The sequence below is a fragment of the Micromonospora sp. NPDC049051 genome (genome assembly GCF_043197575.1).
Classification (GTDB): Bacteria; Actinomycetota; Actinomycetes; order Mycobacteriales; family Micromonosporaceae; genus Micromonospora.
In genome coordinates, this window is record NZ_JBICTL010000014.1 from 1 (window position 1) to 57,671 (window position 57,671).

Consider the following 57,671-nt stretch of genomic DNA (forward strand, 5'->3'; position numbering starts at 1 on the left):
ACCGTCACGGAGAGGAACCTGGCCGAGGAGATCGACCAGGTGGTCACCCGGACCCTCGCCCGGTCATGGGACAACGCAGACGCTCGCAACCGAGGGGTCCGCCGCGCCACCGCCGCGGTCTTCCGCCGGTACATGTTGAAGCCGGTGGGGGAGCCGTACGACTCCACCGTCGCCTACATCGAAGCCCACTACCTCGTCGACTGACGAATGCGCGGAATCCCGGCAACCTGTGGCGCTCGCCGGGACTCGTGCACTGTTCGGGCCCTCTGCCGCAGGCCGGACCGGGCCGTGAACAGAGCCCAAAGCGGGAGGCACACCGATTCCGGTTTCGTACGCCTTCCGGGCCCGTCAGGGATCCCGAGCCGTTAGCTCAACTTTGGCGGCTGGTCGCACGTTCGTTAACAGCGCTCCAGGGCCCGCTGGTCGCTGACCAGCCACTGCGAGAGGATTTACACCATGCCCATCCCCGCCGAATGGCTTGAGGCCCAGTCAGCGCCCGGCTACGTCGTCTGCGCGCACCGCGTCTGCAGTAAGAAGGCGAGGCCCTACGTCACCGATCACGTCTGCTGCGGCAACCCCAAGCACGATGCCGCCCACGAGGCCGCCCGCGCCGTCGAGCAGCCTCCTGCCGAGGTCTACGGGCTCGGCGACCTGCGCGCTGACGTGGCCGCCGGAATCCGGCGCCGGCTCGGGCGTCGCTGAGACATCCTCAGCCGCGCTTCCGAGCCGGCCAAGAGGCGCCTGACGCCGCCGGCTAGCGGCCGTGACCGCGGTCTGCGCTGTGGCTCTGCTGAGATGGCGGGCGCTGGGACGGCGGCTTGCTGGGCCGAGCCCCGGCCACCGGGATGCCGGACCTGTCCGTGGACCTGGACGATCCCGCCGCGCTGGCGGTCTGCCCGACCGCAGCGGCGGGTCTGTCGGCTCCGCCTGAGAGGTTGAGCCGGCGTTGACAGCAAGCCGTTGTACGGCCTCGCGTAGCTCGGGCCCTATCGCGTTGGCTCCGCGCCTTTGCCGTCTTCCCGCCTCGCAGCCTTGGCTGGTCCGGGTTGTTCGGCGTGACGCTCAGGCTGTCTTGGCAGGGACTGACGGGTGCTTCTTGGGAAGGCCTTAGCCGCTGCAGCAATGGATGCGGATGCTCCCGCTTGCTGGGATGAGGAGACTTGAGGATCCACCCGCGGTTGAGGGATGACGTCCGACCGAGGCACGTGGCCTCGTGAAACGGTTAGATCAGGGATCCTGGACGTAGGGGTGCGCCAAGCCATCGGAGCGTTCGAGCTGTGGATGATCCAGTCGGTGTCGCGGAAGTGGGAAGAGAGGGAGCGGCCGAGCGTGGTCGCGTCGAACGGCCCGCTGGACTCGAAGATCCCCAGGGACAGCGGTCTTCCCAGAGTCTTTTCCCACCTGCGCGTCCAGTCGGTCAGCGTGGGGAGGGTGCCCATCGCTGTTCGCTTGTCCAGATACCCATGGCCATTCATGAAGTCGCCCAGGTAGCGATCGGAGTGGTGGTCCCGCCAGTATGTGCGGGCGGCCCGGACGATTGCGGTGCTGTTGATGTCGAGGTCGAAGTCGCTGGGCATTGGTTCCAGGCCGAGGCGCCACATGGCGTCGTATGGGCGGCGTAGGGGGCGCTCCCGGCTCTCACCGAACCAGTCGCGAAGTCGTCGTGTCGCCGTCGGATTGCTGGCCAGGTCGTCTTCGCGTGGCATCGTCTTGTGGATTCCCGAGAAGAATCCGGCACCGGTGCCTTTGAGGCGGATGTCGAGCTGCGACGGATCAATGCCGTCGTGCTCGAGCGCCTCCAGCATCTGCGTGCCGAACTGCTGGTAGAGCTCCGGGGTCATGCCCATGGGCGCCTCGCCAGTGAGCATCCACTTGACTTGGACCGGGTTGATGCCGAGAAAGTCCAGGTCGCGCTTGGTGATGACGTATCCGGAGTCGTCCCGCGGCCACCAACGTGGGACCTCCTCTTCGCCGTCGAGGATGCGCATGATCTGGCCATCGATCGGGTCGGTGGGGTCGAGTTGTGCCGTGATGGTGAGGGGACGCCAATGAGAGGGGATGGCTTCTGAATCCGGCCTTCCCGCCGTGTCGTTCGTTGGAGTCTCCGCCGCATCCTCCAGGGACGGGGCGCCGAGGGTGATGCTGCTCGCTGCGGTTTGTTCTGCATCAACGGCCGGCGCCTTGCCGGTAAAAACGCCGTCCAGTGTGACCAGGCTGTCGCCCGGTAGCGTGACCAGCTCCTTCTGCGCGAAGTAGCCCATCCCGGTCATGGGGATGGACAGGATGTCCTGGGCAGGCTTGCGGTCGATCAGGATCACGGCGTGGCCGCCGCGCTTCTCCAGCCAATCGGCGACGATCTGGCGGTCTGCGGCCCAGCTTGCCAGTGGCCGTTGGCGTGCCTCGAAGGTGTCGCCGACGTTCAGGCCGGCCCAGTCTGGCTGCGGGGCTCCCTCCTGCCAGGTCAGGGCCCGATAGGCGATAACTTCGGTGATGCCCCGGTTGGCGAAGATTTCTTGGGTCATCTCGTACTGGGTGCGCAGGAAGTCTCGCAGCGCGTCACGGTTGTAGTCGAGTTCGAGGGCTACGGCGTCGCGTGTCTTCGGGTCCGTTCGCCACTCCAGCACAGCCGTGAGGCCGAACTCCTCCTTGGTGGCTTCCTGCAGGGCCAACACGCGCACGTTGTTGTTGGAGCCGTACGACCAGGCACTCATCAGTTCGCTGACCGCGATCCAGCGGACGAGGGTTTCGGCGCGTGGATCGTCCATGCGCACAACCTTGTCGAGGGCTTGCCGAGGGTTTGCCGGGTCGAGCTCGTCGACGCGAAGGACATCGGCTCCCATCGAGGGGTACTGCTCGTTGTGCGGTACGAGGACGTAGCGGCTGTCGCCTAACCGATGTCCCATGTCAGTGCCGACCACCAGGCCGAACGCTGCTAGAACGAGTTCGGGCGTCGAAGACCGCATCCGCTCGGCAATGGCCTGGATGGCGATGGTCTTGGCCTGACCAGTTTCGGTGATGCGACCGTCGTCGGTCAGCAGCGCCTCGCTGATCTGCTGATGGTCGATCCGTTCCTGTGAACCTGGCGGCGGGGCCAGAGGGTAGTGCCGCTCGGGCGTCGAGTCGGGAAGTGTGATCCGCTCGCCTGGTGGTCGGGGGAGCAGTGGTGCTGTTCCGACCGCGTGCTGCGCGACCTGGTCGAACCGCTCCATGACCGCGTCGTGTAGATCGGGCCGATCGAGCTGCTCGAAGAGGGGGCGCAGGCCGTCGAGCTGCCGCCGCATGATCTCTAGGTCGACCGCAGGGATCGGGTTGTCCACCCAGGAGAACACGTGTGGCTCGACCTGGCGGTAAAAGATGTGGACGAAGGGGTTAGCAGCGTCCGGGAGGGCGCCGTGCGAGGCGGCTGCGTCGGGGACCGTGATCAGACTGCGCTGTCCTCCAAGGTGAACGTGACCGACGGTGACGTCGTGCGTAGCGGTCAGCGCATAGTGCAGGCCGAGGAACACACCATCGCGGGTTGCGATCATCCCTTCGTTCGCCAGGTCCGTCAGGCTCTGGTAGAGGTCGGAAGCTGGCTCGCCGGGCATGTGATCGGTGTAGAGCTCCCGAAGGCCCAGCGGGTATGAAAGCGGGACGCGGGCGCCCACCGCCCGACCGACGTACGCGTCGAGCACTTTGAGCTTTGCGTCCTCGTTCCGTACGTACTTCTCGTAGACGGCGAGCGTGCCGTCGTTGAACGTGACCAGCTCTCGGCACGCGATGCCATCACCATGGTCGAGCGCCTCCCGGGAAACCACGTGGGCGCGAGTGGCCGGGTGCGCCGGCAACGGAAGCCCGCTGGCGGAGCGCGCGGCAGGGGCAGCCGTGGGCGGCTCGGCATCCAGCATCGCGTCGAGCGCCGCCTGGACTTTCGGCCAGCTCCTGGCAAAGCCAGGATGCAGGTCCAGGTTTGGTACATCGGAGAGCGGCACCCAGGCCAGCGCCACGGATTCGCCCTCGACCGGCTGTACCGGCACCCGCCGGTCAAGCGAGACGATCACCGTGTCGTACGACCAACCGCCGTGGTCATCCCGGATCACCAGCTCAGTGCGGGCGTGGGCGGGATCGAGATCACTCTCTTCCACAGCTTCACGGATTGCGGCCTCCGCCGCGGACTCGTGGCTGTCGCGTGCGCCTCCAAGTAACGCCCAAGTTCCTCCTTGGTCGGTGTCGGCACCCCGATGATGCATGAGCACGTAGGTCTCGCCGTCTGCGCCACCATGGATGGGCAGCAGCCCGGCCGCGCCGAATCTGCCCCAATGCGCGTGGCCTTGGGCGCAGTTCACCCAACCGTCCCCCGTCATGGCGGGTAGCGCTGGCTCCGGCATGCGCGGCCAACCCGCCTCGTCAGTCGGCTGCTCGCTCACCCAGTCCCCCGTCCGGTGGTGTTATCAGGTCACGTCTAGATCAATTCCGCTCAAGACGGGTTCAGGCATCGCGAAGGAAGGACTCGGCCTGGCGTTGGAGGGCCGGGGGAGCGGCAGACCATACCGAGCTGCGCATCACCTCGCGCAGCTTGACCGCCTTCACGTCTCTGGGGGCGTCCTTACGCAGGCCAACGTGCGGCCACAGCTGGTCCAGATTGTCGTACGGGAGGTCCCATGAGGGTCCGATACCCGGTTCCGCAGTGCCGATCGGTTCCTGAGGCGGTACGTGAACTTGATCAGCAGTGGCGGCGGGGGCAACCTCGATAAGGGTGAGACCGCACTGCTCGATGGTGTCGACGAGCAGTGCGCGGTGCGCTTGGATGGCGTCGGCGGAAGGTGGCTCCCCTTCGAAGAGCAGGGTGAGCACCCAGCCGGACTCGCCGGCGCGCGCGAGGTCCAGGATCAGGCGGGTGTCGACGCTATCGGCGAAGGCGCGGTGGGCGATGCTCTTCGCCGCTCCGGGGCCCTGGATACGAGGGGCCTGTTCAAGCTGGAGGATGCTGAGCAGGTGCTGTAGCTGGTCGGATGTCAGCTCTCCCTGAGAGAGCACCCGGAGCGCGGGCCAGAGCATGCGGAATTCCCTTCTCGGGTTTACAGCCAGTCACCGGGGACGGCGCGACAGTTCAAGATCAGGATTGCTCCTTGGAAGGATCGCGACCTGATCTCAGGTAGATCGGGTTGCTCCAAGCGCGCCGTCCGTTGACGTCCTCGACTGTGACTCGACACCACCCGCGCCTGAACATCACCACCGGTAGGGAACACTTCGTCAGTGCCTCTCCCTGGATCACCTGCGCACCCGGATCACCTCCGGTGATCAGTACTTTGCGTGCGGGTGAGCAGTGCACCGTGATGAAGTCGCCGTCGAGCTGGATGTTGTGCAGCTCAGGTCCGGTGCTTGAGTAGTAATGACCGGCCTTGAGTGCGGCGAGGAGTGCCTCCGGGGCGAGGGATTCGGCGCGCACCTGAACCCAGGCCGCGCAGCCCGGCGGGTCCTGGGGCTGGAAATGTGCGTCATCGGCAGCGTAGGTGGTCAGCCTGTGTCCCCGGTTGAGCAGGACGTCAGTCAGGTGCCAGCTGTCGCCACGGTCCTCGCGTGCCGAGAGCGCGTTGTAGACCTCGACAGCGTGGGCCGCATCCAGGCTCTCGGCATCGGCAGTGGTGAGGAGAGAAGCCGCAGGGTGAGCCATGCCGATGAACGCGCCAGCCGCCCGTGCCCGGCGTGCCAGTTGGGGAGCGCCTTCGCTGGGCTCGGGAGGTGGGAAGTCGAGTGGCAGCCCCACCGCAAGGATGTGCCATTCCGAAGAGAACTCCGTGCGCGGGGGATGCAGCTCGGCGCCCAACAGCGTGGTGAACCCGCGCGTGCGCAGCGCCTGGGTGTCAGTTAGGGGAAACCCGTACTTGGCTCGGAAGTGATCAGTGATGGCCAGGAAGTCGTAGCCGGCTTCTTGGTAGCGGCGGGTGATCTCCTCGGGGGGAAGCGCCCCGTCGGACCGGTCGGAATGAGTGTGGAGATTGCCCCGCCAGAAGCGACCGGGCCGGTTGAAGGGCAGATCAATCACGCGCATCGTCCGTCGATCACGTGTCCTCGTTTCGTGTGGCAGTGACTTGGACTATCGATGGCTGTGCTTTGCCTCATGTCGACGGACGCTGTCGGGTGCGCCTGCGTAGTCGCAGTGCCGACACCGGGTCCAGGGGCAGTCGACAGCGTCGACGGCGGTGTCGGTCACGGACCTTTGAGGGCCGAAGCCGTGGCGGTGGAGGAGCTGCGGCACCGAGCTGCCGTATTCGAGCGCCATCAGTGCTGCTTCCGCGATCTTGTCGTGGCCGCGGACGAAGTAGGAGCCGATGGCGGTGTCCCTGCCGCATCCACACCAGCAAGTTCCGGTGGGGAGCAGTCGGGGTAGGGGGCGCATCGGGCTCTCAGACACCTCTTCAAGGTAGTCAATCAAGATTGGTTGTCAAGATTATTCGTTGGATGTCGCGAAGCCAGCGCCGAGAGCAAGCTAGTTGCTGTCAGCGTCGGGGAGTTGGGCGAGAACCTCTGACGGTGCTGGTTCGACGGGCAGGGGTCGGGGTTCGGTGTGTTTGTCGGGGCTGCAGCGGCTGAAGGGCCCGTACTCGGCGGCGAGCGCGGCGAGGTGGGGGTCGAGGTGGTCGCGCCACCAGATGCTCATGCCGGTTTGCGGGTCGCTGACCCGCAGGGTTTCCCAGGCTCGCCATAGCGCGTACAGGCGGGAGATCGCCTCCGGGTGGGCCCACCAGCGAGGACACCAGTTCACCCCGGAGGTCGGCCCAGACGCGAGGCGCCGCTCGACGACGTGGGCGAGGTAGTCGGCGACGAACGCCTCCACGCTGTGGAAGACCGGCTCCGGTGCGGCATCGTCGGCTGAGGGTGTGGCGGCCGGCGGCGTCACGTCCGGGTCGCCAGCGAGCTGGCCGAGTAGTGCGGTGAGGTCGGCGACCGGATCGTTGGTCGGCCCGGTGGTCGGTGTAATCATGCGTTGGGCTCCGGCGGGGCGTCGGGGGTGAGGGTCCAGTCGGTGCGGCCGTGTGGGTCCCAGTGGTCGATCGACGCGCGGATCGCCTCGGCGTACGGGCCGTCCTGCCAGGGGGCGGTGCGGGCGAGTGCGGGCGGGGCGCCGGAGGCGTAGACGACCATCCGGCCGCGGGGCAGGGCGTGCAGGTCGGAGACGTCGAGGATGCGCTGGCGGCGGGTGGCGTGCGAGACCGACCGCTGGCCCCACCCGGATCCGCTGCTGCTGGTCGACCTGGTCGTCACGTCGTGCTCGCCGATGAGCTTGGACAGTTCTTCGAGCCAGTCGGGGTCGGCGACGCCGCCGCCGTAGGTGCGTACGTTCGCCGCGGACCAGAGTTTGCGCATGCCCTCGCGGCCCCACACGTCGACGCCTTGGGGGTAGGACTGCAGGATCGTGATGATGGGCAGGCCGTGGGAGCCGTAGTACGAGTAGAGGTTGGGCAACTGCCGGAGGCGGCAGATGTTGGCGGCCTCGTCGAGGATGCTCAGCAGCGGCGGGTCGAGGCGCCGGCCGGGGCAGGTGCGGGCGCGTAGCTCGCCGGCGCGCAGGACGGCGTCGGTGAGGGCGGCGACCAGAGGGGCGGGGGAGCCGGGGCCGCCCTGGGACAGCAGGTACAGCACGTCGGTGGAGGCGACGAAGGCGGCCGGGTCGAACTCGAGGACCCCGCCGCGCGTGGGTGGGGTGACCCAGGCGGTGACCGTCGGCTCGGTGAGGCACATGAGCATCTTCTGCGCGCCCGCGTAGATGCCGCCCCTCGTCTTGTCGGGCATGTTGACCACCCCGGCGACCGCGTCAGCGGGCAGCTCGTAGCCGCGCTCGCGCAGCAGCTCCGCCGGCTCGTCGTCGCGAGGGCGGACAGCCCACCGGTACGCGGCGAGGATGTCCCGGCCGGCCACGGCCGCCGCGAGCAGCAGGTTCGCCACCAACTCCTCGGAGCTCGGGTCGAAGAAGGCGTCGCGGCTGACGCCGGGCTCGCGCTCGGCGGAGGCAAAGTGCTCGGCCAGGCGCCGGGCGTCGGTGATGGTGGCCACGGCCCGCAGCGGGTTCCACCACATGCCCTGCTTGGGCCCGAGGATGTGCTGCGGGTCGAACGCCCACACGGTGCCGCGGGCGGCGCGGATCTCGCGGGTGGCGTCGACGATGTCGCCCTTGACGCTGGTGACCAGGGTCGGCCCGGGGGCGGCGACGATGGCGGGGATCGCCCGGCAGGTGGTCTTGCCGGTGCGCGGGCCCCAGATGTCGACGGCCATGTCCTCCCACGACTGGCGCAGCGGCATCCCGCCGGCGACGGTGTGGGCGATCAGCACGCCGAGCTGGTCGGGGTCGGGCCGGTCGACGTCGGCGAGGCTGGGCCGCAGCCGCCGCCCGCTGTCAGCGACACCCTTCGGCCCGAGGCGCGCGAGGTCTCTGCGGCTGGCCATGCGGCGGGCGGCCGGATCGACGCGGGTGCGGCGCCGACGAACCCACCGCCAGGCGGCGGCCCCACCGACGGACAGGAGAAGCAGGACGGTCACCTCGGCGACGGCGATGAGGGTGCAGGTGATGGTCCAGGTGATGTCACCGCGCAGCACCGCGGCAGCGACCTGGATCGGTCCGCCGCCGGTGTATCCGGGCGGGCGGGCCAGCACGACGGGCAGCCACGCGCCGCTGGCGAGGACCAGGACCCCGGCGGCGATGCTGCCGACGATGAGGCCCGCGTCGTCGTGGCCACCGCGCGGCCCGGCCGGCCGGCTCATGCCATGGTCCAGCGGAAGTCGGTGTTGCCGAGCCGCATCTCCGTCTCGGTGGGTTCCAGGTGCACCGGGATACCCGGCCGCGATCCGACCTTGATCAGGAAGTTGCCACGGCCGACGGTGCCGCTGCCCTCAGCCGAGGTCCAAGACGGCGGCGCCGACCAGGACAGCACCTCGCGCCGCTCGGCGTGCGAGAGCGGCCGGACTCGCGCGACCGCGTCGAGTTCCTGCTCGGAGCATGGGCCGATCATCAGCACCGCGGAGCGCTCGGCGAAGCCGCGGGCCTTGGCCCGGTCGTGGGCGGTGGGCAGCGCCTCCAGGTCCGCCAGGCTGTGGGTAATGAAGGCGGTGCCGGTGCCCTTCTGCCGGTTGAGGCGGGTGAGTCCGTCGGCGCGGTCGACCAGGCCGTGCCCGACGCGCAGCGCCCGCCACAGCTCGTCGAGCACGGTGAAGAAGGTCCGGGCGGGGGCGAGGCCGAGGTCGGCCATCAGGTGCGCGGCCTCCACCTGGGCGAAGCCGTAGGACCAGGTCGACAGCAGGGTCGCGGCGGTGCGTAGCTCGTCGGTGTCGTCGATGCTGGAGATGTCGACGCACACGGCCGGGGTGTCGAGGCGGATCGGCGTGGTGGTCTGACCCTCGAAGGTGTCGCCGAGCGGTCCGTGCAGCAGCGCCAGCAGGGTGCGGTGCAGGTTGGCGACGTCCTCACGGAAGCGGGGGACGTCCCCGTCTTCCTGCCAGAGGGTGACCGCGCGGACCTCGGCCGGGGCGTCGCGGATGACGCGCAGGACGTCGGAGAGCACCGGCGGAGTGTCGGTCTCCCGCTCGGCGAGGTAGCGCAGCGCGGCGGCCAGGACGGTGGTCTCGTCGGAGGTGACGGGCCCGCGCCTGATGAGGGTGGCCAGGGCGACGAGCATGTTCAGCCGCCGGTCGGTCACCGCGGCGCGCACGACGGCGCCGGTGCGCTCGTCGACGCGGTCGAGGACCTGCCGCCACGGGCCGGCATCCAGGGGAGTTGATGCGATCGAGGCCGGGCCCGACGCGCAGCACCTGCCCGCCGAGCGCGCGGACCAGCTCGGCGTAGTCGGGCTTGAGGTCGCCGAGGATCAGCGGCGTGACGCCCTGGGCCGTGAGCCCGAGGACCATCCGCCGCACCGCCGTGCTCTTGCCCATGCCGGGCTCGCCCTCGATCCACACCGACGGGTTGGAGATCAGCCGCGCGCGGGTGTACCAGGAGATCGGGTCGAAGCAGACCGCGCTGCCGCTGTAGAGGTGCCGGCCGACCGGCACGCCGATCATCGGCGTCGACGCGCCGGTGCCGAACGGATACAGGCCGCTCACCCTGCGCGGTGGTGCCCGGTGGGTGGTTCGATCCATGGCCACGGGCCGCCGCCGGGTGCGCCGTAGCCGAGGCGGCCGGGCCGACGACCGGCCGGTCGACGGCGTGGCGGTGGTGGGAGGCAGGGGGCCGAGCGGTCAGGCGAGAAGTGCCGGAACGCGTAAAACCGGCCCCTCCCAAGGTGGGAAGGGCCGGTTCGTGTCGGGCTGCTACGGCGTCAGGACACCTCGAGTGGATGCGGGGATGGGTCAGGCAGCGCGGTTGTCGCGGGGGATGAGGTCGGCGACGGCGTCGGCGCTGCCGCGTTCGAGTTCGAGGATGACGGTGGTGTAGGTGTCGGAGGTCAGGCTGATGGTGGAGTGGCCGAGGGTTTCTTGGACTTCTTTCATGTCGGCGCCGCCGTGGCGGAGGTAGGTGGCGGCGCAGTGGCGGAGGTCGTGCAACCGTACTGGCGGCAGGCCGGCCTTCGCGACGAGGCGGTCGAAGCGGTCGCTGATCGTCTGGGGATGCCACTCCTTGCCGTCCGGGCGGACAAAGAACCGGCCGGTGTGGGGCCACTGGGGGCCGGCGACGTGTTGCCAGCGGCGGCGCATGTCGAGGTAGGCGCGTAGGGCGGTGATGGTTTTCGGGCCGAGGGGGATGATCCGGTCGCCGGCGTCGCTTTTGACGGGCCGGACGATGGGGGTGTAGCCGACGGTGGTGATCTGCTCGACGACGGTGAGGTAGCCGGCGTCGAGGTCGACGTCGTGGTTACGCAGCCCGCATGCTTCACCGCGGCGTAGCCCGCGGTGCAGGATCAGTAGGAACATCGCGTAGAGGGCGATGTCGTGGTGTTCGGCGTGGTCGAGGAACCGTCCGGCCTGCTCTGGCATCCACACCATGACCGGACTCGGGCGGTTGCCCGTGACCTGCCAGTGCTGAATCGCCTTCGCGGTCCACACCCGTGCTCTGGGTCGTTTGCCGGAGGGCAGTTCGACGCCGAGGGCGGGGTTGTGGGGGATCAGCTTCGACCGGATGACGGCGTCGTTGAGTGCCTTGCGGACTGTGGCGTACAGCCGTTGCATGCTGGAGGCGCCCATCGGTCGTACACCTTTGACCTTCGCGCGGGTGTGGGGGTCGGTGCTGGCGCGGGCGGCGCGGATCTCGTCCTGCTTGAGTGCGATGGCGGTGAACATGGCCTCGATGTGGCTGGTGCGCAGGCTCTGGATCGGGATCGTGCCGAGATGGGGGATCAGGTACTGGCGGATGTGGTCGGAGTAGCCGCGTACCGTTTTTTCTGCCAGGCCTCGACGTCCGGTGAGCCATGCGGTGAGATATTCGCCGGTGGTGGTGGGCACGCTGGCGGGCACACCGGCGCGGACGCGGGCGGCGACCGTGTCGGGGTCGGGTAGTGGGGTGCCGGGCCGGCAGGCGTGCAGCAGGTCGCCGATCTGCGCGGCGAGGTCGGTGTCGCCGTTGGCGAGGTCGAGCAGGTTGCGGGCGTGGCGCAGTTCGCTGGTGGCGGTGTCGCGGCTGTCGAAGCCGCTACGGCGTAGCTGCCGGCGGGTCTGTCGGGGCCGGGCGGGTAGTTCGATTTGGTAGCCCCACACGCCGTGGGTGGGGTGCCAGCCGCCGCCGGGGCGGCGTAGTTTCGGGCATCGCCCGCCTAGCCTTTTGCCGGTGTCGGGGTCGGTGCAGGTGCATCGTTTGGTGATGGCCCCTTCGGGGCTGCTCGGGCGGGTCACGGTTCCTTCTTTCCAATGCCGCCGGGGGTGTCCGGCGGGAGGGTGCTTCTGATTGCGTCGTGGTGATCGACGCTTCGCTTCGTGTCCGGGGTCAAGTCGCCGGTGGCGGGTTGCAGCCCGAGGGTGGTGAGGATTCCGGCGACGGGCACCTTGTAGCGGGAGCCGACGCGGATGACCGGCACGGGGAAGCCGCCGGTGCGGGCGAGGTCGTAGGACAGGGCGCGGCCGAGGCCGAAGATCCGCCCGGCGGTGGGCAGGTCGGTGATCGCCCCGAGCGCGCGGATGCGCTCCTCGGTCCACACCTCCCCGCCGGGTTCGCCGGTGCTCGGGTTGGTTGGGTTGGTGTTCACGGTGGGCACTCCGATGTCGAAGGGAACGACGAAGTCAGGTCCAGTGGGCGTGGTTGGCGGCGGACTGCGGCGGGGCCGGACGTCCAGACCTGCGGACGTTCCGGGCCTCGCGGACGCGGTGGCGTGGACGGGCAGAGGGCTGGCTGTGTTGGCGTGAGCCGCCGACCGGTCGTGTTGTTCGCGCCGGGGTCGCCGGCAACCTGGGAGTCGATGCCGTAGCCGTGCACTGCTGAGAGCGGTGCCGAGGCGGTGACCATGTCGATGGCGCGTCGTCGGGCGTGACGCGAGAAGCGGGCCGCGCGCTCGTGGAGTAGAAGGGCCTGTTCCGGCTCGGGTGGTACGCGTATCCGGCTGGCGGTGTGGTGGGCAGGCTGATGCTTACGAGGGCATCTGCCAGCGGCGGGGGCACAGCAGCAGCCGCAACGCGGCGGTTGCCTGCTGGGGGACGACGCCGTTGCCGAGGACCCGCAGCGCGCCGGTGCGCGGCAACGCCAGCGTGGTATCGGTGACGTGGCCGGCGGCCAGGCCCATCAGCCATTCCACGAACGGCGGCGCCAGGACCGGCTTACCGTGGCGTCCCGGTTGGGTCGGCTCCGGCACCGCACGGCCGAGGAGCAGCTCCCATCGCGCTACCGCTGCCGCGTACACGCCCCACCGGTTCGTGTCGGGGTGGCCCAGGCCCGCCACGGTGGTGCGTAGGTCCGCGCCGCCGTCGCCGTGGCGGCCGGGTCCCCGCGTGTCGGAGGCGCGGGGGGTGGGCAGGGTCCGGCCTGGTACCCGTACTGCCGCTGACGGCAGCGTGAGGTCCCCGTGCGATCCGCGTTTCCCGGGGCAGCCCTTGGTGCCGTCGCTGGCCTTCGGGGTGGGCAGCAGTACCTGTGACAGTGGCGGTCGCCATCCGGCACCGGCTCGCCGGCCTGCAGTGCCGGTGTCGCTGGCTCTCGGTGTCGGCAGTAGCCGGGCCGCGTCGTTCAACATGCGGCCCGCGTGTCCGGTGGGTGTGGCGGGTGCGACGGTGGCATTCGCTGAGGAGCGGCTGTCGGCCAGCGTCGGTGTCGGCGGCAGCTGGGTGGCGATGCCGGCGAGGCTTGGCCGGCGGGCCGCCCCGGCCGATGGGGACATGTTCGATCCGTAGGCCACCGCGGTGGGGGTTGGTAGCAGGTCGTGGCGGGTGCCGGTGGGTTCGATGAGGTCGGGCAGCCCGTACTGGTGGCCGGGGCCCTTGCCGTCACGGGCGCATGGTGTCGGCAACGTCCGCACCTCCTGCGAGGGATTCGGCGGGAGTGGCCAGCAGGAACAGCCGGTCTCTGCGGTGGGCGGCGCCGATGTCGGATGCGCGTAGGCATAGCCAGCTCGTGTCGTACCCGATCGCGGCCAGATCACGGTGGACGACGTCGAGTCCTCGCCGCAGGAGAGCGGCGACGTTCTCCACGAAGAGCAGCTGCGGTCGAAGGACGCGAACGGCTTCGGCGACGTGGTTCCAGACGCTGGAGTGCTGACCGGTGATGCCGACGCGTCTGCCCGCGTTGGATATGTCCTGGCAAGGGAATCCAGCGGTGACGATGTCGACGGGCGCGACTGTCGTCCAGTCGACGGTGCGGATGTCGCCGAGGTTGGCGACGTGTGGCCAGTGGTGGGCGCAGACGGTGGCGGCGTGCCGGTCGGTCTCGGCGTACCAGGCGAGCTGGCCGCCGAGCACCAGCTCGACGGCCATGTCGAGTCCGCCGTATCCGCTGCAGAGCGACCCGATGCGGGGGGTGGCGGTGTGCGCAATGCTCACGCCACCTCCCCGCGCCGGGCGCTGGCTGCCACCACTGGCTCGTCGTGTGGGCAGGTCCACGGCCCACAACCAGGCGCGTCCTCCGCCCGGGGGCGGGGGCGCAGGACCACCTCGTCGAGCGGCACCCGCTGTCGGTGCAGGAAGAACTGTCCGCGTAGCGGGTGGCCGTCGGCGTTGGCTCGGGCCGAGCCGTGGCGGATGGCGCGGTCGAAGGCGACCGCGTCGGTCCACTCCTGTGGGCTGTGCTCGCGTAGGGCGAGCCAGAAGCCGTCGTCGTGGAACGGGCAGCCCACGCACGACGACTTCGGCGTGTCTGCGAGACCGTGTGTGGCCAGGAAACGTAGGCAGTCGGTTCGCCGCCAGCCCAGGTCGAGCAGCGGGTGCACGTTGCGCATGTAGCCGACGTCGGAGTCGCGTGCTCGACCGATCTCGTCCACGCTGATCCCGATCGCCATCTGCGCCCAGACCCCGGCCGGTACTCGCGTCGGGTGGGGGTAGCCCAGCCGGCGCCGCACCTCCGCCTTGATGGGTTTGATCTTGTACTCGCCGGTGCATTGCCGCCGTGCCATGCCCCGCTCACCGTTCGGGCCGAGGGTGAACAGGGGCATGGAGGCGAAGCGGTGCTCCGGGTCGAGCGCGTCGGCCCGGATGTCACCGGTACCGACGCGCACGACCTCGATACCAGCCCGCTGCGCGATGCCACTCAGACGGTCCAGATGCCGGTAGACCGCAGCCGGCTCCCAGGAGGTGTCGGCGAAGATCGCCGCGTCGAACCCAGGGATCCTGCCCTGGGCGGCGAGCAGCAGGAGCGTGGAACTCTGCACGCCGGCACCCAGCGACAGGTAGCGGTGGGTGGGTGCGCTCACGCGACCACCCCGGTTCCGTCCTGCGACAGGGCGAAGATGAGGACGTCCTCGTGCGCGATGAGGTGCATCGGCACCCCGCCGGCCCTGGCCTTGCGGACCTGCTGGAGTTGGAAGAACGATGGGCGGGCGACGAGTTGCCCGTCGCGGACGGCGGCGAGCAGGGCGACGCACCGTTCGGTCGGGACGAGGCCTGCGCGCTGGCCGGCGGCGATGACGGCGCTGGGCAGGTCGACCAGTTCGCCGCGCTTGCGCCACGGGCGGGCGGTGACCACGACGACGCCGCCGGGTCGTAGCAGGGTGGCGCAGCCGGCCAGGATCTGGGCGAAGCCGTCGGCGAGGCCGGTCAGGTCGCGGTAGGCGAGGTTGCCCTTGTCCTCGCCGTACCGGTCGTCGTACTTGACGACCCCGTGCGCGCCGGGGCGGACGAGGCCGTGGACGGTCGGCCCGTACGGCGGTGAGGTGACTACGAGGGCCACCTGTCCGGTGAGGGCCTTCGGGACCAGGGACATCATTCGGGTGGCGTCGCCGCGGATCACTGATGCGCGTCCGGTGGCGCCCTGGTCGTGGGCGTGGCGGATGTTGGCGTCGGCGATGTTCGACCATTGCGGCTCGTACTCGATGCCGAAGGCGTCGCGGCCGGCGTGGACGGCCTCGACCAGGGTGGTGCCGATGCCGCACATCGGGTCCAGGACCAGGTCGCCGGGTTGGGTGTAGGCGCCGATGGCGTGGGCGGCGATCGCGGGCAGCATCCGGGCGGGATGCTTGACCGATTCCGGCACGTACCGGCCGCGTCGCTGGACGGGGCCGGTCGACTGGGCGGTGGCCCAGACGGACAGACCGCCGGCCTCGGCACGGTGGAGGCCCTCATGCTCACGCCGCCGGCCCGGATGGTCCTCCCTGGAAGCGAGGCCGTCGGTGTTCGGGTCGGGGCGTGCGGGGGTGGTGTGCTCAGGCACGGCGCTCACCGCCCGCACGGTTGCCGCGTCGCCTCGACGCCGGCGGCGGGGTGGACGTTGCGGGGGAGAACACCAGCAGGTCCGCGTGGACCCGCAGGTGCGCCACCGCCCACCGCGGGTCGCTCTGGTGGGTGAGGGTGAGCAGTTCCTCGTCGGTGACGTGGTAGACGAACGCGTCTCCGTCGGTGTCGGCGGCGACAGCGACGATGTGCTGCAGGTAGCCCAGGCCCACCTCTGCGGCGGCGGTCGCTACCGGGGTGAAGTCCTCCGGCCCACCATCGACGGCGGTGGGGACGGTGACGACCAGGACGAGGCAGCCCCCGGCGCGCAGCAGCCGCGCGCACGCGGTCAGCAACCACGCCAGCCGGATCCGATTGGTGGTGTCGTCCGAGTCCAGCGGCCAGCAGGCCACCACCAGGCTCGTCGCCTCCGCCAGGGACGCGCGGCCGGTGACGGCGCAGGTCGCTTCGGTGGGCAGGTCGGGGTCGGTGAGGTCATCACCGAACCACGTGCTCATGTCCGGCACGTCATCGCCGTTTGCGTGCACGGCGGCGGGGTCGGGGCGGGCCGGCGGGGTGGCCGGGCCGATGATCAGGCTGGACGCGTCGGTGAACCAGCCCGGGTGGTGCCGGCGGCCGCCTGCGGCGCAGACGGCGGCCAGGGCGTGGTCGGCGGTGAGGTCGACGACCACCTCGTCGGGTCGGGTGTAGGCGGCGACGAGCCGGTAGGCCAGCCGGGCGCCGATGCTGCGCCCGGCGTCGGCCGGGCCGCGCGCGGTGCGCCACACGGTGACCGGCACCGGCGGGTCGCCGGCGACCAGGTCGATCAGGGTCGGATCGACCGCGTGGGGGTCGACGGGGTGGACAGGGTCGGTGTGCTGCGGCGTGTGCTCGCTCATGTGGTGTCGGCTCCGCGCCGCGCGTGCAGTGCGCTGACACCCTTAAACCCGCGTTTGTGTGCTCCGGCGAACGCCTGCCCCACTCACAGCCGCTCACACAGCGCGACGGCGGACAACCCCCGCCACAGGGCGCGCATGCGTGGGCGCACCAGGCGGATGGCGGGGCTGACACGCCGTCACCGGATCCTGTCCGCGCGGCACCCCACGGCGCCGCCAGCGGGCGACGCCACGCCATGTCATCGCCGTATGTCGATGACATGGCCGGGTGTCATCATGTCCGCCGCGCAGCGGGGTGACATGTGCCTGGCCGTCCGACAGTTGCCGGGCGACTGGCCGGACCAGCTGACCACCGGACAAACGGACTCTGATGTCGTCGGCGTGCCGGTCGTGCCGGGCCGATGGCGTGGTACGCGACAGTGTCCGGCGCTGCGTGACCGGATATCCGCGCGCTCATGACGGTGTCAAGGGCCTGCTCAGTGGCGCCGCCGGACGCCAATGTCAACGATGCTCGTGAATGTCAACCGTGGTCGTGTCCCAAGATGCGTCGCCATCGCTGGCTGTCGCGCCACGCGCACCGCGACGACGTGACCGGCAGCCACTGTCACCACGTCCCACTGCGCCGACATGCCTCACTGACATCGTCCTTATGACACTGCGGGTTCGGTCACGCCGGCGCTGGCCTGCATGACACGCGCTGCGTGCGGTTGTCATGTCACCGCAGCGACTGCGGCCTCGACGCAGAGATGCCGGCGCCGGCCCCGACGACGATTGGCGGCGGCCGGCCGCCGCCCGACGCCGTCAACTATGCGCTCAACAGCGCAGCGTGATCCGTCGTCGCTTGCCAGCCACCGGCAGAGCCCTGTGTGAGCGCCGTTGAGCCGCTGTGAGCCGCTGTGAGCGACGCGACGGATCGCTGTGACAGCGCTGAGATGCGGCGGCCGGGGTGTGAGGCGGACCGGTCGGCGCGGGACCGGCTGTCACTCACAGCCCTGCCCAGCGGCACAGTCGCTCACGCGCCAACGAAAGAAGCGGACGTGCGGGTGGCAGGCCCGCCCGTTGCGGCGACGGCGAGCCCGGCGGCGGCATCACCGCCGTGACCTGCGGTGACAGCGCGTGTGAGTCGGCCGTGGCGTAATCGGCTGCCCAATCGCCGCCCCAATCGACGGCGACACCGCACCCCTTCCCTAGGAGTGGCAATCATGAGCGCGTCCCACACGCAATGGCCGGACTCTCCGCTGGACGCCGCCGACGTGGCATTCACGGCACTGACCAGCGACCCCGACCCCTTGTCGATCGACCTTGACCTGTTCGGCCCGGACGTCGGACTGCCCGCGGGTGTGATGCCGCTGCCGGCGGTGCGGGACTGGCTGCTGGCACACCCCCGCGACTTTCAGGCGCGCGACGCGGTGTGGGCCGAGGTGATCCGCCGCGCTCGGCTGGACGGGCCGCAGTGGGTCATCGGCGCGGTCGGCATGGCCATGCCAGCGCTGCGCCGCTACACCCGACAGCTGCGCGACGGCTACCGAGGCGATCCCGACGACATCGCAGCGGAGATCCTCACCGGGTTCCTGACGGCGCTACGCGACCACGTCGACCTCACCCGGCCCGCCCCGTACGCGGCACTGTGCCGTGCCGGGTGGCGCGCCGGCTACAAGCTGCGCCAGCAGGCCGGCGACACCACACCGGTAGAGGACGTGGAGCACGTCACCGGGCCCCGTACCCCGCAAGTGCCCTACGGGCATCCGGACGTGCTGGTCCGCCGCGCCGTCCGGCTGGGAATCCTCGACCCCGACGACGAGCAGCCCTACATCGACGTGCGGCTGGGCCGCCGGGCCATCGAACCGATCGCCGCCCGGATGGCCATCACCACCGACGCCCTGCGCATGCGACTGGGCCGCATCGACACCCGCATCGCCGAAGCCCTCGCCACCGGCCTGCTCACCGGGGCCGCGTCCCCGCAGGCCGCCGCCGCCCTCGCCGCGCGTGCCGAACGACGCGCCAACCTGCGCGCTGCCAGCCGCCACCGCGCCCGCCACGACACCCCGTCGGCGGCAGCCGCCGCCTGACAGCCCGCACCAGTTCTCGCGGCGCCCCACCGGATTCCGGTGCGGGCGCCGCGGCCTGTCGAAACGCTCCGCCGATCCGCTCGCCCGCCCGCCGCACCATCTGCCCGCGACGGGGCCCGGCGACCCTGACCGGCGGCGCCGTGACAGCTGATGGAGAGCGCCCGCAACCGGGACGTCGGCGGCTGCCGGCAGCGGCGGCACCGCCATCTGTGAGCGGCGGTGAGTTGCTGTGAGAACCAGAGGCGTTCGCCAGGGCACACAAACGGCGGTTTAAGAGCGCGAGACCGTTTCGCCCGCCACACGGTGGGCGCCATTGGTTTCGCCCGCCGCCAGGGGGCCGGGTCCGCACCGGGCCGCCCCACGTACCGGACGTCTCCGGGTGCCGCGCAGTTTGGTGCGCTGACACCTCATCGAACACACCGCCAACCCGACAAGGGAGGACGTGCTCCTCCCGGAGACGGTCGTGGTTCGTGGCGCTGTCCGCTGCCCGCGCCCCCTGACGCGGCGGTCCACCCGTCCTGACCGCCGACAACCGCCCCGCCGTCGATCGATGTCGGGGCCGGAGGTGACCCCGCTCATGTCCCGCATCCCAGCACATTTTCGTGCCCTCACCCACTCCCGCACCGCCCGCCGTACCGGCCGCACCGCCGTCGTCGCCGGGCAGGTGCTGCTGCTGTTGCTGTCCGTGCCCGACACCGCGAACGCCGACACCGGCATGCCCGCGCTGGCCGCGAACTCCCTGCCAGTCGTGATCAACAACCTGCGGATATGGCTGATCGGCATCCTCGCCGCGGTCGCCACCCTGTTCCTCGTCATCGCCGGCGTGTACTGGGCCACCGCCGGAGGCGACCCGACGCAGGTCGAACGGGCCAAGAGCGCACTGCGCAACGCCCTGGTCGGCTACGGCCTGGCGATCCTCGCCCCCGTCCTGCTGCAGATCGTCAAGGGCATTGTCGGGGCACCGTCATGAGCTTCCTGCTGCCCCAGATCCTGGACTGGCTGGCAGCGGCGCTCCTCGCGACCCTGGACGCGCTGTTCGGGCTCATCAGCAAAGCTCTGCTGATCACCCCGAACGTCACCGGCCTGCCGCAGGTACAGGCCCTGACCGGCCGTTCCCTGCTCGTCGTGGACACCGTCTTCGTCCTCGCGTTCGTCGCCGCCGGCGTGCTCACCATGACCGCCGGCGGCAGCGAAGGATCCCGCTACACCGTCAAGGACCTCATCCCGAGGCTGATCGTCGGATTCGTCGCCGCCCACTTCTCCCACCTGTGGTGCGGCATGCTCACCGATGTCGCCAACGCGCTCACTGGCGCACTCACCACCCCTTCCGGAGACAGCGACGGTGCCCTACGGACCGTCAAGACCCACCTCAAAGCGGGGCAGGCCGCGACGCCGGCGCTGCTGTTCGTCATCTGCCTGGCGATCATCGCCATGCTGCTCGCGTCCACGGCGTTCAGCGTGATCGTCCGCTTCGCGGTCCTGCTCGTCCTGACCGCCGCCGCCCCGATCGCGCTGGCCTGTCACGCGCTGCCACAGACCGACCCGGTGGCCCGCCTGTGGTGGAAGGCCTACACCGGGGTGCTCGCGGTGCCAGTGGTGCAAGGCTTCACCCTCTACGCCGGACAGTGGATGCTCACCGACCCGCAGCACATGCTGCCCATGCTCGGACTACCAGGAGAGCCCGGCGGCGTGCTCAACCTGTTCGTCGTCATGGTCATGCTCTGGACCACACTGCGGGTGCCGACCCTGATGCGCCGATACATGAACACCGGCGGCAGCGGCCGCGGGGCGAACATGATCGGCGCGGCCGTGCGGGTCATCGTCGTGCAGCAGGTCACCCGCTCCGTTCCCGGTCTCGGCCGCGCACTGAAGGCGGTGGGCCGATGAACACCCACCCCGACCGCTCCGACGCGGGTCGCGTCCGGATGCCCGCCGACGTCGACGCCCCGGACAAAGTCGCCTACGGGCTGACGTTCCGACAGTTGGCGATCCTCGCCCTCGCCGCCTGCGTCTTCTACGGCGCCTGGCAGAGCCTGCACACCATCGTGCCAGCACCGGTGCTCGTCGGCGCCGCCGTGGTGCTCGGCGGCCTGGTCTTCGGCATCGCCGTGGGCCGCCGCGACGGGCTGCCCCTGGACGGGTGGCTGCTGGCCGCCGTCCGGCACTCCCGAGCACCACGGGCCCTGTCAACAACGGACACGACAACGACAACCCCGGACTGGGTACAGGCGCCGAAGAGCAGGATGATGCTGCCGGCACCGTTGACGCTGCCCGCCGACGCGATCGACCACGGCGGGGAGATCCACCTCGGCGGCGGACGGGCGGCGATGGTCGCCGCGTCGAACGTCAACCTCGCGCTGCGCACCGTCGACGAGCAGGCCGCCCTGATCGACACGTTCGGTCGGTGGCTCAACAGCCTGTCCACCCCGACCCAGATCGTGGTGTCGGCACAGCCAGTGGACCTGCACGGCGCCGCCCGCACCCTCGCTGACACGGTCGAGAAACTGCCGCACCCGGCCCTGGCGGACGCGGCAGCCGACCACGCCCGCTTCCTCGACACCCTCGCGACCCGACGGGACCCGCTGCGCCGGCAGGTCCTCATCGTCACCCGCACCAGCCCCGGGGAACGCAGCGAACACGCCGCCCGACGACGCGCCGACGACACCGTCCGCGCCCTGTCCGGCCTCGGTGTCACCACCCGCGCCCTGGACGGGGCGGCGGTGACCGCCGCAATCGCCGCCGCCGCCGACCCCTACCGGCCACCCCGACCCGGCGGCCTCGCCGCACCGGACGCCGTCATCACCTCACCAGCACGCCGCCAAAGAAGTGCAAGGAGCCAGACATGATCCTGCGCCCCCGTACCCCGCCCGGCGAGCGCGACCGCAAGCCCCAACAGTTGGCGGCGGCCGTCGCCCCCGCCTCGGTGGAGGTGACCCCGCGGATGCTGCGCGTCGGCGACGGCTACGCCGCGACCCTCGTCGTCACCGGCTACCCGGCCGAGGTCGGCCCGGCCTGGCTCGAACCCCTGCTGTCCTGGCCGGGCCGCCTCGACCTCGCCCTGCACATCGACCCGCTGCCCGCCCCGATCGCCGCAGCCCGACTCCGCAACCAGCGCGCCCGCTTCGAATCCTCCCGCCGCGCCGACGCCGAACGCGGCAAACTACCCGACCCGCTGGTGGACGCGGCGGCAGAAGACGCCGCCGACCTGGCCAACCGGCTCGCCCGCGGCGCGGCGAAACTCTTCCGCGTCGGCCTCTACCTGACCGTGCACGCCCGCACCGAAAACGAACTCCTCGAAGCCTGCGCGCAGGTCAAAGCCGCCGCCGCGTCGACCCTCATCGAAGTGCAGCCCGCCACCTGGCGGCACCTCGCCGGTTGGACCACCACCCTGCCCCTGGCGACCGACAGCCTGCAGATGCGCCGCACCATGGACACCGCGGCCCTCGCCGCCGCGTTCCCCCTCGCCTCGGCGGACCTGCCCGCACCACTGCCCGGCGACCCGCCCACCGAAGGCGGAGTGCTCTACGGGGTGAACCCCGACTCGCAGGGCATCGTGTGGTGGGACCGCTGGGCGCAGGAAAACCACAACTCCGTCGTCCTGGCCCGCTCAGGCGCCGGCAAGTCGTACTTCGTGAAGCTGGAGATCCTGCGCAACCTCTACCAGCAGGTGCAGGTCGCCGTCATCGACCCCGAAGACGAATACCTACGCCTAGCCGACGCCGTCGGCGGCACCGTGGTGCGCCTCGGCGTGACCGGGGTCAAGGTCAACCCCCTCGACCTGCCCACCAGCGACACCCGCCCCGACGTCCTCACCCGCCGAGGCCTGTTCCTGCACACCCTCATCGCGGTGCTGCTCGGCCAGCAGCCGCCCCCGACGGAACGGGCCGCCCTCGACCGGGCGATCCTCACCGCCTACCGCCAGGCCGGCATCACCGCCGACCCGGCCACCCACCACCGCCCCGCCCCCCTGCTGCGCGACCTCACCGACTGCCTACACGCCGACGACGACCCCGCCGCGCGGCAGCTCGCCGCCCGCCTCGCCCCGTGGGCGCACGGCTCGTTCTCGCACCTGTTCGACGGCCCGACCACCACCCGCCCCGACGGACACCTGGTCGTGTGGTCGCTGCGGCACCTACCCGACGAACTGCGCACCGTCGGCACCCTCCTCGCCCTCGACGCCATCTGGCGGCAGGTCGACGCCGTCGGCCGGTCGACCAGGCGGCAGCTCGTGGTGGTGGACGAGGCGTGGCTGCTCATGCGCGACGGCGAAGGCGCCCGGTTCCTGTTCCGCATGTCCAAAGCCGCCCGCAAACGCCACGCCGGCCTGGCCGTGATCACCCAGGACGTCGCCGACGTCCTCGGCAGCGACCTCGGCCACGCCGTCGTCGCGAACGCCGCCACTCAGGTCCTGCTCAAGCAGGCACCGCAGGCCATCGACGCCATCGGCGACGCGTTCGGCCTCACCGCCGGCGAACGCCGCCTGCTACTCACCGCCCGGGTCGGCACCGGCCTACTGATCTCCGGCACCAACCGGACCAGCTTCGACGCCATCGCCTCCGACACCGAGCATCAGCTGTGCACCACGAGGCCGAGCGAGCTGACCGACCTCGACGACGAGGAGGACCTGTGACCGCGCCCGCCGCCCACCTCACCACTCTCCCCACACCCACGCCCGTACCTGCCCCGGGCGGACCCGGCGTGGACGTCGCGCCCCCGACCGGGGCGGCCCGGTGGATTCTCGACGTCGCCGACTGGGCGGCACACAGGCCGTGGCTGCTCGGCGTCGCCGCGACCACGCTGATCGCCTATGTCGCCGGCCGTAACCTCCTCGCTCTCTGGCGGCACCGCCGCCACGCCGACGGAGCCCGCCTCGTCACCATCGCCCCGCCACCCGAGGTCGACCCCCACAGCGCCGCTGCCCTGTGGGCCAACCTCGCCGGCACCCTCACCCCGTCGCGCCGACACCGGCTGCTCTACGGCAGCCCACACGTGGTGTGGCAGTACACCTGGACCGGCCGGCGACTACTCATCAGCGTGTGGGTACCCGGCACCATCCCACCCGGCGCCGTCGAAGCCGCCGGACGCGCCGCCTGGCCCGGCGCCACCTGCACCACCGCCGACTCCGCCCCACCGCCGATACCGCTGGACGCGCCAGCGGTGGGCGGGCATCTGCTACCCACCGCCGCCGAATGGCTGCCGATCCACACCGACCACGACAACGACCCACTGCGCGCCCTCATGTCCGCCGGATCAGGACTACGCGCCGACGAGCACGCGTGCTTGCAGATCCTCGCCCGACCCGCAACCGCCCGCCGCGCCCTGCGAGCCCGCCGCGCCGCAACCCGGCTACGCGACGGCAAGACCGCCCTACCGACCATCAACCCCGCAGCGCCGCTGCTGTGGCTCATCGAGGTGCTTCTACCTGGCCGCCCCACCCACACCACCGCCCGGCCCGCAGCGACAGGCCGCCGCGACCCGGGAACCGAACGCGACGTGCGAGCCATCCTCGACAAGACCTCCCACCCGCTGTGGGAAACCGCCGTGCGCTACGCCGTCGCCAAGGACACCGGACGCGCCACCACCGACCAACACCCCCGACTGCGCGGCATCGCCGCCACCATCGCCTCGGCCTTCGCGGTGTACTCCGGACGTAACCGCCTCACCCACCGCACCCGCATGCCCCACCCCGCCGCCATGCTGGCCCAGCGACGCCTCGGCAGCGGATTCCTCACCTCCACACCCGAGCTGGCCGCGCTCGCCGCCCTACCCCGCGACCTAGCGGTGCCAGGCCTGGACCGCGCCCGCGCCAAGTCCATGCCGGCACCAGTCGCCGTCCCCACCGGCGGACGGGGCGTGAAGGTCCTCGGCGACGCGCAGGTCGGCGGGCACGGCGTCGCACTGTCGGTGCCAGACTCGAGGTATCACCTGCATGTGATCGGATCGACCGGCAGCGGCAAGACAACACTGCTGGTCAACATGGCCGTCGACGACATCAAAGCCGGCCGCGGCACCGTCGTCATCGACCCCCACGGCGACCTCGTCCTCGACATCCTCGACCGGCTCCCCGCCTCCGTCGCCGACCGGATCGTCCTGTTCGACCCCGACCAACCCAACCCGCCGACGATCAACCCCCTCGCCGGCGACGACCCCGACCTCGTCGTCGACAACCTCGTGTCGATCTTCGGCAACATCTTCGCCAAGGCATGGGGACCCCGCATGGACGACGTCATGCGCGTCGCCTGCCTCACGCTGCTACGCCACGCCAACGTCACCCTGCAGCACATCCCGCCCCTGCTCAACTCGGCCCAGTTCCGCTCCGCGATGACCGTCGACCTCGACGACCCGGCCGGACTGCGTGGCTTCTGGCAGTGGTACGACGAACTCAACCCAGCCCTGCGCTCCCAGGTCATCGGACCGGTGCTCGCCCGGCTGCGCGCGTTCCTGCTGCGGGACTTCGTCAAACGCACCATGCGCTACCCACGCTCGAGCTTCGACATGGGCAAGGTCCTTGACGGCGGTGCCCTGCTCGTTCGGATTCCCAAGGGGCAACTCGGGGAGGACACCAGCAAGCTACTGGGCTCGCTGATCCTCGCGCAGGTGTGGCAGGCCGCCACCGCCCGGGCCAGAATTGCCCCCGACCGGCGGCGCGACGCCACCCTGATAATCGACGAGGCGCAGAACTTCCTCACCCTCGCCAACAGCCTCGACACGATGCTCGCCGAAGCCCGCAAGTACCGGCTGTCCCTCGTACTGTCCCACCAGGACCTCGCCCAGTTCCCGAAGGACCTCCTAGCCGCTGCCTCGGCCAACGCCCGCAACAAGATCTACTTCTCCTGCGCGCCAGAGGACGCACGCGTCCTCGCCCGCCACACCCTGCCGGAACTCGACGAGCACGACCTGACCCACCTCGATGCCTACACCGCCGCGACCCGCCTGGTCGCCGACGGCCGCCAGACACCGGCATTCACGATGAAGACTCGCCCACCCAAGCCAGTGGTCGGAGAGGGCGCCGTGATCAGGCAGGCCGCCGCGAAGAAGGTCGAGCCCCAAGACGCCAGCGCCATCGACGCCCTCGTCGAACGGCTATCCCGACCGACAAAGGACGACAGCGAGCGCCGCGCGGCCGGCACTCGCGACACACCTCGCACGTCTCGCTCTGCCTGACAGCCGCAGATGGCTACAGTAGCTGACCGATATCGACCGCTACTGCTGCTAGCGTGCCGCCCTCGACACCGCCTTCCCCCGCGGCCCGGTACCCGACGGCACCACCTTCACCGAGCTGGACGTCAATCAGCGCACCACCAGCATCGGGCTGCAACGCAGCGGAATCCTGGGACGACCGCGCAATGTCAGCATGCTGCTCGGCGCTTACATCCTGCCCGATGACCAGCAGGCGATGAGCCGATGGTGCGACAGCGAGACCGATCGCGAATCCGGCTTTAACCCCGGTTCGTGAGCGTGCACCACTGGCGAAGGCCGAACGCCCGACTACCGCAGATGCGCGCGTTATCTGCGGCAGATTAGGTCGTCTGACCTTGGTGCCTCGGCTGGCAACTGCGGCGACGTCAGGCGGAACCGAGGTCGAAGCCGAGTACGTCGGTGAAGAACACGACCGCGGGGTCGTATTCGTCAACGGTCAGGGCAACCAAGTCGATCTGCACCACGGCAGCGTACGCAGGGGCCCGTCGTGCTCGCCGCCCGCGCGCAGACAGCGGCATGAGCGCGTACTCGATTTCGGTCTTTTCGCAGTCGCAGTTATCGGCCGGAGCCTGCGCCAGCAGCCGTCCTGGACCGCGTCGACGGTCGGTGCGCCTCAACTGCGGACCTTCAGGTCAGCTGCGTCGCGAGTCCCTGCGCTGCAGTTTCGAGACTGCCGGCAAGTTTTATCGCCGCAGCGATCGCGACGGTGTCCTTAGGAGCGCTGGTAACGAAGTCGATAAGGAGTCGTCCCCGGATGATGATTACGTTCATGCGGGGGGGCAGGCGGCGACCCGTTGTCCATGCAAACTTCTGCGGTGGTGCCGTCGCTGAAGCCAGGCACCTGGCGGGGCCGGGTCGAGCACGTCGATTCGTCCGACCGCAGTTGCTGCCCGTAACTCGTTGCCGCAGCGTTGTCCGGAAACACCTGGATCCCGGCGCCCCAAGCGCTGCGGGTTCCAGGCTCTGTGGTGAACGTGGCGTTCACCGTCCAGGTAACGCTGCCCAGCGCACCCGAGTAGTCCTTTGGCCCTTCGATGAACCTCGTATCCTCAAACGTGAACCGGTACCCGGCGCCTGAGCCTCCACGAGGGGTAGCCATCGCGTTAAAGGCGGCGGCCACCCGTTCGGCTGGGGCCGGGTCGGCGGGCGGTGCGCTCGACGGACTTACTGCAGTCGTGGACCGGTGGGCTGCGGCGCCGGGTTGTTGCCCGTCGCTGTTTTTACCTCCGCAGCCGGTCGTGGCCAGACCGACTACCGCCAACACGACGACATGAGACCATCGGCTATTCACTCGGCGGTAGGACATTCTCAATAGCGTCCCCCAGCTTCTGCGAGCTGACATTGCCGCAGGTTGACTCGACGTTCAGCCGGGAGAAGGAGTCCAGCCGCTGGTTCAGTTCGGTGGCGATCCGGCGGACGGCCTCGTCGCGGACCTCTGGTGCCTCCGCCATGAACTGTCCACAGGTTGAGTCCTTCGTAAGGGTCGGCTCCGAACCGCCGCCTGTAGAGAGGCTGGACACGAAGTAGGCGGCAAGCGCTACGAGCGTAACGGCAATGATGCCCGCGCCGATGACGCCACCGATCGGGTAGGTATTGTTGCCGATTCGGATCTTGCCCCGGTCAGTTGCGATGACGTGGCCGGTGCCCGATACGTCCCCGAATCGGGTGGCGGCACGCTCATTGTGCTCGGTGCGAACATGCGCTATGCCTGAGTTGCGGTTGACGAGATTGGAAATCTCCTCGGCGAACACGGCGTCCCGTCCAGCACGCTGGTTGATCGCCGCGATCAGCCGTTGCTGCGCCATCGCGCCGTCAGGATTGCTGGCGAAGTCGGCATATGCCTGTTGGCCTTGGAAGCGTTGCTGCAGGGTATGCCGCAGGCTCATGAGTTCGGCACCCGTGTAGTTCGCGATGGCGCCGGTGAGGACACCCAACACCAGTGAGCCCAAGTCGTCTGCTTCCACGGGAGCGAGTATGGCCGATGTGATGATCACTTACATGGGTTGATCGGGTAGCTGACAATCCCGACGAGCGAGAGTGCATCGTCTGCGGGAATGACCTTGATTCGTCTGACGCGCTGCCATCGGCAGATCCGCGTACTATCGTGCGGCAGCATCAGCAGTCTTAACCCTTATGCGCGTTATGGCTCTCGGCGAGACCGGCCCGTGGCGGGGCCAGTTGTGGCCGTCCCGGTGGAGCCCATTTCGTTCGTCATGGCCAGGCCTACACCACCCGCACGTTGCAATGGCTCACGGGGGCGAACTGGTGGGGTTTCCGTGGCGTCTTCCGTCGTGGCTTCACCGCTCCTTCACCACCGCTACTCACCATCACCTCCACGCGGCGCGCGGATGCGGCTGTCAGCGCAGCACACCGCTGGTGACCAGCTCCGCCGACCGGTGGTGACAGTTCCAGACTCCCTCCTCACGGGAGGGATTCTCTCCGTTCTACTCGCTGAGGAGATCCCTCATGCCACCCGACTCACCGGCTCCCGAACCTCGCCCGCCCGAACCTCGTCCAACTGCTCCTCACCGGCGTTCCAGCAAGGCACATCGCCTGTCCTACCTGCGCCAGCTGACCCTGCGCGACCGGCAACTGCTGGCCTGGCTCGCCGAGCACTACGTGCTGTCCACCGCGCAGATCACCACCGCGCTGTTTCCGTCGGAGCGCTCCGCGCGGCTGCGCCTGGCCACACTGCACCGCATCGACGCCGTGCACCGCTTCGTCGACATCACCACCGGCACTAGTCAGCACCTCTACACCCTCGGGCCGCTCGGCATGCTCGTGCACCCCACCACCTACACCGATCCCGAGCGATCGGACGCCCGCCCGCCGCGCTCCAGCATCGAACGCACCGAACGCATCATCGGCAGTCCCCGCCTGCGGCACCTTCTCGGCACCAACCAACTCTTCGTCGATCTGCACGCCTACACCCGCACCGACCCCAACGCCCGCCTGGTGCGCTGGTGGTCCGAGCAGCACGCCACCGCCGCCTACGCCCTCGCCGACATCCGTCCCGACGGCCACGGCATCTGGCAAGCGGCCGACCGCACCGTCGGGTTCTTCCTCGAACACGACAACGGCACCGAACCCCTGCGCAAGGTGCTGCGCAAGCTGCGCGCCTACGAACGCCTCGCCGAGTTCGGCCCCCGCTACCCCGTCCTGCTCCGCGTCCCCAACCCCCGCCGCGAAGCCCACCTGCTCGACGCGCTCGCCGGCATCCCGACAGCCATGCCCGTGGCCACCGGCCTGCACCACGAACATCCCGCCGGCCCGGCCTGGATCCTCGCCGCGGACCCCGGCCCACGCCGCTGGCTGCACGAACTGCCCAGCGACCACGGCCCCGACAACACCGCCACCAACCCTCACCGCCACACCGACCCCGACGACGCCTGACAGCCCCGCCGGCTCGCTCACAGCCACTCACACCGCAGGTCACCCGCCCGTCCCGCAGCCGCATCGGCGGCTCGGGACGGCCCGGCCGGGCCTGCGGCGAGTGTCTGTGAGCGGGCCCGCCACTCACAGCGACTCACACCACAACCGCCCCGCAGCGGTGGTGGCTCCTCCCGGTGCAGGTCACCCGCCTAATCAGACCCGCCGCCGTCTGCGCCCGCTGTGAGTGCCCAGGGCTACCGTTCACGGCAACACCACACCTCACATAACGCTCCACCCCGGTTCGGTCCCGCCCCAGGGATCCTCGCCGCACCAACCCGGTGCGCCACGCCCACCCGCCTACGCCGGTCGGCACGCGCATCGCGCGGCAATCCCTCAAGGTCGCACCAACCGCACCAGCGCACCACGCCCGGTTGCACCCATCGACCTGACCCACGTACCCGGTAGGTCTTTGTCGCTTCCGCGTGCCCGCGTGACCTCCCTGTCCTGCCGCACAGCCGACTCACGAAATCGGTGAGCCGGCCAGTCCCGCACGCCCACACCCACCCCCGAATCGAAGGAGGACTACGCCCATGTCCGCTGCGAAAGGCACCCCGCTGACCCGTCACGGCAGCCGTGTGCCCACCATCCCGGCGCGACCCACCCGACCGAAGGTCACCTCGACGCCTGCTGCGCCACCAGCCCGCGTCCAGACCACCGCTTCCCGCCCGCCGGTCACGCCGGCCCCCACCATCAAGACCATGGTCATCTGCCTGCCCGACGACCTGCCGGCCCAGGCACTGACCAGCCACCCGCTCGACACGCACTTCGGTGTTGCCGGCACCCTCACCACTCTGTACTGGGCCACCCCGCGGCTGCGGCTGTGGCAGCGCCACCAGCTCATCGGCGCCCGCAAGGGCCACCCGACGCCGTGCGCGGGCGGCCCCGTACGGCTGCTCGACCTGCCCGGGGTGCGGCACGCAGCCGCCGTCGGCGCCGGCATCCGCTACCAATGCTGGCAGCAGGTCGTCCACGGCACCCGACCGGCCATCCCGTGGCCCGTGTACGAGGCCCGCCACCTCACCGACCCCGACCGCTACCCCTTCGAGCGGGCGAGCGAGGACTTCCACGCCCAGCCCCGCGTGCATGCCATGCGCCTGCACGCCGCCGCCACCCCCGGCCCCGGCCAACCCAGCGTCGGTGAACTGGAGATGTACCAGGCCGGGCAGGTCGCCTACCAGCACTACCGCGCCTCAAGTGCCGTCGTCGGCGACGCGATGCTCACTGCCGACGGCCGCCACCTCGCCCCGACCAGTGATGTCCTCGCCCACCGCATCACCTACCTCGAGCAGGCCCTGGCCCATCTCGACACCATCGGCCCGGACCAGCGGCTGCTCGCCGTCTCCCTCTAGCCATCCCGGGCCCGCCCGCCCCACAAGCAAGGCGTTCGGAGTCATCCCCGCGCGGGTTCGACCGCTGGCATCGCGTCTCGCACCCGGTCGTCGCCGCAACGCCGTCCGACACCACCTCTGCGTCATGCCGCACTGCCTACGGGGTTGGTGATCACTGCAACCCCGCAGGCGGGAGACACCTTTGCCGCACACGCCGGGAGCCCCGGGCGTGGGGCACCCGCACCCGCTGGCCTGTGACAGGCCGCTCTGTTCCTCTTCCCGCCCCCGTTCGTCGCAAGGAGGTTCGCATCACCATGTCCAACCGACTGTGGTTCCGTGTCGAGGACGTGCTGCCCCTGGCAGAACACGCCCTCGCCTGCCCCACCCACCGCCTCACCAAAGCCCAGGTCGCCGCAGGCGAGCACAACACACCGGCGCTGACCCTGCGGCGCGCCGGCTCCGAAGGACAACTGCGTTCCAACGGCGTGCCGGTCTGGCACACCACCCACGGCGCCGAACAGGTCGCCTACGGCGGATCGTGGCGACTCGTGGGCGCGAGACCGGAGCCTGACCAGCACTGGTATCTGCCGCTGCGGCACGCCTACCCCGAAGGGCGTGGCCTCATCGACGTCCTGCGCGCCGGCCGCGCCCTCGATCGCAACTGGCTCGCGATCGACACCGACACCGGACCCGGTCGCTCGCTCGACACCAGACACGTGCAGTTGTCCGACCACCGCGCCGACATCGCCCCATCCCACGTGCGTTGGCGTCCGGTCATGGTCACCTCACCGAAGACCGGCGACGGGGATTACCCCGCGCTTGTCGCCGATGGTTACGACGCAGGCGAGGACGGCTACCTGATCTGCCGCTTCCACCCTCACACCGTCCGGCAGATGGCCGCGGACCTCGCCGGGCCGTGGCGCGCGGGCACGATGCCGGGGGAGTACCCGCTGCTGCGGTTCGACGGCACCACCGCGGTGCTGCTCGAAGAGACCGGCGTCGGCGACGACATCCGTGTCGACGTCGACGACCGCTGCTACCCCGACCGGGACGGCTACTACAGCATCGGCGCCTACCGGTGGCTCTGGCACACCTCACCCACCGACGCCATGCCCACCCGGTACCGGATCCGGCTGCACCTGGCCGCCCTGTCCGGCCGCCTTCGCGCTACCACCGCCACCGGTCGCCCGTCACGGCAGTCGCCCGCCACTCACGACGATCCACCGTCCTGACCCCGCGACATCCCCAGCTGCCGCCTGGCCGGATCTCGAATGTTCCCGAGATCCGGCCATCGCACTTGATCACCACCGCGAACGAAGCGTGGATCAGTGCTGACCTCACACCCCAGAAGGGAGATGCCCATGACCGACGCGCCAGAACCCGTACCGGCACACGCCATGTTCAAGGTCCTCGCCGCCCTCGCCGAACTCGGCGAAGCCACCGCCGCCGCCGTCGCCGACAAGGCCGACCTCGGCTACTCCACCGCCACGGCGAAGCTCCGCGCGCTGGAACACACCGGGCAAGCCGAACCCGTCCGCACCGAAGACAAGCGCGCGGTGTGGCGGCTGACCGACGCCGGCCGCACCACCGTCGGCACCGACCACAGGCCCCCGCTGGCCCACGACACCGACACGCCGTTCGAGGCCCCAGCCCAGAACACCGACGACGACCCCGCCGAGAAACGCGCCACCATCGAGGACGCCGACACCGCCGACGAGGAACCAACCACCCCCCAACCCGACACCCCCGCCGACACCCCACCAGCCGCCGCCTCCAGCGCCACGGCCGACGCACTCCCACCGGCCGATGCTGCAGCGGCAGAACCCGCAGTCGCATCCGACGCGAACAGCGAGCACCCCACAGCAGCGTCCCAGGACGCCCCGCCGGCCCCGACCGCCGCAGCGGGCACTTCGGCCGCGGGTAACCGCCGGACGAAGGGCTCGCTGAGAGGGGCGGTGCTGGACGTTCTCGAAGCGCACCCCGACCGGTCCTACAAGACCAGTGAGCTGTGCAAGCTGATCGACGCCGCGAACGCCGGCACCAACGCGAGGAAAGCCAGCGCGGGCGCGGTCAACAACGCGTTGTTCAAGCTCGTCGCCGCCGGCACGGCCGTGCAGACCGTCGACAAGCCCGCCACCTTCCAACTCGCCCCCGCCAGCCCTTAACCGGCGGACTGTTCAAGCAGAGGCAGCCCAGGGGCGGGCGTGAAGTTGGACGCTACCCGCCCGCCCCTGGTGTTGCTCCTTACAGCACAAGGAGCGAACTCAGTGTCTCAAATCGTGCCCGCAACGCTCACCGCCGTCGGCGGGATCCTCGCCGGTCTCGCCCTCGCCGCCGCCATGCTGTGGCGTCAGCAGCACGCCCTGCGGGCGGCCCGCTACGACGCCACCCACGACGACGTCACCGGCCTACCCAACCGCAGACTGTTCCTGGCCCACCTGCGTGCCGCCCTGAAGAACAACACTCCGGTCGGGGTGGTGCTGCTGGACCTCAACCACTTCAAGGCCGTCAACGACACCCTCGGCCACGAAGTCGGCAACGACCTGCTCGACCAAGTCGGCCGCCGCCTGGCCAGCCTTCCCACCCCCGTGCGTCTCGCCGCCCGGCTCTCCGGCGACGAGTTCGCACTGCTCGTCACCGGCGACCGCGACGACACCACCGCAGCAGCCCACGCCGCATGGCAGGCGATCGCCGGCCACTGCATCCGCGTCGTCAACGGCGACCTTCGCGTGACCGCCTCGGTCGGCTACACCCACACCCACCAACCGAACACCACCACCCGGCACCTGCTCACCCAGGCCGACTGCGCGATGTACGAGGCGAAACGCGACGGCAGCGGCGTACGCGAATACCTACACCACCGCACACCAACAGTGCGCAGCCGCGACCGCCATCCCCGCTGACCCTGCCCAACCTCCACGCACAGGACCCCGCAGCCCTCCGGCTGCGGGGTCCTGTCGTATCTGCTTCCTGACAGGGAGACCACCGTGTTGTCCTTCGCCGTTGTCCACGACATCACCTCGTGCCTCATCGCCGCTGACGCTGAGGCCGACACGATGGGCTGGGGTCAGCCCGCAAAGATTCTGCTCATCCACGACCGGCCACTGACCATTCCCGGGTCACCACGGGAGATCCGCGGCGTGGAGTTTCCGCTGCACCCTGACGACCTGCTCACCGACCCGGCCAGGCTGCCCGCGCTGCTGCACCGCCTCGCCGCCGGCCTCGGCAACCCCACGGCACCCACGCCCTACCAGACCGTCCTAAACACCATCGTCAGGCACATCCGCACGGCCACGCCCGACTCGCGGCTGCTGGCATGGGCCACCTGCTTCGACGACGTCCTCACCGCCGACGGCCAGCAACGGCCGGCTCGCCGCATCGACGCTGTCGACATCAACAGCCGCCTCTACCGGCTCTCCCGCCCGCGCGGCGACGACCACCCGCTCGTCCTCGTCGACGACAGCCCGCCACCGGCCGACATCCCCACCACCTATCCCGGCCTGGTCGCGTTGCTGGCCGCCACCGCCCGCTACACCCAGACCAGCGCCGCCGGGAACACGTCGTGACCCCACCGATCCCGCCCCGCAGCGGCCCCGACGAGCCGGTCTTCAGCGTGTGCGGACCCGACGGCGCGTCCATCCGCTGCGAGACCTGCGGCGCGGTCGACGAGATCGACGCCAACCAGATGCCGTCCATTGCCGGCTACGGCGAGGACACGTACGTCCGCTGCACCCGCTGCGGCTCTGCCGAGACCACCCACCCGGTCTTCGGCTGGCGCGCCAAGCCCGCCACCTGGCCGCCCCCATCCGAGCACGACCACCCCTGACGGCTATCCCTCGCTGAAGTCGCCCTCTCGTCGAAGGAGTCTGTTCTGTGAGCACCCACTGCTACATCGGCGCCACCAGCCCCGACAACCCGCACCTCGTGCACGCCCGGTTCGTGCTCTGCGACGGCCACCCCGCCGTGGTGCTGCCCACCCTGGCCGCCATCTGGGCCCGCCACGCCCAGCACAACACGCGGACGCTGATCGCCGCGATCCTCGCCCACGACTGGGAGTACCTCGACCCGGACATCGCCGCCACCACCCGCTCCACGTGTCCCGGGCAGCGCCCGGTGCCGGGCGTCGGCATGACCCTCGCGTCCAAGGTGGATCCGCCGGAGCCGGTCACGGTGATCCCGCTGTGCCACGCCGCGCATCTCGACGCCGAGTGGATCTACCTCATCGACGCGGACACCGGCGCACTCGCCGTGCACACCAGCGATGGCCTCCGCGTCGCCACCTACCACCTGGCCGACGTCCTGAACCCTGGCAGCCGCGAACGGGGCGAGCGGCTGTGCGGGCCGCGATCAACGGCGGGAGCACCGCGGTGAGCGCTCGCGCGCTCGGCGCGATCGCCGCCGGGGTCATCGCGGTGCTGGTGCTGTGCGCGGGTGGGATCGGGGCGTTGTTCACCAGCGGTGGCGCGGCATCTGCCGTCTGCTACGGACCGACCGGTCCGGACGGGCAGCCGCCCCTGCCGACTCTCCACGTGTCTCCACCCACGTTCAGCGCCGGCCGTCGGTGGAGCAGCGACCAGACGGCCAACGCCGCCCTGATCGTCACCGTCGGCGAGCAGCGGAAAGTCCCGCCCCGAGGCTGGGTCATCGCCCTGGCCACCGCCATGCAGGAATCCACCCTGCGTAACCTGCCCGGCGGGGACCGCGACTCCGTCGGGTTGTTCCAGCAACGCCCCTCCCAAGGCTGGGGCACGCCCGCCCAACTGCGCGATCCCCGCTACGCCGCCGAGAAGTTCTACACCGCGCTGCTGGCCGTCGACGGCTGGCAGGCCATGGCGCTGACCGACGCCGCCCAGGCCGTGCAACGCTCCGCCTACCCCGACGCCTACGCCAAGTGGGAAGACGACGCGATCGCCCTGGTCCGCACCATGGGCTCCGCCAACCCCTCAGTGGGCAGTGGCGGTGCTGCTGGTTGCGCTGACGTTGCCGCCGTCTTCGCGCGGGCCCGATCGTGGTTGACCGCCTGGTCAGGTGGTCCAGTGCCGTACCTGTCCAGCGGAAATCCCGGCGACTGGTTCCAGGGCTACCGGCGCGACTGCTCGGGCTACGTGTCCATGGCCTTGGGCCTGGACGGGCCCGGGTTGAACACCGCCGGACTGGCCGCCCGGTCGACGGTCATCGCGAAGAACGATCTGCGGCCGGGGGACCTGCTGATCAACACCGCTCCCGACCTGCGCGGGCACGTGGTGTTGTTCGAGCGATGGTCCGACCCGTCGATGAGCCACTACTACGGCTACGAACAATCCGGTGACGGGGGAACGCACCACCGGCTCATCCCCTACCCGTACTTCGGTGACTACCCGATGATCCCTCACCGGTACGGGCGGACAGGATGACCGCGCCCATCGATCCGAGACTCGCGTGGCAGGGCGCGAAGCGCTGACCCAGACAGCACAGGTGTCGGCGACGGATTCCAGTGCAGAATCAGGTACACCAGACGTACACAAGCCGGGTCGTCTGCCGCTTGGGCTCCGGCCGTAGCGCCCTTCCTTCCGCTGCTCACGCTGCGTCACCGGTGGAGTCGAGTCGGCGTCCGGATCGCGGCTACTTGTTTCATTGACCTGCGACCGTGGCCCGGCCAGGCTTCGGTCGAGGCGCCCGGGTTGTCGCTCTCATTGCGGCTGCCCACGCTTGTCGTGTGGCTCTCATTTGGCCTGCGCGGCCCGGGCGTCGCCCCAGGGCGGGGAGAGGCTCAAGAGGGGTTTGCTCTGCTCGAAGTAGCGTTGCCCTCCCGGCTCGACAACCCAGGTGGATCGAGCATCGGAGGACCTGTTGCACGTCACGTCGGATCGCGTGATCATCGGTATGGACCCGCACAAGCGTTCCGCCACCATCGAGGTCATGGCCGGCGACGAGACGATCGTCGGCGGGGGCCGGTTCGACACCGGCCGGGACGGCTACGCGGCGATGACGAAGTACGCCAAGCAGTGGCCGAACCGGGTCTGGGCGATCGAGGGCTGCCAGGGCATCGGCCGGCACATCGCCAACCGGCTGCTGGCAGACGGCGAACAGGTCGTCGACGTGCCGCCGAAGCTGTCCGCCCGGGCACGGGTGTTCGCCACCGGGCAGGGCCGCAAGACTGATGCCACCGACGCCCACTCCATCGCGCTGGTCGGCACCCGGATGGCTGGGCTGCGCCCGCTGGTCAACGACGAACAAATCGCCTTGCTGCGGATCTTGGTCGACCGCCGCCGTTCCCTCGGCGTCGACCACACCCGGATGGTCTCCCAACTACACCAACTACTGCTGGAACTGATCCCCGGTGGAGCGAAGAAGAACCTGTCCGCCGCCCAGGCCAAGGCACTCCTGGCCACCGTCAGACCCCGCGACGTGGTCGGCAAGGCCCGACGCCGGGTCGCCGCGGAGCTGATTGCTGACCTCGAACGGATCTACCAACGCACCAAGCAAGCCGACAAAGAACTGAAGGAACTGGTCGCCTCCACCGGCACCACCCTGATGGACCTGCACGGCATCGGACCCTCCGGCGCCGCCCGGCTGCTGGTCGAAGTCGCCGACATCACCCGGTTCCCCAGCCGGGCCCACTTCGCCTCCTGGAACGGCACCGCCCCCATCGACGCCTCATCCGGCGACCAGGTGCGCCACCGACTCTCCCGCGCCGGCAACCGGCAGATCAACCGCGTGCTACACATCATGGCCACCGTCCAGCTCCGCAACCCCACCGAGGGACGCGCCTACTTCGACCGCAAGAAGACGTCCGGCAAGACATCGATGGAAGCGATGCGCGCCCTGAAACGACGCCTGTCCGACATCGTCTACCGATGCATGATCAACGACACCGTGACCACGACGGCGGCGGATCCGGGAGGACACCGGGGAACGACTACTGACTCCAGCGTGACCAGCTCGCATCCCCAAGCCAGCTCTTCGGAGAAGTCACTTCCCGGACCCGCCGAGACCCAGGATAGAACTCTCCTCCCGGCGGTGTCTTGACACAGAGGGGAGCCAAATCCGCGCACCTGCTCTTCGTTCTGGCGCTGCCGGTCTCAGCCCTGATCCCGCTTGGGGCGGCAGGCGCTCAGGAGCGTGGAATCCGTACCTGCTCGAAATGGAACTCGCGGATGAAGCAGTCTCGTGGCTGACCAACCGCAAAGACCACGCAATCGACAACCGACTGCGCCGTGAGGTCACTGTCCGCTCGCCGCGGCCCGTCCTGAACGAAGTCCGGTGGAAACAGGGAGATCACTCGGATCCCCTCTGGCCGAAGCCGGTGCGACAGGATCTCAGCGAACCCCGCATGAGCGTGCTTGGCCGCGTAGAACGCGGGGTGTGCGCCCGAACGACGGTGCCCCGCCTCGCCGCAGGCGGAGATCATGTTGACGACGTCGGGCCGCGACGATGCGCGTAGCAGCGGCAACAGATGCCTGGTCAGCAGCACGGTGCCGGTCCCGCCCGCAGCCATCACGCTTTCGATCGTGTCGTCCGAGACGTCTGCCAGGTCGTCACCTTCGATGTACGTGGCGCCATTGTTGATCAGCACATCGAGGTAACTCGTCCGGTCGGCCACGGCTGCGGCGAACCCGCGCACCGAATCCGGTGCGGCCAGGTCGCAGCGAAACGCATCAGCCCGAGTTGACCCCCGCTGGCTGATCGCATCCGCAACCCGCCGGGCCGCCACCGGATCGCGGGCCGCGAGGAAGATCTGTGCACCGCGTTGGGCGAACGCCTCGGCCAGAAGCCGACCCGTGCCCCGGGCCGCGCCGGTGATGGCGACGCGCAAACCGTCAAGATCCATGGCCGGCAGTCAAGCACCTGAACTCTGGTTGAGGTCAACAGGAACCTGCCAGGACCGCGCATCCGATTATCGGCTAGATCCTCACGTCGGGGATCGGCTGGGCTCAGTACATCCCTCACGCAACGTCACCAACTTGCATCGCCGCCACGGCGACCTGCCTCCAGTCGTCGTGCGGCGACTGAACTCGGCTGGTGTGCGCGTGCAGCCGTACCTGCCTCTGCACTCCGACCTGTACGCCGACAACAGGCCATTCGCCGTGCACGACGCCACCGCCGACCTTGGGCACCCGGTCGCCGCCGGAAGCGCGCCGTCGGGGACGCGCTCACCCACCTACGCGAAGAGCGCGACACGACGCACAGCCGGTTCCAGGAGGCGTGCGCCGTCCCGCGGCACGCCCAGCGCCCGCCGAGGCCGGCGTGAAGCAGAAGCCCACGCAGGGCGCGACCCGCTCAATGGCGGGCTGCCCGACACCCATGACCCCGAGGCAACTCAACACGAGGACAGGACATGACCAGCTCACGCAACAACACAAGCCCTCCGCAGCCAGAGAATTCCGCCCCCGGCCACCGCTTGGTCCCGGACACCTTCCATGAGGCAGACCGGGTCGCGCTCGAGCACACCAGCGACCCGCACACCCGGCTGCATCCCGGCGACGAGGGCACCGTGCGTCGCTACGACCCCGAGCAGCGGGTCCTGGATGTCGACTGGGACAGCGGATCGCGGCTGTCGATGCTGCTCGGCGCGGGCGACCGCGTCCGCCGCGTACCGAACGCCGCATGGCAGCGCGTGCTCGACGCCCTTCACCACGCCGGGGCCGCAGCCGGCCGAAACGCCGCCGAGTGGTGGGCGCAGGACACCGTCGGCGCACGGGCCAGCGGAAATGTGGCGGCGACCGCGCGGCAGGTCCTCACCGCCATCGAGGCCGCCGACGGCCGGGACATCCACGGGCTGCCGATCGCTGACCGGGGCGACCGCGCCGCTGACCCCACCCGTTACGCCGAGCACGCCCCGCCCGACGCGCCCCGATGGGAGGACCTGCGAGGGCGGCAGCCAGACCAGGCGCGGTGGGCGTGGTGTGACGGCTTCGACGAGGCGGTCGAGGCCGAGGCGGCCCGGCAGTGCCGGATGGTCCTGCATCCCGACGGCGACGACCGGGACCTGCAGCATGTGTACCCGCAGCGGGTGCGCCTGGGCGGCCCGGGCGTGTTCGCCGGGGACTGGGCGTGGACGCCCAACGAGGCGGGGGACATGCGGATCCCGGTCGGGTTCGTCGGCACCCTGGTCGACACGTGGAACGGATGGGCGGTGTTCACCTGCACCCGCGAGGTCGCCGAGGCGATCGTCGCCGACCAACAGGCCGCCCGCGACCGCTACCGCCGCCATCTGGCCACGCAGGGCGCCGCGGCGGACCTGGACCGCCTGGTGGATCAGTCCATGAGCCGGATGTGGTTCGACGGGGACGTCATCGTCGCTGACGACACCCGGTTGCAGGACGACCCGGAGGCCATCGAGCGCATCAGCCCGAACCCGGACGGCGGCTACGTGGTGATGGGCTGGTCCTGGACCTGGCTTCCGGTGCATCCCTACGACTGCGACCGCATCGCCGGCACCATCCCCGACGCGCCAGCGGCCATCACCCTCACCCCACACCCCCGCTGAGGGCCGGCGGCAAGACCAGCACACGCATGGTGCTGAACCGTCCTGCTGTGAGACGGCTCTAGCTCCACCCGATTCCAGTCTCCGCTGCGCGGATTTCGCTTCTGCCCGCGCACCCGAGACGGGATGCGCGGGCCCTATCCCTTCGACGGGAGGACCCGTATGGATCCCACAACCGGATCCGCCACCCCGCCCACACCGGCCGATGGCGGCAGGCGTCCTGGCTACCTGTACCACAAGGTCGCCTCGCACCTCGCCGCTCACCCGGACCGCATGTTCACGGTCGGGGAGATCACCAAAGCCCTGTCTGTCCCCTCGACCGGGGCAGTCTTCGAGGCGCTGAAGAAGATGGCCGCCGCCGGCTACGCCACCCACCTGACCGGCCCGCACCGCTTCCAGATCACCCAGGCCGGTATCGACGCCGCCGGGACGATGCCGCCGCCCACCCCGCGGACACCCCGCCAAGGACATCGCGGGGCAGGTCGACGACAGCCGGTCACCCGCCCGAACGGTGACCTGTACTTCCCCCGCAAGCTGGCGGGAGCCACCGACGTGGACGTGCTGCGCCGGCTGCGCGAGAAGCGTATCCCGGTGCTGCTCTACGGCCCGCCAGGCACCGGCAAGACCGCCCTCGTCGAAGCCGCCTTTCCCGACCTGCTCACCGTCGCGGGCACCGGCGACACCGTGGTGGAGGACTTCCTCGGCAACTTCATCCCCCTACCCGACGGCGGATTCGAGTTCGTCTACGGCCCCCTGGTCATCGCCATGCGCGAGGGGCGAGCCCTGCTGGTCGACGACGCCACGCTCATCGCACCGAAGGTCCTCGCCGTGCTGTACCCGGCGATGGACGGCCGCCGCGTCATCACCATCCCCGGATACCGCAACGAACGCGTCGAAGCCACCGACGGGTTCTACGTCATCGCCGGGCACAACCCCGGCGTGCACGGCGCGATCCTCACCGAGGCCCTCGCGTCCCGGTTCGACGTACACATCGAGGTCACCACCGACTGGGACCTCGCCCGCCACCTCGGCGTCCCCCGACCCGCCGTCGAAGCCGCGATCGCACTGAACACCGATCTCGCCGCCGGACGCGTCGGCTGGGCGCCGCAACTACGCGAACTGCTCGGCTTCACCCGCGTCAGCAAAGCCCTCGGATCCGCGGCGGCCGTGGCGAACCTCGTCGGCCGCGCCCCGCAAGAGGACCGCGAACAGGTCCTCGCCGCCCTCAAACAGCAGCTCGGCACGGACATCAACCCGCTGACCCTCGGCAAACAACGCTGACCCCCTCCCGAGAAACGGAACCACTCATGCCTGATCCCTCCACCCACCGGCGTGCCGGATCGAGCACCCCGACCGCCAGCGCCCCGGACTGGCACCCATGGAGCGACGCCTGGACCCGACACATCCCGGTCCTGACCGGCCGCAGCGATCTCACCGTCACCGTCGCCCCCGGCGCCGGCGGCGGCGCACCCGCCTGCTTCTACCCCGACGCCCGCCGCATCGAGGTCGACGCCACCCACATCGGCACCCCCGACCTCACCGATCCCCGCAAGGCCGGACACAAACGCCTGGTACCCACCGCCTACGGGCTGCTCGTCCACGAAGCCGCCCACGCCACCCACAGCCTGTGGACAACACCCGCCGACACCCCACCGATCGTCGCCACCGTCGCCGACCTACTCGAGGAATCCCGCGCCGAGAACCGCCAACGCACCCGCCGGCGCGGCGACCGCCGGTGGCTGCGCCACACCGTCACCACCCTGCTCAACCCCGACGACGCACCCGTAGACGACGCCTGGCACGCCGCCCACCTCGCCGGGCTGCTCCTCGCCCGCGTCGACGCACGCATCATCACCGCCAAAGACATCAAAGGCGTCCGCGCCGCCGTCACCGCCGTCCTCGGCCGCACCACCCTGCGCCAACTACGCGACCTGTGGCGCCAAGCCCACACCGTCGACGACACCGACGCCACCAGCATGATCAACCTTGCGTGGCAGTGGTGCCGCATCCTCAACATCGACCCCCACCAGCAACCCAAGCCGCCACAACCAGACCCCGGCACGTTCCCCGGCCAGCTCGCCCAGGCACTGACCGACTACCTCGCCCACACCGCCGGCCTGACCCCCACCGAGTACGCCACCGGGCAAATCCACGCCCGGCACAGCGCACCCGCGTCGTGGACACGCCGAGACCCCACCGACGCCGAACGTGCCGCCGCCCGCCACCTCGCCACGCGGCTGCGCCACGCCCGCACCCACCAACCCGAACCCGACACGCGTCCCAGCCCGATACCACCCGGGCGGCTACGCACCCGCCACGCCATCACCGCCCAAGCGCAGATCGCCGCCGGTAGCCTGCCCACCGCCACACCCTGGCAGCGCCGCGCGCACGTCCCACCGCCGAAGCCACACCTGCACCTGGCCGTGCTCGTCGACACCTCCTTCTCGATGCGTCCCTACGCGGCGCCGATGTCCTCAGCCGGTTGGATCCTCGCCCACGCCGCCCACACCAACCAGGCCACCACCACCATGATCGGATTCGGCAGTCGAGCCACCCTGCTCGTGCCGCCTCGGCAGCACCCCGCCCACGTCCTCGAAATGCGGGCGGCCGGCGGCACCACCGCGTTTCTCGACGCGGTGAAACTCGCTGACCAGCTCCTGCATCTGCGGCAGCCGGGGCGGCTGCGGATGCTCGCCGTCGTCTCCGACGGCGACCTACCCAACCCCGACGCCGCGCAACGGCTCATCACCACCCTGCACCAGGCCGGGTGCGCGGTGCTGTGGCTGCGCCCCGCCGACCTGACCGGGCACACCTTCACCCACACCAGCACGCTGATGGTCGCCGACCCCATCGAGGCGGTCGCTGCGATCGCCGACGCCGCCGTCACCGCACTCGAACACGCCTGACCACGAGCCCCCGCGAGTGATGGGCTAGGCGAGGCCAAGGCTCGCACTCCCGCTAAACGGCGCTACTCGCCAACGCCCTCACCCCCGGAGGCCACGCCGCCGGCAGCGCGAGCCACGGCATCGAAAAGGCCGCCGGCCTCGCATCCGCCCTCACCCAACACCACCCGCCTGGGCGTCGACCTCGAGACGAAGCCTGCGCGGCTGGCAACGCCGAGGTGCCGCCGGGCTGCTGCCCGAAGCCGCGCTGACCGCCCCGCCGTCGCCGCTGTTCGCAAGGCCCGCCCATCGGCGCCTGCCTCGGCCTTGGCGCTTGTCCTCGCGATCACCGCAGATGACCAACCCCTGACCTGAGCCAACAGGCGGTGGCGGTCACGAAGCCCTGATCTGCCGCCGGCACACCACCTCGAAAGCTCCGCACGCCCCACGGCGGCGGAGCCCTTCCATATAGGAGTGATCCCACCATGACGCACGACCAGCCGGCCCGGCTGCCGGTGACCTCGATCAGCGACCTGCTCGCCGCCGTGCCGTACCTGCTCGGCTTCCACCCCGCCGACAGCCTCGTCATCGTCGGCCTCACCGGACAACGCATCACCGTGGCCGGCCGCGCGGACCTGCCCGAGCCCGCCGCGATCACCGACTGGGCGCCCGTCACCGCACGGCAGTACCTTGACCTGCTGCGCAACGTCGACGCCACCAGCGCGATCCTGATCGGCTACGGACCCGCCACCACCGTCACCCCGGTCATCGACACCCTCACCTCACGCGTGCACGCCGCCGGCATCACCCTGCTCGACACACTGCGCGTCACCGACGGCCGCTACTACTCCTACCAATGCCCGGACCCCGGCTGCTGCCCGCCTGACGGAGTGTCGTTCGACCCGCACTACAGCCCCACCGCGGTGCACGCGATCGTCGCCGGGCAGACCGCCCTGCCCGACCGAGCGGCTCTCGTGGCCAGCATCGCCCCCACCAGCGCCGTCACCGCCGAGGCAAGCCGACCGGCACAGCACCGCGCACTCGCCATCATGACCTCCGGCGGGCGGTCGGCGCTCATCCGCGCCGGCAGGAAAGCCGTAGACGAGGCGCTCGCCCGCTACGCCGCCGACGCCGTCCTCACCGAGGACGAGGTGGCCTGGCTGTCCGTCCTCCTGGCCGACGTCGCCGTTCGTGACCATGCCGGAAAGGCCACCGGTGACCAACCGTGGCACCTGGCCCTGTGGACCGACATCACCCGCCGCGCCCACCCGGCCTACGCCGCCGCCCCCGCCACCCTGCTCGCCCTCACCGCCTGGCGGCACGGCCAAGGCGCCCTCGCCAGTGTCGCCCTCGACCGGGTGTTCGCGGCCGACCCGGACTACCGCCTCGCCCACCTCATCGACCACGCCCTGCGCCATGGCATCCCACCCACAGCCCTCAACGACTGACCCACCTCCAGCAGCCCCGCCCGGTAACCCACGGGCACCTCAAACCCCCGGATCCAACCCGCGCGTCCGGCTAACCGGGATCCTTTCGCCACATCGCAAGGAGAGCCTGATGGCCCTGCACCTGTACTTCGACCTCACCGACACGCTACGGCTGGCCGAACACGCCGTCGCCGCCGCTGAGCACGCTCCGACCTTCACCGAACGCGAAGAGCAGACCCCCTGCCGGGGTGCGCTGGAGTGGGTCCACGACCACGGCGTCTACCTCATGTCCAGCGGCCTGCCCCGCCTCAAGGATTCGAACCGGCCCCAGACAAACCTCGTCGTCTACGCCCACGGCTGGAATCCCGACACCGACGGCCACCGCCACGACCCAAACCTCGGCGGCGACGACTTCGTCGAACACCTACACCTCACTGAGGCGCCCACACCGCTGATCGACACGCTCCGCGCCGCCCACGCCGCCGGCGACCGGTGGCTGCACCTGACCGTCAGCGCCGACACCTACGAGGCGCGCGTCGCCCGCACCCGCCGCCCCGACTGACCACCGCGCCCGACGGCCCCGGCCCCACCCGAGGGCGGGGCCGTCGGCTTCTTCACCGAACTGGGAGACCGCATGTCCACCCCTGACAACCACGAGCAACAACCCACGAGCCTCGAGGCGGTCCTACGCGACGCGTGGGACGCCTTCCACCCCGGCCAACCAGCTCCGCTGGGATGGCTCACCCACACCGCCGCACGCATCCACGACCACCTCCACGCCCAGCAGCCTGCCCTGACCGTGACCACCCCGCCAGCGGTCATCAACGACCAGCAGGCGGCCCTGCGCCGGCACGTGTGGCAGACACTGCGCGACGCCGCCGCCGAGGAGGACATCGACCCGGACGCCAACCGACCGGATCCTGCATGCCCTGGAGTTGCCGGGACTGCCCCGCCACTGGCAGGTCCGCCTCACCCTGCCGCTGATGATCGAGGTCACCGCCACCAGCCAGGACGACGCCGTCGAGGCCGCCGAGGCCGCCATCGACGCCGCACTCACCGGCACGAGCCACGACATCGACCTCGACTGGGACAACGCCACCCGAGACGACGCCACCCCCGGCGACATCGACACCACCACCGACACCCCCGCCGGCCTGCGATGACACCCTCATCCGCCGACATCGTCGCAGTGTAGGCCTGGTCGTCGCCCGACTACGCCAGGGCGACCGTCCGTACGGCACCCACGGCACGTGCGCGTTCTCCGCACACGACCACACCACCGCCTACGACCCCGACGGTCACGACCTCAGCCAGGCGCAGCCGATGCGTTGCCGGCACTGCGGGCAGCCCGCCCACTAGGCAGTGTCTCGAAGTCGGGTGCGGTGTGTCGGTGATCGATAGACGGCGAGGTCTCCGGTAGAGGGTTTTTCGACCAAGAAGGACCTGAATACCGGAGACCTCGTGGCCACCGTAGCGGTGACGAGGCGGCACGACCTGGCCGACGCGCAGTGGGTGGTGCCGGAGCCGCTGCTGCCTGCGGGTAAGCGGCCAGGTCGGCCGTCGCAGTGGAGCAAGCGGCAGCTCATGGACGGCATCCGGTGGCGGGTTCGGGTCGGTGCGCCGTGGCGGGATGTGCCGGCGTGTTACGGCTCCTGGCAGGCGGTGTACGCGCTGTTTCGACGGTGGCAGCGGGCTGGGGTTTGGCAGCAGATCGTGACCGGGTTGCAGGCTCGCGCCGACGCGGCTGGGTTGATCACCTGGGATGTCAGCGTCGACTCCACCATCGCTCGTGCCCACCAGCACGCCGCTGGCGCACGTCGGTGCCCGCAGCAGCAGGCCGAGCCGCCGGGCGGGGTGGTGACGGAGCCAGTCGACCACGCGCTCGGGCGTTCGCGCGGCGGGTGGACCACGAAGTTGCACCTGGCGTGTGAGCAGGGCGGTAAGCCGCTGTCGATGCTGCTGACCGCTGGGCATCGCGGTGACAGCCCGCAGTTCGCCGCGGTGCTGGCCGTTATCCGTGTACCTCGACTCGGCACCGGCCGCCCCCGGGTGCGACCGGCCCGGGTCATCGCCGACCGTGCCTACACCTCCCGCGTCAACCGCGCCCACCTGCGCCGCCGTGGGATCAAGGCCTGCATCCCCAGCAAGGTCGACCAGGACGCGCACCGCCGCGCCAAAGGCTCCGCAGCGGCCGGCCATCCGCCTTCGACCCCGAGGTCTACCGGCAGCGCCACGCCGTCGAGTGCGGCATCAACCGGCTCAAACGCCACCGGGGCCTGGCCACCCGATGCGACAAGCTGGCCGTCCGCTACGAAGCCACCATCCACGTCACCGCCATCAACGAGTGGCTACATGCACTTCGAGACGCGACCTAGGTGGACCATCCTTCGTGGTCCGGCTGGAGGTATGTCATTGAGACCTACCTCTTCCTGGCGCCGGCAGGACCTCGGCCAGGGTGGGGGCGTCGGACAGCCCGACGTCGGTGATGCCGTCCACCCACCTCGCGTCGGCGGCCTGGACCAACTCGGTCTCTGCTGTTAGTAATGGAGCAGTGACTGTTGGCTGCCTGTTGGGGTAGGAGCTACATGCTAAAGATCGGCACCCATGACACCGTAAAGCGGAAGCCGGTCCCCGCATCCTTGGTCCTGCTCGGCTGGCATCTGCTGGCAATCGTCGCCTACATCGTCGTACTCAGTCGGCAATCTCACGAACGAGTGCACTATGTCGACTCACTCTGGGACAGGATGTTGGTCTTCGGAATTAACGTCGGTGCGCCGTGGCTGCTCGTCACCCTGATCGCCGGTTTGATCCTGCTCTGGCTCTTTCCGAGCAAGAAGGGCCAGATCGGCTGGCCCGTCCTCCGCGGGAGCCTCGCCGCCATACCGCTACTCCTGTTGGTGGTGGCGATCATCCGCTTCGTGCCGCGCTGAGTGCACGTCGCGGTCGCTGGACCTGTCCCTGGGGTGCCGCCACCCATCACCCATGCCTGATCGGCCCAACAAGCGCCCATACCCAGGCATCACCGACCTGACGGCCGCCAACACCCGCAGCCTGGACGGCGACCTCAGCCTGCCCCAGGTACCCACGCGATGGCCCGAGGCCTAGGTCGTGTCGGAGACCTCGCCGTCTATCGATTGCCGACACGCCGTACCCGACTTCGAGACCCTGCCTAGGGCGCCCGCCTCGGCGACTACCGCCACGACGACCCCGCTACGCCCGACTGTTCCCTCATCCATCGCGGCGACTGAACCACCCCGGACACCGGACGGTCCGCCTCGGCGATGCTCCAGCCGGATCGCCCATGAGTACACCGACAAATTTCGCCCGGGGCCGGCCGGCGACTTGATCAATACGCAAAGTCGAGCGTGACTGCACCTCGGCCCTGCCACCCCTGCGGCGCACCCGACCGCGACAACCCATGCCGCTGCCGCAGGAATGGCGGCCTATATCCGCCGAACCCAACGGAAAGGGGCATCAAGTCATGGTCTCCCAGCACCGCCGCGCAATACCGCACGCGGTCACCGACATCCTGCTGTGGCTGCTCGCCAGCGACGTCGCCGCCGCCCATCAACCGCGGCCGCACTCGCCCGGCCGCTGCACCAACCTGCGCTGCGCCGGCCAGGCGTACCCCTGCCCACCCAGACGCGACGCCCACCGTGCCCAGCAAGCCGCCAGCCGCCCCCAGCCGCGAGCGCGAGGCCGCGCCCGGGTGCTCACCACCGCCAACCCACTCAACGGTTGGTTCCGACCAGCCCACACTCAGCCCCGCGCTGCCTGAGCTACGGCAGCGCCCGTACGCCCAGCGAACAGTCCCAACGCCCGTCACAGGGCAGTGATTGCACCTCGACCAGCCCGGCCCGCCAGATGCGGTCAGCGGGCCGCCGGTCCAGCCCTGGCGCCAGCAGCCACACCCATTCGCACCACATCTCAGCCGACACCAGGGAGCGTCGCCATCCGGCGACGCTCCCTGCCGTGAGACGAAGGAAGACGTCATGCAACACGTATCCACTCCCGGCGACGATCCTGTCGAACCGAATGTTGACGAGCCCCTCAGCGTCGGCGATCCGGTCCTGGGGAAGTCGCGGCTGCTGTCGCGGCAATGCGACACCTGCATCTTCGCCCCCGGCAACCGCATGCACCTTGAAGCGGGACAGCTGCGTGCCCTCGTCACGCAGGCCCGCGAGCAAGAGCGCTACATCATCTGTCACGACACTTTGCCGAACTACCTCTACCCGCGCGCCAAACCCGCGATCTGCCGCGGGTTCGCCGACCGCTACCGCACCCGAGCCCTGGAACTCATGGAGGGGCTCTGGGGCTTCGTCGAGGTCGACCCACCCCAACCGAGGGAGCTTCACGACAGAACGGAAGGAGCTGACCGGTGACCAGCACCGAGGACTTCATGCGCCACCAGAGCGAGATCATCGACCGGGTCGGCTGGTCGGTGACTCGTCCACCCCGGCGCGGACGACACCGACGACAGCGTCCCGTTCGCCTACACCGTCGGGCTCACCGCCCACGGCTATCCCGAACTGCTGATTGCTGGCCTCGACCCCGCCGTTTCCCAGCAACTGCTCAACGACCTAGCTGCCCGCGTCTACGACCAGGCCGAGCGCTTCACCCACGGCCAACGGCTCGGCGACCTGATCGTCGGCTACGACGTGACCATCATCGACGGTGCCCCCACCGAACAACTGCACCCGGGCGCCGCGATTGCCCGATACGGCCACCAGCAGGTCCGCGTGCAGCATATTGCTTGGCCCGACCCGGCAGGCTGCTTCCCGTGGGACGACGGCTACGCCTACCCGGCGTCGGTGCAGCCGTTCATTGGCTGTCCCTGAAGGGACGGACGCGCCGTCGAGCAAGGAAGCGCCCGCTGACGGGCAGAAGTCCAGGGGCGTGGCCACGGCGTCGGCAGCCGCAGGCACAGCGCGCACTGCTGGGCGCCACACCTGACGGGTGCCCCTTTGCGGCCTCACGATGAACGGTGGGCTGGGCAGGGCCCCTGTCCAGCCCGCCACCGCACCCGGTTCCTTTTTCGTGCAAGCAAATCGGTCCGGCTGGACCTGACCGGCGCCTGGGAGCAGGAGACGCGATCCTTTTGTCGTTCGGTCGCGTCCTGCGGGGGTCCGCCGTCGGCGATCCGGTGGCGCCTGCCCAGCCGCTCCGGAGTGGACTCGGACCCGGCAGCGGGGCTCCCTCTGCTCCGAGGCGGTTTTGGCGTGGGGCGTCAGCGGCGGAGGCTGTCGGCGAGGTGAGTTGACGTGCGCCGTGCCGTCTGGTGGCGGTGGCGGCCAGTACCGGCGGACGGTGCGCTCGGACCGGCCGATGCGTGCGGCGATTTGGGCGGGGCGGAGACTGGGGTCTCGGCGGTGCCAGTACGCCACGGCGGCGGCGGTGCCAGATGGCACGTCGTGCTCTTCCAGCGTCCCATCTGGGGCCCGCACGGGCTGTCCGTCGGCGTCGTCGTTGTCGTCGGGTGGTTTCCGCAGGGTGGCGGCTGGCGGCGTCGGCGCGACTTCGGGAGTTGGGCCGCCGTGCGGGCTGCCGCGCCGGCGTAGGCGCCTTGGTTCGATGTTCGGGTGGGGTGCGGGGGTTTCCTGACCAGGGAGGTCGTGTGCTGGCTGACCATGCCGGCATGGTGCTTCTGCGGGTGGAACGGATGACGATGCCCGGGCGATGATGGCGTTGTCGGCTGCTTCTGGCGTTGAGATCGGGTCGGCTGGACGTGCGGGTCCGTGACGCGTGGCGGTGATGACGGGCTGGGAAAGTGCGTCTGAGCCGGCCGTGAAAGCCGCGGCTCCGGAGTGGTCTTGGGCTTGGCCGGCTCCTGGCGGAGGGGCGTCTCGACCTGTGGTGGGGGGCGTCGCGGCAGCGGGTGGCGTCCCTGTGCTCGGCCGCTGCAGCGCGGTGTCCGCGGTGGCTGGCGGGGTCATTGATGCTGCGGCCGGTGTGGTGTCGGACCGAGAGGCAGACGTGGGCGCGGTGGCGCGGATTCTGCCAGTGATTTCAACGAGGCTGACGCTGGCGACGATGACGAGCCCGTCCACGGAGATGGGCAGCAGGTATGAGGCTCCGGCTTGGGTTTCGCCGTAGTGGGCGGCGACGCCGACGAGGTGCCAGTAGGAGACCCAGGTGGCGATGGCGGCGACGACGGCGGTCGCGGCGATGCGGATTATGCCGAGGGAGCGGCGGTGCTGGGGGACGCGGGAGATCAGCTCGACGGTGAGCAGGAGTGCCAGGGGCGGCCACGCGGCGATGATCTGGCTGATCGGGTTCGGTCGGGCGTGGAGGACGTTCGCGGCGATGGAGGCGGCCAGGCCGAGGGTGAGCGCGGCTCGTACCGCCCACCGCAGCCGGCGTAACTGTTTGACAGACGCCGAGGGGTCCGCCTGGTTCACGGGCCCGTGCGCCGCTGTCGTGGTGGGCGCTGGCGTGCTCATGCGATCGGTCCCGGCTCGTTGGGGAGCTGGCGGGCGCGGCCGGTGGACTTGCGTTGGCCCTGCTCGGTGAGGAGGCGGGCGGCCAGGGTGACGGTGTCGTGATGGGGGTCGGCGTCGATCTCGGCGAGACGGCGGGTCAGGGTGCGGTGTAGGGCGTGGACGGTGTCGGGGTGACCGAGCTGCGCATGGACGCGCATCGCGGTCTGGTACAGGGTTTCGGCGTAGGGGTGTTGGTGCAGTGCGGTGTCGAGGACGGCGGCCTGGTCGGCGGGTTGTCCGGCGAGCTCATCGAGGAGGGCGACTGCGGCGTCGAAGGCTTCCTGGCGAACAGCGTGGCGGTGTGGTTCCAGCCATTCGTAGTCACAGTCCTCAGCGAGGGGGCGGTAGGTGTCGACGGCGCGGCGTAGCGCCGCGATGCGTTCGGGCCCGGCGGTGGCGGTGTCGGCGGCGCGGATCGCTGCCCGCATGCGCCACAGGTCGATGTCGAAGCGGTCAGCGTTGAGCTGGTAGCGGTGGTTGTGGTGGGTGAGGTAGGTACCGGGACCGGCGTTGTGTCGTAGCACGGCGCGCAGGTCGGACACGTAGGTGTGGAGGCGGTGCAGGGCTTTGCTGGCGGGAGCCTCGGGCAGCAGGTCGTCGAGGATCGCCTCGGTGGAGGCGCTGCCGTCGCGGACCGCCAGGTACACCAGCAGTTCAAGGGACTTGGCGCGCAGACTGCGGCCCGGGTCGTAGTCGACGAGAGCGGGCGCGCCGAGCACGTTCACCTCGACCCGGCCGCGCTGCGGCTTCCGCGGTGGGGCCTGCTCGGCGAGGGCGCTGGGCTGGCCGTTGTGGTGGATGCTGGTGTCTGCGAGATCGACGTCGACGCTGCGGTTGGCCGTCTCCTTGTGGTGATGGCCTGCCTCGATGCCGGTGGTGGTGGCGACGGCGTTCGGGTCGTGGCTGTCGCGGTCTTCCCCTTGGCAGCCGGCGTCGGTTGGTGAGTTCTCGCCAGGTTCCTCGGTCTTGGTTGCCGTGCGGGTGAGGTTTGCTGGCTCCGGCGTGCCGGAGCTGTAGTCGGGTGCCGGTTGCGGTGGCGCGGGCGTGGCGTCGGGGGCGGGTGCGGGCCGTTGGCCGGTGTGGGATTCGGCGAGCGTCGTGATCAGGTCGGCGGTCTCGGTGGGGTTGAGCACGGTGAGCCGGCCGAGGTCGGCGGGGTGGTGGCCGTGGCGGGCGTCGCCGTCGCCGGGGGTGGTCGCGCCGTCGGCGGCGACGTCGATGGTGTTGCCCTCGGGCCACGATCCGAGGAGCACGCCGTGAATGTCCAAGCGTTGGCCCTGGGCGAGCGCGGCGGCGATGCGGGCGCGCTGGTGGCGTTCGGTGGCGTCGGCGAGCAGCATGACCGGTGCGAGGGGTTCTTCGCCGGGGTCGGCGGCCCGAAGGTCGGTGACGGTGTCGACTTCGTGCTGGTAGAGCAGTCGGGTGCGGTGCAGCGCCTGTGCTTCGAGCAGTTGCAGGGCGTCGTCGAGGTTGCCGGTGATGGTCAGCCTCGGTGTGGAGACAAGGGTGACGGTGTCAGTGTCCAGCAGGGTCGCCGCAGTCGCGGACGGCATCACCACCTGGGCGCGCGCGTCGGGTTGGTCCGTGTGGCCCGCGGCTAGGGCGGCGACCAGGAAACCGCGGGCGGCGGCTTCCGCGCCGGGCCCGGTCAGGCCCAGGCCCGCTGGCGGCCACACCGCTGACAGCGGGTGCGTCAGTGCTGGCGCCACCGGCAGCGAGCGACTGGCAGGGCCGTCGGGGCTGTTGTGGTGCCGGTCGTCGTTGGCGTTGGTGACGCCCTCGGCGTGGACGTCGTCCGAGCCGCTGCCAGCGTGTGTAGGGCTTTGGTCGTTGAGGTCGTCGTCGGCGTCGCACGGAATGCCGCGGCCTGTCGTGTGCGGTCGGGCGGTGGCGTGGCGCAGGCCGCGGCGGATCTGCCCGACGACGCGGGGCATGGGCGCTAGGTCCGGATCCTCGTGGCGGGGCAGCGGTGATGGGATGCGGGGTACGTAGCGGCGTTGCCGGTGGATCCAGACCAGCGCGACGGCGGCGGCGATGGCCAGAGCGAGGCCGACGTCGACCCAGCTGCCGCTGGGCAGGGAGATCCCGCGCGTCCGGCCGGTGCTGGGCTGGCTCGCTGAGCTTTGGCTCGCGGTCACGTCATCGGCAGGGTTGCTGGGTGTTGGTGCGGCAGTGCTCCCGCCGTCGGGCGCGGCCGTCGTCGTGTCGCTAGGAGCGGGGGCGTGTGGCTTGCTCGGCGCGGTCGGCTCCGCAGGGGGCGTGATGTCGCGGGCCGGCGCTTTTTTCCCTACCTCTGGGGGTGTGGGCGTTGAGGGTTTGGGGCGGGGCCGGTGACGAGGCGGCGGGGTGGCGTCGGCGGGCAGGTCGAGGGTCCAGCCGGGGTGGATGACGTTCGGGTTGCGCAGGGTGCCGCCAACGTCGGCGAAGCGGGTGCCGCGGTTCAGGGCGAAGATGTCCGGCCAGCGGCTGGCATCGCCGAGCCACTGCTCGGCGATCTCGGACAGGGTGTCACCGCGTTCGACGGTGTAGGTGTATTCCCGGCCGGCTGCCATAAGCGTCAGCGTCCGATCGGCGTTCACCTCTAGGCTGGGCAGGCTAGTGGTCGAGGGCCGGGTGGTGTGCTGGTCGGTGTCGTGGCTGGTTCCGGCTGCTGGCGCGGCGGCTGCCGGGGTTGCTGCGGCTGCAGAGCTGACGGCGGTGGCACCGAGCAGGGCGGCGGTGAGGCCTTGCAGCGGGCCCGGGAGTCGCAGGGCGGGCAGCCAGCGCAGGGTATGAGCTAGTCGTGCGTAGGCGCGGGTCAGCATGGAGGTGGCCAGGAGCAGCCACAGGACCACAGCGGCGCCCTGAACGAGGGTGATGACGAACTCGGGGGTCAGCGGCTGTTGAATCCACTGCCGCACGGCCGCCCGGGCCGGTAGTCGAGGCGCGGGCCAAATGTCAGCAGCGTCGAGCCAGGCGCATATCGCGGCGGTGAAGGTCAGCGACGTGATGCTCGCGGCGATGGCCGCTGATCTGGACCTCACAGAGCCTCCTGTGCCGTTCATGGGCCGCCGCAGACGTCCAAGTCCTAGCGCTGAGTTGGCACGCGCAGTGCTGGCCGAAGGCGCGGCGGTATCCCGGTGAGTGACTGCGGGCTACGGATGCGATGACGCTATGGCCGTGGAGATGGCCATGGAGGAGCCTGAGGAGTCACAGCTCCTCACACGACCTCACACGGCCTTACACCCGCAGGTCAGCAGCCCTGCGGCGTGGCTGCTTCCGTCGTGGTCGAGTCGGGTGGATCCCGGAAAGGATGGTGGCAGCAGGCGAAATGCGTTGGCTACAGGCTGACCGGGCCCCTGCTGGCGTACGGGGTTCGGTGGAGGCTGCTGCCGGTCGGGTGCAGTCCCGCGAGAGTGAGCCGGCGGGTGTACGCCTCGAGCAGCCGGACGGCGGCGCTGTGGTTGCCGAGTGTGGTGAGGATGTCGATGGCCCGGCGGTGCAGGTCCTCGTTGTAGGGGTCGACGCGGATGCCGCTCTGAAGGATCTTCAGAGCCTGACGCGGGTCGGGTTCGGTGGACGCGGCGGCGGTGTGGGCGTCGATGATGAGGCGGCGGGTGGCCTCTCGTGGTGGGTCGGCCCAGGGCCAGGTGTGGTTGTCGGCGAGGTCACCGGTGTAGGCGTCTATGACGGCGCGCCACGCGGCGCAGTGGTTGGTGAGCGTGGTGGCGGCGTGGTGGGCCGCGCTGTGGAGCTGCCACAGGTCGACGTCGATCTGGCCTGGGTCCAGGTGGTAGCGGTCGTCGGTGTGTTCGATGATCGCGACGGTGGTCGCGGCGCGGATGGTGGCGCGTAGGTCGCTCAGGGTGGTGTAGAGGCGACGGGTGACGGTGTGGGCGGGTAGGCCGGGCCAGATGGCGTGGACCAGTTGTGCGGTGGTGGCGCCGTCGGGGTGCACGGCGAGGAAGACCAGCACTTGCAGGGCGGCGCTGCGGCGGATCGTGACCGGTTGTCCGTCGACGAGCAGGGCGGGTCGGCCGAGCACACGCAATTGGACGAGGGATGGTGGGGGCACGGGTGGCTGGGGCGTGGTGTGCGGGGTGTGTCTGCTGGGCTGGCGGGGGATCCGAGCGTGACCGCCGTCGACAGGTCGGGGCGGTGTGGATTCGGTGGCGGCGTCGTCTTGTGTTGTGGGAGTGGGGTGGACGAGGACGGTGAGCAGGTGCGTCGCGGCGGTCTGGTCGAGGACACACAGCCGGGGTCCTGCCTGCCCAGTCTGCTCGTCGCGGGTGTGACCGTGGCGGTCGACGTGCCAGGTGCGCCCGAGTGGCCCGGCACCGAGCGTGACGATGTGGGCCTGCCCCGCCAGGGCGGTCAGCCGGCTGGCCGTCGCGGCGGACGGCGGATCGGTGACCAGCACCAGGGGTGTCATGGTCGGGCCCCCGTCGGGCCTTGCTAGTGGGGTCGTAAGGGCGGACAGCAGCGTGACCGCTTCCTCGCCCGTGTCCACGACCTGTAGCCCCGGGATGGAGTCGGCCACTGCGGTGATGTCGGGCACGAGGGTGGTGAGGGCGGCGCGGGTGATGAGCACCCGGGTCGTGTGGGACGGGTCGCGTAGGGCGGTGAGGAGCCGGGTGACGAGGACACCGCGGACGGCGTCGGCGGCGCCATCGCCGGTAAACGCCACGCCGGTGGCCGGCAGGTCCGGCACCGTGCTGGAGATGGTTGCCGGCTGCTGGCGGTCGGCGACGGCTGCTTGCACGGCGGTGACCGTGGCTGGCAGCGGTGTCAGCTGTGACGCTTCGCCGGTGTGGCCGGGTTGGTAGACGCGGCGACGGCGCAGCCACAGCAAGGCAGCGGCGGTGGCGATCTGCTGGGCGGTGTCGTCGGGTAGCCAGCCGCCCGGCACCGCCACCCCCGCGTCGCCGGTGTGGTTCCACGCCCTGGCGGCGGTGTGCGGGTCGACGCCGCCGATGGAGACGGGTGCCGGTGGGGCCGGGGGGTCTGTGGTGGGGGTGTGAGCGGTGGTGAGGGCGGCGGCGCCAGCGATGCTGGTGGCGGCGGCCTGCCACGGTGTGGGCAGGGGTAGGCGGCGTAGCCATCGGGCGCCTGCCCGTAGCCGGCGGGCGGTGGTCACTGCAACCGTGTAGGCCAGGCCCAGCCAGAGGAGCCAGGCCAGGGCGGTGAGCCCGGCGGTGAGCGTGCGAGAGGTGAGTGGGTCAGCGACCCAGTGGCGTAGCTGCGCGCTGGTTGGCCAGCCAGGCAGCGGCGGCTCGGTGAGAGTGGCCAGCAGCCAGGGTGGTATCGCCAGCATCGCGGCGACGAGGGCTGCGCCGGCCAGCCGGCGAGGCCACCTCATTCCCAATCCTTCCCGACGGCCACGCGATCGAGGGACGCGACGGGTCGGCTCATCCGGGAAGCCTGGCTGGGGTGTGGGGGCGTAGGAGGCGGGTCCACAGCTGGCGCAGCCACCACACGGCCACGGCGACCGCGTAGATCGCCCCGAGCATTCCCGTGGCCGGCCAGCTGACCAGCGCGGCGGTGATGACCGCCAGGGGCGCGCCCAGGATCAGCCGCAGGACCGGCTGGGAGACCACGGCCATGACCGTCCCGACGCCCAGGAGCGCGCCGCCGACCCGTCCGGCGATGTCGATCCACAGCACCATGTTCGGCCACCGGTCCGCGGTGACGGAGTACTGGATGAGCAGCATCCCGAGCCCGGCGGTGACCACCGACCCGGTGGGGAACGCCAGCAGCCGCGACCAGCCACCCTGCGGGATACGCCACTGCCGGGCGGCGACCAGGGCCATCACCGCCGCGGCAGCGACGACCGGCACGACAGGCAGCAGCGCCCAACGGAGGAAGCCGTTGACAGGCTCGCCGATGTAGAGGCTGCCGACCACGGCGTACATGCCGGCGACCGCGACGGCCAGGGACGCCGACGCCAGGATCCCCGTACCGATCTGGGAACCGGGGCTCACCGGCGTGGTGGTGGGGCGGGCGGCGAGCGCGGAAGCGAGGACCGTGCCGGCGCCGAGGCTGGCGATCATGGCGAAGACAGCGGCCATCGCCAGTTCACCCCAGTTGAGCCAAGCCTGCCGATACATGAGAGCGCCGTGCCACTCGGCCGTGAGAAGGAACTGGGAGATCAGGCCCAGCGACGCGAACCCCGGCACCGCGATCCCCGCTGCCCGCCGCACCGGCGGCACCGGCTCCCCCTCAGACGACACCGCCGCCGCTGCCGCGTCAACAGCGCCGACATCCGCAGCGCCGCGCACGGCCGCCGTCGCGGGCTCCGCGACCACGATCGGCATCAGCGGCAGAGACTCGGTGAGGACCTTCTGCAGCAGCGGCAGCCGCGCGACACCACCGACGCAGTAGACACCGGCAACATCCTGCACGCTGACCTCCGCTGCGGCGATCGCCTCCGCCGTCAGGTCGGCGACCCGCTGCAGAACGGGCTGGGCGGCCTGTTCCAGCAGGCCAGCGGTGAGCACCACGGCCGACGCATCCGGCAGCGGCACCGTCACCGCGGCACGGCCGGCCAGGGCATGCTTCGCCGCGCCAACACTCGCCGCGAGAGCCCACCGCTGGCCATCTCCCTGAGGTGGGCTGGTGGCCGCCAGCGTGGCGGCGAGGGCGTCGTCGATCGCCGTACCGCCGGCGGCCGGGTCCGCCAGGGTGGCCAGGACCTCGAACCCGGCGGGACCGCGCCGCAAAACGCTGACCTCCGCACCGGCCCCGACGTCACAGACGACGATGAACG

47 protein-coding genes and 2 pseudogenes (1 of these 49 running past the window's edge) are annotated in these 57,671 nt (G+C 70.4%); 29 read left to right on the forward strand and 20 right to left on the reverse strand.

Annotation, left to right across the window (positions count from 1 at the left end):
- Positions 1-204, forward strand: a 204-nt coding sequence (locus ACGFIR_RS30635) for a hypothetical protein (RefSeq protein WP_393148790.1), incomplete at its 5' end; no start/stop codon positions are given.
- A 252-nt stretch (positions 205-456) separates the two neighbouring features.
- Positions 457-702: a hypothetical protein gene (locus ACGFIR_RS30640; RefSeq protein WP_393148792.1), complete on the forward strand. Its 246-nt coding sequence runs from the start codon at positions 457-459 to the stop codon at positions 700-702.
- Positions 703-986: 284 nt separating this feature from the next.
- On the opposite strand, the gene ACGFIR_RS30645 is transcribed toward ACGFIR_RS30640, so the two are convergent.
- The 6 genes from ACGFIR_RS30645 to ACGFIR_RS30670 all read right to left on the reverse strand — a co-directional run bounded on the left by ACGFIR_RS30645 (position 987) and on the right by ACGFIR_RS30670 (position 9,683).
- Positions 987-4,406: an NUDIX domain-containing protein gene (locus ACGFIR_RS30645; RefSeq protein ID WP_393148794.1), complete on the reverse strand. Its 3,420-nt coding sequence runs from the start codon at positions 4,404-4,406 to the stop codon at positions 987-989.
- A gap of 61 nt (positions 4,407-4,467) precedes the next feature.
- A complete protein-coding gene (locus ACGFIR_RS30650; RefSeq protein WP_393148796.1) occupies positions 4,468-5,037 on the reverse strand; it encodes a hypothetical protein in 570 nt (189 codons plus the stop codon).
- Between the two features lie 58 nt (positions 5,038-5,095).
- Entirely contained in the window at positions 5,096-6,025 is a 930-nt protein-coding gene (locus tag ACGFIR_RS30655) for a PHP domain-containing protein (RefSeq protein WP_393148798.1), read from the reverse strand.
- Positions 6,026-6,469: 444 nt separating this feature from the next.
- On the reverse strand, positions 6,470-6,964 hold the full coding sequence (locus ACGFIR_RS30660) for a DUF4913 domain-containing protein (RefSeq protein ID WP_393148800.1): 495 nt from the start codon (positions 6,962-6,964) through the stop codon (positions 6,470-6,472).
- Complete coding sequence (locus ACGFIR_RS30665; protein ID WP_393148802.1) at positions 6,961-8,739, reverse strand: type IV secretory system conjugative DNA transfer family protein; 1,779 nt, start codon at positions 8,737-8,739, stop codon at positions 6,961-6,963. The genes ACGFIR_RS30660 and ACGFIR_RS30665 overlap by 4 nt, the downstream gene beginning before the upstream one ends.
- Entirely contained in the window at positions 8,736-9,683 is a 948-nt protein-coding gene (locus tag ACGFIR_RS30670) for a hypothetical protein (RefSeq protein WP_393148804.1), read from the reverse strand. Before ACGFIR_RS30670 ends, ACGFIR_RS30665 begins: the two co-directional genes overlap by 4 nt.
- Before the next feature lie 164 nt (positions 9,684-9,847).
- Between ACGFIR_RS30670 and ACGFIR_RS30675 the strand changes: the two genes are divergently transcribed.
- Positions 9,848-10,003, forward strand: coding sequence for a hypothetical protein (locus ACGFIR_RS30675; protein ID WP_393148806.1), 156 nt, complete (start codon positions 9,848-9,850; stop codon positions 10,001-10,003).
- A 317-nt stretch (positions 10,004-10,320) separates the two neighbouring features.
- On the opposite strand, the gene ACGFIR_RS30680 is transcribed toward ACGFIR_RS30675, so the two are convergent.
- The 7 genes from ACGFIR_RS30680 to ACGFIR_RS30710 all read right to left on the reverse strand — a co-directional run bounded on the left by ACGFIR_RS30680 (position 10,321) and on the right by ACGFIR_RS30710 (position 16,646).
- The gene (locus ACGFIR_RS30680; protein ID WP_393148808.1) at positions 10,321-11,661 is read right to left on the reverse strand and encodes a tyrosine-type recombinase/integrase; all 1,341 of its coding nucleotides are present in this window, start codon (positions 11,659-11,661) and stop codon (positions 10,321-10,323) included.
- A gap of 131 nt (positions 11,662-11,792) precedes the next feature.
- Positions 11,793-12,146 (reverse strand): DNA-binding protein, encoded by a 354-nt coding sequence (locus ACGFIR_RS30685; protein WP_393148810.1) that lies wholly within the window; start codon positions 12,144-12,146, stop codon positions 11,793-11,795.
- A 378-nt stretch (positions 12,147-12,524) separates the two neighbouring features.
- Entirely contained in the window at positions 12,525-12,833 is a 309-nt protein-coding gene (locus ACGFIR_RS30690) for a hypothetical protein (protein WP_393148812.1), read from the reverse strand.
- Between the two features lie 541 nt (positions 12,834-13,374).
- A complete protein-coding gene (locus tag ACGFIR_RS30695) occupies positions 13,375-13,926 on the reverse strand; it encodes a DNA cytosine methyltransferase (protein ID WP_393148814.1) in 552 nt (183 codons plus the stop codon).
- Positions 13,923-14,792 (reverse strand): hypothetical protein, encoded by an 870-nt coding sequence (locus ACGFIR_RS30700; RefSeq protein WP_393148816.1) that lies wholly within the window; start codon positions 14,790-14,792, stop codon positions 13,923-13,925. The genes ACGFIR_RS30695 and ACGFIR_RS30700 overlap by 4 nt, the downstream gene beginning before the upstream one ends.
- Positions 14,789-15,757, reverse strand: a complete 969-nt coding sequence (locus tag ACGFIR_RS30705) for a TRM11 family SAM-dependent methyltransferase (RefSeq protein ID WP_393148818.1) — start codon at positions 15,755-15,757, stop codon at positions 14,789-14,791. Before ACGFIR_RS30705 ends, ACGFIR_RS30700 begins: the two co-directional genes overlap by 4 nt.
- Complete coding sequence (locus tag ACGFIR_RS30710) at positions 15,741-16,646, reverse strand: hypothetical protein (RefSeq protein ID WP_393148820.1); 906 nt, start codon at positions 16,644-16,646, stop codon at positions 15,741-15,743. The genes ACGFIR_RS30705 and ACGFIR_RS30710 overlap by 17 nt, the downstream gene beginning before the upstream one ends.
- Before the next feature lie 1,199 nt (positions 16,647-17,845).
- Here ACGFIR_RS30710 and ACGFIR_RS30715 point away from each other — a divergent pair.
- The 6 genes from ACGFIR_RS30715 to ACGFIR_RS30740 all read left to right on the forward strand — a co-directional run bounded on the left by ACGFIR_RS30715 (position 17,846) and on the right by ACGFIR_RS30740 (position 25,876).
- Positions 17,846-18,712: a hypothetical protein gene (locus ACGFIR_RS30715; protein ID WP_393148822.1), complete on the forward strand. Its 867-nt coding sequence runs from the start codon at positions 17,846-17,848 to the stop codon at positions 18,710-18,712.
- Between the two features lie 577 nt (positions 18,713-19,289).
- On the forward strand, positions 19,290-19,682 hold the full coding sequence (locus ACGFIR_RS30720; RefSeq protein WP_393148824.1) for a pilin: 393 nt from the start codon (positions 19,290-19,292) through the stop codon (positions 19,680-19,682).
- Complete coding sequence (locus ACGFIR_RS30725; RefSeq protein ID WP_393148826.1) at positions 19,679-20,599, forward strand: type IV secretion system protein; 921 nt, start codon at positions 19,679-19,681, stop codon at positions 20,597-20,599. The genes ACGFIR_RS30720 and ACGFIR_RS30725 overlap by 4 nt, the downstream gene beginning before the upstream one ends.
- The gene (locus tag ACGFIR_RS30730; protein WP_393148828.1) at positions 20,596-21,558 is read left to right on the forward strand and encodes a PrgI family protein; all 963 of its coding nucleotides are present in this window, start codon (positions 20,596-20,598) and stop codon (positions 21,556-21,558) included. Before ACGFIR_RS30725 ends, ACGFIR_RS30730 begins: the two co-directional genes overlap by 4 nt.
- Positions 21,555-23,342, forward strand: coding sequence for a VirB4 family type IV secretion system protein (locus ACGFIR_RS30735; protein ID WP_393148830.1), 1,788 nt, complete (start codon positions 21,555-21,557; stop codon positions 23,340-23,342). Before ACGFIR_RS30730 ends, ACGFIR_RS30735 begins: the two co-directional genes overlap by 4 nt.
- The gene (locus ACGFIR_RS30740) at positions 23,339-25,876 is read left to right on the forward strand and encodes a type IV secretory system conjugative DNA transfer family protein (RefSeq protein ID WP_393148832.1); all 2,538 of its coding nucleotides are present in this window, start codon (positions 23,339-23,341) and stop codon (positions 25,874-25,876) included. The genes ACGFIR_RS30735 and ACGFIR_RS30740 overlap by 4 nt, the downstream gene beginning before the upstream one ends.
- Before the next feature lie 401 nt (positions 25,877-26,277).
- On the opposite strand, the gene ACGFIR_RS30745 is transcribed toward ACGFIR_RS30740, so the two are convergent.
- Entirely contained in the window at positions 26,278-26,373 is a 96-nt protein-coding gene (locus tag ACGFIR_RS30745; protein ID WP_393148834.1) for a VOC family protein, read from the reverse strand.
- An 822-nt stretch (positions 26,374-27,195) separates the two neighbouring features.
- Positions 27,196-27,876, reverse strand: a complete 681-nt coding sequence (locus tag ACGFIR_RS30750) for a hypothetical protein (RefSeq protein WP_393148836.1) — start codon at positions 27,874-27,876, stop codon at positions 27,196-27,198.
- Positions 27,877-28,378: 502 nt separating this feature from the next.
- Between ACGFIR_RS30750 and ACGFIR_RS30755 the strand changes: the two genes are divergently transcribed.
- The 10 genes from ACGFIR_RS30755 (at position 28,379) to ACGFIR_RS30800 (ending at position 37,680) form a co-directional block, all read left to right on the forward strand.
- Complete coding sequence (locus ACGFIR_RS30755) at positions 28,379-29,305, forward strand: replication-relaxation family protein (RefSeq protein WP_393148838.1); 927 nt, start codon at positions 28,379-28,381, stop codon at positions 29,303-29,305.
- 569 nt (positions 29,306-29,874) lie between these two features.
- Positions 29,875-30,693, forward strand: a complete 819-nt coding sequence (locus tag ACGFIR_RS30760; RefSeq protein ID WP_393148840.1) for a hypothetical protein — start codon at positions 29,875-29,877, stop codon at positions 30,691-30,693.
- A 293-nt stretch (positions 30,694-30,986) separates the two neighbouring features.
- The gene (locus ACGFIR_RS30765) at positions 30,987-31,904 is read left to right on the forward strand and encodes a hypothetical protein (protein WP_393148842.1); all 918 of its coding nucleotides are present in this window, start codon (positions 30,987-30,989) and stop codon (positions 31,902-31,904) included.
- 129 nt (positions 31,905-32,033) lie between these two features.
- Positions 32,034-32,837, forward strand: a complete 804-nt coding sequence (locus ACGFIR_RS30770; RefSeq protein WP_393148843.1) for a MarR family transcriptional regulator — start codon at positions 32,034-32,036, stop codon at positions 32,835-32,837.
- A gap of 114 nt (positions 32,838-32,951) precedes the next feature.
- Positions 32,952-33,575: a GGDEF domain-containing protein gene (locus ACGFIR_RS30775; RefSeq protein WP_393148844.1), complete on the forward strand. Its 624-nt coding sequence runs from the start codon at positions 32,952-32,954 to the stop codon at positions 33,573-33,575.
- 84 nt (positions 33,576-33,659) lie between these two features.
- On the forward strand, positions 33,660-34,238 hold the full coding sequence (locus ACGFIR_RS30780) for a hypothetical protein (protein ID WP_393148846.1): 579 nt from the start codon (positions 33,660-33,662) through the stop codon (positions 34,236-34,238).
- Positions 34,235-34,498 (forward strand): hypothetical protein, encoded by a 264-nt coding sequence (locus ACGFIR_RS30785; RefSeq protein WP_393148848.1) that lies wholly within the window; start codon positions 34,235-34,237, stop codon positions 34,496-34,498. Before ACGFIR_RS30780 ends, ACGFIR_RS30785 begins: the two co-directional genes overlap by 4 nt.
- A gap of 47 nt (positions 34,499-34,545) precedes the next feature.
- The gene (locus tag ACGFIR_RS30790) at positions 34,546-35,043 is read left to right on the forward strand and encodes a hypothetical protein (RefSeq protein ID WP_393148850.1); all 498 of its coding nucleotides are present in this window, start codon (positions 34,546-34,548) and stop codon (positions 35,041-35,043) included.
- Entirely contained in the window at positions 35,040-36,065 is a 1,026-nt protein-coding gene (locus ACGFIR_RS30795; protein ID WP_393148852.1) for an NlpC/P60 family protein, read from the forward strand. Before ACGFIR_RS30790 ends, ACGFIR_RS30795 begins: the two co-directional genes overlap by 4 nt.
- A gap of 457 nt (positions 36,066-36,522) precedes the next feature.
- Positions 36,523-37,680, forward strand: a complete 1,158-nt coding sequence (locus ACGFIR_RS30800) for an IS110 family transposase (RefSeq protein ID WP_393148854.1) — start codon at positions 36,523-36,525, stop codon at positions 37,678-37,680.
- 85 nt (positions 37,681-37,765) lie between these two features.
- Here ACGFIR_RS30800 and ACGFIR_RS30805 read toward each other — a convergent pair whose 3' ends face one another.
- On the reverse strand, positions 37,766-38,482 hold the full coding sequence (locus ACGFIR_RS30805; protein WP_393148856.1) for an SDR family NAD(P)-dependent oxidoreductase: 717 nt from the start codon (positions 38,480-38,482) through the stop codon (positions 37,766-37,768).
- A 507-nt stretch (positions 38,483-38,989) separates the two neighbouring features.
- Here ACGFIR_RS30805 and ACGFIR_RS30810 point away from each other — a divergent pair.
- The 10 genes and pseudogenes from ACGFIR_RS30810 to ACGFIR_RS30855 form a co-directional block, all read left to right on the forward strand.
- Complete coding sequence (locus ACGFIR_RS30810) at positions 38,990-40,141, forward strand: DUF4314 domain-containing protein (protein ID WP_393148858.1); 1,152 nt, start codon at positions 38,990-38,992, stop codon at positions 40,139-40,141.
- Positions 40,142-40,300: 159 nt separating this feature from the next.
- Positions 40,301-41,419 carry an AAA family ATPase gene (locus ACGFIR_RS30815; RefSeq protein WP_393148860.1) on the forward strand — a complete coding sequence of 373 codons (1,119 nt, stop codon included), beginning with the start codon at positions 40,301-40,303 and terminating at the stop codon, positions 41,417-41,419.
- 26 nt (positions 41,420-41,445) lie between these two features.
- Positions 41,446-43,044 carry a VWA domain-containing protein gene (locus ACGFIR_RS30820; protein ID WP_393148862.1) on the forward strand — a complete coding sequence of 533 codons (1,599 nt, stop codon included), beginning with the start codon at positions 41,446-41,448 and terminating at the stop codon, positions 43,042-43,044.
- Positions 43,045-43,505: 461 nt separating this feature from the next.
- Entirely contained in the window at positions 43,506-44,468 is a 963-nt protein-coding gene (locus tag ACGFIR_RS30825) for a DUF4192 domain-containing protein (RefSeq protein ID WP_393148864.1), read from the forward strand.
- 109 nt (positions 44,469-44,577) lie between these two features.
- Positions 44,578-45,009 (forward strand): DUF3085 domain-containing protein, encoded by a 432-nt coding sequence (locus tag ACGFIR_RS30830; RefSeq protein WP_101413277.1) that lies wholly within the window; start codon positions 44,578-44,580, stop codon positions 45,007-45,009.
- 421 nt (positions 45,010-45,430) lie between these two features.
- Complete coding sequence (locus ACGFIR_RS30835) at positions 45,431-45,610, forward strand: hypothetical protein (RefSeq protein ID WP_393148866.1); 180 nt, start codon at positions 45,431-45,433, stop codon at positions 45,608-45,610.
- Positions 45,611-45,908: 298 nt separating this feature from the next.
- A protein-coding gene (locus ACGFIR_RS30840; RefSeq protein WP_393148868.1) for an IS5 family transposase occupies positions 45,909-46,822 on the forward strand; the annotation gives its coding sequence in 2 pieces (ribosomal slippage) (positions 45,909-46,629 and positions 46,629-46,822; 915 coding nt in all).
- Positions 46,823-47,032: 210 nt separating this feature from the next.
- Positions 47,033-47,377, forward strand: coding sequence for a hypothetical protein (locus ACGFIR_RS30845; protein ID WP_393148870.1), 345 nt, complete (start codon positions 47,033-47,035; stop codon positions 47,375-47,377).
- A 1,062-nt stretch (positions 47,378-48,439) separates the two neighbouring features.
- On the forward strand, positions 48,440-48,829 hold the full coding sequence (locus tag ACGFIR_RS30850; RefSeq protein WP_393148872.1) for a hypothetical protein: 390 nt from the start codon (positions 48,440-48,442) through the stop codon (positions 48,827-48,829).
- Between the two features lie 144 nt (positions 48,830-48,973).
- Positions 48,974-49,285, forward strand: a pseudogene (locus ACGFIR_RS30855) (DUF4262 domain-containing protein); the annotation flags it as partial.
- Positions 49,286-50,524: 1,239 nt separating this feature from the next.
- Here the strand turns inward: ACGFIR_RS30855 and ACGFIR_RS30860 are convergent.
- The 4 genes and pseudogenes from ACGFIR_RS30860 to ACGFIR_RS30875 form a co-directional block, all read right to left on the reverse strand.
- Positions 50,525-50,887: pseudogene (locus ACGFIR_RS30860) on the reverse strand (hypothetical protein); the annotation flags it as partial.
- The gene (locus ACGFIR_RS30865; RefSeq protein WP_393148874.1) at positions 50,884-53,949 is read right to left on the reverse strand and encodes a BTAD domain-containing putative transcriptional regulator; all 3,066 of its coding nucleotides are present in this window, start codon (positions 53,947-53,949) and stop codon (positions 50,884-50,886) included. The gene ACGFIR_RS30865 and the pseudogene ACGFIR_RS30860, both read right to left, overlap by 4 nt.
- 296 nt (positions 53,950-54,245) lie before the next feature.
- Positions 54,246-56,264, reverse strand: coding sequence for a BTAD domain-containing putative transcriptional regulator (locus tag ACGFIR_RS30870; protein WP_393148876.1), 2,019 nt, complete (start codon positions 56,262-56,264; stop codon positions 54,246-54,248).
- Positions 56,265-56,313: 49 nt separating this feature from the next.
- Positions 56,314-57,671, reverse strand: partial view of an Hsp70 family protein gene (locus tag ACGFIR_RS30875; RefSeq protein ID WP_393148878.1) — the 3' portion only. The gene runs 442 nt beyond the window's last position; the window shows 1,358 of its 1,800 coding nt (coding positions 443-1,800); the start codon falls outside the window, past its right edge; it ends in the stop codon at positions 56,314-56,316.

What these genes read in the sequence shown, in the direction of transcription:
- ACGFIR_RS30640 (WP_393148792.1), top strand. Translation starts at nt 457, where the DNA reads ATGCCCATCCCCGCCGAATGGCTTGAGGCCCAGTCAGCGCCCGGCTAC.
- ACGFIR_RS30650 (WP_393148796.1), bottom strand. Translation starts at nt 5,037, where the DNA reads ATGCTCTGGCCCGCGCTCCGGGTGCTCTCTCAGGGAGAGCTGACATCC.
- ACGFIR_RS30660 (WP_393148800.1), bottom strand. Translation starts at nt 6,964, where the DNA reads ATGATTACACCGACCACCGGGCCGACCAACGATCCGGTCGCCGACCTC.
- ACGFIR_RS30665 (WP_393148802.1), bottom strand. Translation starts at nt 8,739, where the DNA reads ATGAGCCGGCCGGCCGGGCCGCGCGGTGGCCACGACGACGCGGGCCTC.
- ACGFIR_RS30710 (WP_393148820.1), bottom strand. Translation starts at nt 16,646, where the DNA reads ATGAGCGAGCACACGCCGCAGCACACCGACCCTGTCCACCCCGTCGAC.
- ACGFIR_RS30715 (WP_393148822.1), top strand. Translation starts at nt 17,846, where the DNA reads ATGAGCGCGTCCCACACGCAATGGCCGGACTCTCCGCTGGACGCCGCC.
- ACGFIR_RS30720 (WP_393148824.1), top strand. Translation starts at nt 19,290, where the DNA reads ATGTCCCGCATCCCAGCACATTTTCGTGCCCTCACCCACTCCCGCACC.
- ACGFIR_RS30725 (WP_393148826.1), top strand. Translation starts at nt 19,679, where the DNA reads ATGAGCTTCCTGCTGCCCCAGATCCTGGACTGGCTGGCAGCGGCGCTC.
- ACGFIR_RS30730 (WP_393148828.1), top strand. Translation starts at nt 20,596, where the DNA reads ATGAACACCCACCCCGACCGCTCCGACGCGGGTCGCGTCCGGATGCCC.
- ACGFIR_RS30735 (WP_393148830.1), top strand. Translation starts at nt 21,555, where the DNA reads ATGATCCTGCGCCCCCGTACCCCGCCCGGCGAGCGCGACCGCAAGCCC.
- ACGFIR_RS30755 (WP_393148838.1), top strand. Translation starts at nt 28,379, where the DNA reads ATGCCACCCGACTCACCGGCTCCCGAACCTCGCCCGCCCGAACCTCGT.
- ACGFIR_RS30760 (WP_393148840.1), top strand. Translation starts at nt 29,875, where the DNA reads ATGTCCGCTGCGAAAGGCACCCCGCTGACCCGTCACGGCAGCCGTGTG.
- ACGFIR_RS30765 (WP_393148842.1), top strand. Translation starts at nt 30,987, where the DNA reads ATGTCCAACCGACTGTGGTTCCGTGTCGAGGACGTGCTGCCCCTGGCA.
- ACGFIR_RS30770 (WP_393148843.1), top strand. Translation starts at nt 32,034, where the DNA reads ATGACCGACGCGCCAGAACCCGTACCGGCACACGCCATGTTCAAGGTC.
- ACGFIR_RS30805 (WP_393148856.1), bottom strand. Translation starts at nt 38,482, where the DNA reads ATGGATCTTGACGGTTTGCGCGTCGCCATCACCGGCGCGGCCCGGGGC.
- ACGFIR_RS30810 (WP_393148858.1), top strand. Translation starts at nt 38,990, where the DNA reads ATGACCAGCTCACGCAACAACACAAGCCCTCCGCAGCCAGAGAATTCC.
- ACGFIR_RS30815 (WP_393148860.1), top strand. Translation starts at nt 40,301, where the DNA reads ATGGATCCCACAACCGGATCCGCCACCCCGCCCACACCGGCCGATGGC.
- ACGFIR_RS30820 (WP_393148862.1), top strand. Translation starts at nt 41,446, where the DNA reads ATGCCTGATCCCTCCACCCACCGGCGTGCCGGATCGAGCACCCCGACC.
- ACGFIR_RS30825 (WP_393148864.1), top strand. Translation starts at nt 43,506, where the DNA reads ATGACGCACGACCAGCCGGCCCGGCTGCCGGTGACCTCGATCAGCGAC.
- ACGFIR_RS30830 (WP_101413277.1), top strand. Translation starts at nt 44,578, where the DNA reads ATGGCCCTGCACCTGTACTTCGACCTCACCGACACGCTACGGCTGGCC.
- ACGFIR_RS30835 (WP_393148866.1), top strand. Translation starts at nt 45,431, where the DNA reads ATGATCGAGGTCACCGCCACCAGCCAGGACGACGCCGTCGAGGCCGCC.
- ACGFIR_RS30845 (WP_393148870.1), top strand. Translation starts at nt 47,033, where the DNA reads ATGCTAAAGATCGGCACCCATGACACCGTAAAGCGGAAGCCGGTCCCC.
- ACGFIR_RS30850 (WP_393148872.1), top strand. Translation starts at nt 48,440, where the DNA reads ATGCAACACGTATCCACTCCCGGCGACGATCCTGTCGAACCGAATGTT.
- ACGFIR_RS30870 (WP_393148876.1), bottom strand. Translation starts at nt 56,264, where the DNA reads ATGAGGTGGCCTCGCCGGCTGGCCGGCGCAGCCCTCGTCGCCGCGATG.